The organism is Geofilum sp. OHC36d9 (assembly GCF_052400685.1).
Taxonomy (GTDB): Bacteria; Bacteroidota; Bacteroidia; order Bacteroidales; family Marinilabiliaceae; genus CAZHHH01.
The window spans coordinates 1-57671 of record NZ_JBQTGJ010000010.1 but is presented as its reverse complement, the minus strand read 5'-3'; the positions used below and the strand labels follow the sequence as shown (position 1 = coordinate 57671).

The window sequence follows — 57671 nt, the reverse complement described above, 5'->3', positions numbered from 1 at the left end:
ACAAATCGAACAAATCGTTTCCACTCAACCCTCGTTCCATAATTGTTTTAAAATAAACCGCTGCGGCATTATAATTTCCATCCCACAGATGTAATTCCCCCAAAAGATATTCCTTATCGATATACATATATTTTGTATCATAACCCGACACAGGTAACAGCAGATTCTCATCAGTATAAAGACCTTTATAAGGAATTGATTCCATTGCATTGACAAGCGTATCAATCATCGTCTCGAGTGAAAGATAATTCAAATCCTCTGAGTCTAAAATATCATCAACGGATACAATTGGCTCTGTAATGTAGGGTACCCCACCTTTTCCCTGATCGGAAAAATGCATGGAAAGCTGTAAGTAGGTCCAGCTTCGGACTGCCACCACATCTGAGTAACGCATGTAATATTCTTCACGTGACAACAGGTGTTCGTCATACATAATTCCAAAATTCTTAATTACATCATTGCAATTATTTATTAATTCGAAAAAAGGACTGGGATCAGCGTATTCACAATTCTCAGCACCATCTTCATGCATCGACAAAGCGCGCAATTCGGGAGACGCATTTTCCGTAACATCCAGCAAATCGGCTCTTAATTCATTAAGAACTATATACTGAGGCGCCAAATTACTCAGCTGTCCGTAAACACCACGAATGGCAGCATCAGCGTCATCTATTGTTTGCCAGGCGCCATCGGCCAACAAAACATCTTTAGCATCCGCTTCTAAAACATCGGTACAGGAAAATAGCCCCCAACCACCTAGCAGAAACGTAACTACTGCAATTATATAAAACTTAAACCTCTTCATGTGCTTATATTTTTATCGTGTCCTAAATTTGTGTTTAACAGTTCTTCTCTAAGGTCTATAACCCTATTTTAAGTCCCACCAAAAAAGTTCTATTCTGTGGTACCATACCCAGATCAATACCTTGCACCAAAGCACTTCCCCCAGCACTAAATTCAGGATCAAGCCCCTTATAATCGGTAAAAGTGTAAAGATTTAAACCGGTGATATAGGCCTCCATATTTTTAAACAGCGAGGTATGCAAAGGTATTTTATAACTGAGTGTAACACTCTTGAGTCTAACATAAGAACCATCTTCGATCCAACGATCAGAAAAACGGTTGTTCCCCATAGGATCACCAAAGCTTGCTTTAGGCATCTCTGTCATTTGACCCTCATACTGCCATCTGTTCAAGACCGATCTGATTTGATTATCAAAACCAGTCATTTGCTCCATGGTATATCTCATATAATTAAAAACATCACCACCATAAGAAAAACTCACCGAAGCATCCAACGATAACCTTTTGTATCTCATGGAAGACGACATTTCTCCAAACAGATCAGGTGTAGGATCTCCAATCACTTGCATATCATTTTCATCAATAACGAAATCCCCATCTCTATCCTCAAAAATCATATCACCTGCACCAAAAGGCACAATAGTACCATTATCCATCAAATTGGATAAACCCGAAGCGCTTGCTGCTTCTGATGTACTAAATACGCCCTGCGTTTTATAGCCATAAAACTGATTCAACGGTTGCCCTTCAGCGGTCAAAATATTTGCACCATAAAAAGTACTCAATCGTTTATTATGCCATAACTCATCCACATTAGTGGTAAAATTTGAGACAACTACACCCAAATCCCATTTAAAAGGCTTGTTGATAATACGGCCATTAATAAAAAAGTCCATCCCTGTTGTGGTGACACCTCCAATATTTGCATAATAGCCCTCAAAACCACTATAATAGTCACTTGTGACGTAATCAAACATATCGGTTGTTTTACTTTGATAATAATCAACCGATAAACTAAGCCGCTCTTTAAGCAGTGCCAAATCGAATCCGACATTAGTTTTGGTATTTTTCTCATACCCAAGCTCCGGGTTCCACAGATTTCCAAGAGTAGATCCCTGATATCCTAAGAAATTAATGGTATTATAATATCTTTTGGAGGTATAATTACCAATATCATCGTTACCTGTCAAACCATAACTTGCACGAATTTTAAACACATCCACCCAGTTAAGCTGATTCATAAAAGGTTCGGCTGAAACCAACCACGCACCAGATACGGAAGGGAAAATGCCAAAAACGGTATCAAACAAACTAATGCCATCGGCCTCAGCTCCAAAACGGGAATTCCCGTCGAGAGAGAGACTGGCGGTTAAAAAGTATCTCTTTTTAAAATCATAATTTGCATTAAGATACAAATTCAAATTAGACCATTCACCAATAAAACCACCCTTCTGCCGGAGTAAATAATTACCTGAACCCAAGGTGTGGATCTGGTCATTGGCCGAATTATAATCGGCTCCCCAATCTTCTTCAAGATTATTCACACTTAAGCGAGCCCCAACAACAGCCTTCAAACCATGGTTATAATTAAACCTGTTTGAATAAGTAGCTCTTAAATCATTATTTACCACCATGTGTCTTAACACACGCGTCTTCATTCTATTTTCAATAACACCTGTAGTAACGGTATCGGGAGCTACGCCTTCGCTCGGAATGAATACATTCTCACGGGTTTTATCAAACACAATACCAACAAGATTTTGAATATCAAGATTATCATTAACCTTTACATCAAAATTAAAAGAGCCCGACAAACGATAATTCATGCTGTTCTGCTCCATCCCTGATAATAAAGACACAGGGTTGCTCACACCAAACAAATCATAATCACTGTAATCAGGACTAACAATGCCTGTTTCACTTTGTTGATAGGGCTGTAAAAAAGGCGCTTTAATTCGGGCCTGATGCACCGGATCAGCAACACTTTCAAGCCCTGTACCGGTTATAGATTTTTCGATATAATAAAAACCAATATTGGAATTGAGTGTCAACCTTTTTGAAATGTTAATATCGGAATTGAAACGCAGGTTAAACCGGGAAAAGTCTGAATCATCAACCGTTCCACCCTGTTTCATGTACCCTACATTAAGGGCATACAAAGCAACGTCATCACCCCCTTTAATGACAAGCCCGTAATTACTGGAATAATTGTCTTTAAAAACTTTCTTTTGCCAATCGGTATTATTTCTATAAGTATAATAGTCTGCGGCAGTAGCATCATTCTTCAAAAACGGCATTTTAGCAACCGAATCAAGAGATAACCCTGATGAAATCAACATTTCGTTGGTATATAATCGGTATTGTTCGGCATCCATCAGAGGAAGAAGCGAGGGCATCTGTTCAATTCCCCCACTCATAGCAAAATCGATGCTGGTGGCCTGTTTATTGGCATGATTTGTACGTATGAGAATAACGCCATTCGCAGCTTTAGCACCATATATAGAAGCCGCATCCCGCAATACCGAGACGCTCTCAATATCATTTAAATCAATACCTCCTAGCGCATTTGACCGCGAACCTGGGATCATTGAAGTCCCATAGGTATTTATGTCATACATCATACCGTCAACCACCACTAAGGGTTGGTTAGAAGAATAAAGCGACGAATAACCTCTTATAAAAAGGTCAGAACCCAACCCCTTAATTCCGTTACGTTCAATTGCATTAACACCGGCCACCCGGCCATCAAAGGAAACTTCAGCAGACGAAGCCATTTGCTTTTTGAGGTCATCAAGATGGTTAACCCCAGCAACCGATTGCGTCGTATAAAGTTGTTTGATGTCAAAATAGCCCGTATTGAGTTCCTCCTGAAAAGAAAAAGAAGTCGATTCCTTTAAATATATAATTAAAGAGTCCTTTCCGGCGACAATGACATCTTTAGAATGGTATCCCACTAAATTAACCGAGACAACATCAGTTTCGCCAGTTATCTGGAGGGAAAACGCACCGTCCATATCTGTAAAAGACGAAGAGACCTCTCCGCAGGTAACTGAAGCAAAAGCAACCGGCTGTTTACTGATCATATCCAGTACGATCCCCGATACAGTTTTAACGTTTGTTGAATCGTTTTGCGCCTTGACATAACCCCTCCCGGGGATAAACAGGGCAACAAGGATAAAAAGCAATTTATAATTCATAGCAAGCATATTTTCTAGTTATTCGAGAACAGGTACTAAACGAAGATAATCAACCACGACCGCCATTTTGGCTTCTAGCGGAATTATCCGAAAAAAAGCATATTCCATATATCGATAATCGTAGTACCCAAGATCAATTTCATCATCAAGTGGATTTTCAGAATAAGGCTCGGTAGAAACAGGAATATAATATGACGTTTCATCGGATGTGTCATATACCACATCGGCGGTACCGAATCCACCTGTTGAACGAAGTTTGTTATTATTTGGTGACAACCCTGTAAAATCGCGTGTTGTTTTATCCCTTAACACGGTCACCGGCGCAATATATTGACGCAAAACTCTGGTCGTATCCGGCCACTTTGGTGAGGCATTAAAATCAGTAAAAGCCCTCATTTTCACCCTATATTTAACAGAACTTACAAGCGGCCCCATAAGTACCATCCCCTCTAAAATACCGCTACTGGATTGATTGTCAAGAATTACATCAAAACCATTCAAAGCATTTTCTTTTTCGCGAAAATAAAGACCGTCGGAACCGCCACCTGTCCGATAAAAATATGGTTTATAAAAAGAACTGGTACCAGTAAAAATAACCACCGATTGTTCGGCGTCAACCAAAACAGGCAATATTTTATGTTCTGATTTGATATGACAATCAGATACCAAATAAGTATAACCATTACTGGCTTTAAACGACTGAGTCACACTACTACGAACAAAAGGAACTTTAATATTAAAATAAGAAATCAGGGTATCAGGCACTGAAGACAAATCATAACTACCGCTGAAAACAAAATCTTTCGCAACGTTAATCCAAATTTGAGCGCTATCGCGCGATGTTGGAATCACATTTGACTCGCGATCATCAAGACGAAAATAACGTTCAAACTGATCAAAATGAGACTGAAAGACGTCATCAGAAGGAACTAAAAAAGTAAAAAGAGAATCCTCGCTTTGCAAATCAGCAACCTCTAACAAAAATTGATTCTGAATGTAAACAACAGAGTCACGGTAAATCGGTTTCCCCTGATCATCGGTTCCCAGATAACCTGAAGCCTCAGCATCAAAATAGACGAAATCCAACGAGCGTAAATATGTTATAAATTTATTGTCAGGCGCATCAGTCATCACCCAATCCCAAATTGTATTACGAAGCGCAATGGGAGAACTGACCACCTGCACAAAACCATTCTTCAACTTAACTTCTTTAGTGGTTTGAATGGACACGCCATCAATCAATGCCTTAGAAGGTTGATAATAAAACTTTTTACCATTCATCATGTACACTGAATCATCAGCGGCACCCGACCGTGATGAAAACAAACCAAAAGCAATATGATTAAGAGCAAACTGCCTTTTCTTGACCTCATTGTTTAAAACGCTTTCATCCAACAACTGCATAGCTTCATTGGTTGGAATCCAAACGGTATAAACAGTAGAAGAATCAAGCATTTGAGCGACAGAAGTACTCTTCAAAATATCATAAAACTGTGAATAATCACTCTGACTTGCAATGTAATCCGTCAAACTTAACTGATTGACCTGATCGGATACTTCGACATATTCATCCCAGGTATCCTTACAACTACCAAGCATAAGCAAAGCAGCTATGGCCACAAAAAAAGAACCCTTGCTCATATATTTTATTTTTTTTCTCATTTTAATATACTTTCAGCAATTACAATTAATTCCAGTTTATTTCTGAGGGAAATTTCCATTCAGCAAATCTTCGAGATAAACAAAAGAACCATCATTTACATTAATACGGGGCCAATTCTGATCTTCACCCTCCGGAATAAAATGAATCTGATCAAGCCACAGATAACTGCTGGCACCACCACTGATTGCTTCGAAATGCAATTTCTGCGGACCGGTTTCAGTTACAATGACTGTTCCTGCATATTGGCTCGACATACGTCCCCATCCGGAATCTCCCATCCAGTTGTTACGAATTCCCGCAGCTATACGCTCTTCAATTGTGGTTGAATCGGTTGAATACCAATCTGACGGTTTGTAAGAGTATATTTTATACCCTGAAAGATTCAATTCGCCATCGCTTGGATATAAGCGGCCTTCCTCGTCACTACCTATTGAACCTGGAGCTTTACCACAATCTATAATTTTTGTTGTCTGTTCGTCGTTAAAATAGACATAAAATTTAGGCATTCTGGACGAGCTTGGAACATTTCGTGTACAAACCCAAATTTTATAAGTTCCTTTGACTAACGTAGGTGTCGTAAATGTAACTGACTTCACCACTTCCGGACGTAAATAAATCTCAAAAATATCATTTAAAACGGTGTATCCGTAGGAGTTACCGCCACCATAAGAATAGGCAATACCCTGTGATTCAGGATCCCAAATAATATTTTCGAGTTGACCATATTCAAGCCATTGATAAAGCTTGCCATAAACACCCGGCATTTTCAAAATCTCAGTTTGCTCAGTTACTTCCCAATATACGGGGAATGGATACCTCACTTTGATAGAAAAGTCAGATTCCATAAAATGAATAACGCCGTTGGCAACTGTCTGATCTGACATTTCCCGGTTAACCTCAAAGCCTGGCTCATGAACGCCAGCAAAAGTGTCATCATTAATCAATACCGATTCTCCCTGACTTTTAACCGTTAAAACTTCTGACGGTGCAAGTGTTGAAACAACTTTGGCTGATATTAAATCAGACACGAAACGAATCTGATCAGGTAATACGTGATACGCCATATAATAATACAAACTATCCCGACCTGAGGCATCTTTTGTGGAACCATATTTAGCTTCAAGATCTTCGAAAGAAGCAATTCCATTATCCTGATACTTTTGGTCTGAAATGGCAAAAATGGTATACCAGGTTGTATCTGCATCTTCAGCCGAAGGGAGTTTATTCAATACAGTATCAAGACCTGTTACTTCCAGCGCTTTGTTAAAAAAAGAATAGTCATCCATATCCTTCAGATAATCGACCACCGATCGCTTGTCAGGTTCCACCACCTTGCTTACAACATGTATAATACCGTTGGTAACCCTAATATCTTTTTGAATGATGGGGGCTGTTTTATTAATTTTAGTTACAATTTCCCCATTTTCAAAATAAGTCCCCGTAGTAAGATACTGCCCCTGAAGCGTCGGGTACTCCATACGACCATCCACAAACGTTTCAGAGGGAATGGTATCGCGAATAACAGAAAAGCGTACAAAATCTTTCCACTCCTGATCAGAGATGTCATCAATTGAAGCCATACCCTTTTCATTCAAATAATTCGTCATCGCAGTATTGGTAGGAGCTATACAAGTATAATTCCCATAAGCTTTAAGAAAAGCAATGGTCTTTGATTTATGCAATACATCCAAAAACATTGAAAAAGAATCGGGGTTTTGCTCAAAATACTCCCCAATCAAAACTTCGTAGTTAGTTCTCTCTTCAAAATCAGGATCTTCACATCCGGTATATGCAAACATGGCAAACAGAGCTATTAGGCAGCCGGCCACTTTATAAATTGGTCTATTCATGATTTTTAAATTTGTTTCCATTCCATTCATCGTGTCATCCGAAAACTAATTGTCTCTCGCATTCCTACTTGAATAATTTATCATTCAGTTACATAAAAAGGATTCTGAATCAGCAACGGATAAGCGGCATCAATATCATCCTGAGGAATTGGCATATAATGATAATTTTCATCTTCCATTTTAGCTTGAATAGAGAGCAAACGGGTTGCAGGCGCACTCATTATCAACATATCTTTAAGAAGGCTCTTCTTGGCATAATTATCACGTTTGGCAAAACGCAAAAGGTCAAACCATCTTTTACCTTCAAAAGCAAATTCCCGTGCCCTTTCTTCCAATATATAATTTAGCAGACCATCGCGCGAAGATGGAGCACCCTGATAGGTTTGCTCAGAGGCCCTGGCACGGGATCGTATACGAGTAATAAGACTGTTGGCCTCATCAGCCCGCAGTGCATCAGCCGTCGCATCGCTACCATTTATCTGAAGCGCCAGTGCTTCGGCCTTCATCAATAATATATCAGCATATCGATAAACAATAAAATTGGATGTCGCCTGACTGGAAGCCTTTTCAATATTTTTACTCAATCCTATATACTTCCAAAGAGAATAACTTCGGGAAGAACGATAGGAGCCACGATCAGCCCTAACATCAGCACTATCCACACTGGGAAGCAACTCATCAATTGGGAAGAAGGCTTCCATAACATCAGGATTAGCTCTATAAGCCTGTGTTTCGTTAAACAAGGAATAAAAAGGGTTCAAAATATCCTGATCAAATTGCAATTCGAATATCCCCTCGATACTATTCCCTTTATGATATAAATTATAAAGCCAATTATCATCGGCAATCACCAAACTAAATTTGTTAGAACTAATGATATTTTCACAAGCCTGCTCAGCCAGCTGTGCATCACCGGCCTGATCACGCCACAAATAAAAATCGGCCATAATTGACCATATTGTGTAAATTGTAACCCGTCCTTTATCTTCAGCGTCGGTGGTGCCATACGTTGTAACAGCATATTTTTCTGCCTCTTTTAAATCAGCCTCAATCTGATCCCATAGTTCGGACTGATTCTGAACTTTAACCGCTTTCACAACCTGATCATCAGAAGTCGTAGCAGTTGTAACAAGCGGCACTTCACGATAAGTCTTATTCAACAACAGATACATCATAGCGCGAATGGTTAATGCCTCAGCTCTGTATTGATTCATTTTATCCACAGAAAGCGCCCCATCGATGGCTTCCACATTTGCAGCATTTTCAAGCACCTGATTACAATAATTAATGGTGCGATAAATAGAATTCCATTTCGCAAATCCATTATCAGATCTCAAATCCCCCTGATAAATCATCATATAATCATTCACCAAAGTATTATAATAAGTAATCATATCTGCTCTTATCTCGCCCCACAACAACATTAACTCGGGAACAGAATAGCCTCCACTGACATTATTTCCCAGCATAGAAGCATAAATACCCATAGTTGCTGATTTAAGATCCTTCTCCGACTGCCAAAAATCCTCCACAATAATGCCGTCATCCGGTTCAAGGAATAACCAATCCTCACATGAAGTAGATACTACACTCATTATGAGAGCAATAAAAACAACTTTTATATTAAAATTTCTTTTCATGTTCCAAATATTTAAAATCAATGATCGCTTCAAGTTATTCCATTTAAAAAGTTACAGCAAGATTAAAGGTAAACTCCCGAGACCGGGGCGTATTCGAATAGTCATATCCAACCGTATAAATGGTACCATCTTTTGAATTTATGCTAATATCAGGATCCTGTCCGCTATAATTTGTTAAAGTGAAAAGATTATTAACCGTTGCAGACATACGCATAGTTTGAAGTCCTAAATTATTTACAAAAGTACGGGGGAAACGATACGTCAGCGTAATATACTTCAAGCGCATAAAACTGCCATCTTCCACAAATCGGTCCGAGCCCAGATAATTATAGCCTTTACCCATTAGAGCTCTCGGAATATCGGTTTGATCTCCCGGTCTACGCCACCGCCGTTCTACAGAAGCCAACTGATTATCAAAATTAAACATTGCTTCGCCTTTCATCTTCGTCATATTGATAACATCGTTGCCAACACGGAAGTGAAAGAAATAATTAAACGACCAGTTTTTATACTTTATTAAAGACCCGAAACCACCAAAGAAGTCGGGATTTGCATTTCCCAGATACACTATATCACTGGCATTGATATTCCCATCATGATTAATATCCTCATACCTGGCATCTCCCAATTCAAAATAATAGCGGGCATTATCATAATCATACACCATTGGGACAGCATTCCCATTAGGATCCGCAATTTGATTTCCATCAACATCACGGGCAATCAACTGGCTTTCATCGGTATAAACGCCTTTATAGCGATAACCATAGAAAGATCCCACTGGGTTATCAATCTGAACAATATTTTTATACTCTCCGTTACCGATTGTTTCGTTACGTTCAAGCGCAAAATTGTCCGAAACCGAACGTAATACATTATAATTACGTGCAATATTAAAATCAAAAGTCATCATCCAATCCTTCTTTTTGATCGGAATAGTACGAATAGAAAAGTCCCATCCAAGGTTATCCATCGTTCCCAGATTTGTATATCGCAACTGAGAAAATCCTGTCGTTGAATTCACCACTGTTTTCTCAGCAAACATGTCTTTTGTCCGCTTTTGATAATAGTCGAAGTCAAAACTAAGACGCCCATCAAACATCTCTGTGGTAATCCCGTAGTTAGTTTCAATAAGCGTTTCCCATTTAAGATTTTTCAACTGAAGATCGGTAGTATAAATAGCGCTGTTACCCAGATAATTCCAATCGAAAGAGCCAATATTACTAAAAAACAGACCTTCATATTTAGGTGAATTACCATTCTGACCATAACTAAACCTAAGTCGTAAGTCATTAAGCTTGGTTGCCGACAGTAAAAAATTCTCTTTAGAAAGTCGCCAGGCTAAGGACATCCCCGGAAATAACCCAAATCGGTTGTTATCATCGAATTTTGAGTTTCCTTCATAGCGGGCGCTAAATGCCATAATATACTTGTCGCGAAGAATGTAATTAATCATAGCCGTTGATCCAAGGCTACGACCGTGCCAAGGACCTGATTCAGGGCCTACACCTGACTCATTCACTTTTGAATCATTAGATGGATCCTGCTGAACCGACGAAACCGAATTAGAAGTCCATATCTTATAATAGTCCCCAATGTTTTCGTTAGTCGTAAAATTTAAAGCGGCATATATCTGATGTATGTTGTTAAACGTTTTATTGTAGTTCAACATATTATTGGTATAGATGTAATACGAATCATCATCCTTATCGTACGCTTTATTCACCCATTGATTGGTCCACTCTTTTCCTGAGGCAGTCTGGGGTAGAAAACGATTGATTTTGTTGGTTACAACATCAAAAGACAAGTCCAGGGTATATCTAAGTCCAGGGATAATATCATAATAGAGAGAATATTTTGTGGTTATCCGATCGTTGGTTGTTTTGTTTACCCCATCAGTTGCCATCGCCACCGGATTATATGTGGTTGGAAAGGTTCCCTGAGAGTTGCTTAATGGCGAAAAAAAGTTATCTGTTTTGTTGCCATAAGCATCATATTCATAAATGCTCATGTTTGGCATTTTTTTATAAGCAATACTTCTTACATCGGTTCCTTTATTACTACGTATTACGTTATCATCGGTAAAAGTCCCATTGGTCACCCCATGAGCCACAGAAAAGTCAGCACGCATCTTCAGCTTGTCGGAAATGATATAGTCCAAATTCAAACGAGCCGATAAACGATTCATATCGGTGCCTAAAGTTGTCCCCTGCTGATCCTGATAGTTCGCTGAAAAACGATAAAAAGCCTTCTGTCCACCCCCCGTGATTGAAAAATCATGATTATTCACGTAACCATTGCGCGACACGGCACTCATCCAATCTGTGTTAGCACCATAATTATAGAAATAATAAGGTTCATCAGACGAGTTGGAAAACTCTTTAAAATTGGCCGTATTAATAGGAACACCGAAAGAATTATAATAAGCTTCCTGTATCATATTTGAATATTGGGCTCCACTTAGTAATGGGACATGCCCCGGATCGAAAGTGTAAGTACCACGATATGTATAGCTTACCACCGGCTTTCTTGAACTGGTACCACGTTTGGTAGTAATAAGCAAAACCCCGTTTGCGGCTTTGGTTCCCCACATGGCTGTGGCGGCGGCATCCTTAAGCACAGTTATTTCTTTAATATCGTCAACCGGGATATTCAACATTTGTGAATAGCCTTCTTCATTCGCGGTCCCGAAATTAAAATCGGATGAAACATTTACTTCATAAGGAATATTATCTACCACAATCAGAGGAGTTGAGTTTGCAGTCAAAGTACTGACCCCCCGAATCCGAATGGACATTCCGGCCCCTGGATCCCCTGAATTAGATGCGATATCAACACCAGCCAAACGGCCCTGTAGAGCATCATCAATACTTGAAGCCTGTAAGTCTTCAAAATTATCGGCCGAAATTTTAGAGATCGGGATAGCCAAATCACGATCAGGGACAGTCATAACCCCCGTGTTGGTTCTACGTTGCCCCACAATTTCGGCACCTGCCAGTTGAACAACACTTTCACTAAGTTTGGCATTAATAACTGATTTGCCAGCAATATCAACAACCAAATCAATGTAACCAATGCTCGAAAACTGTAATTTGTTATCGGTACTACTAATTTCCATCAAATAGTCACCATCAAGATTAGTCACAGTTCCATTTATCAAACGATTGTTCTTATCTAATTCGGCCACAGTAACACCAATAACCCCTTGGGGCTCTAACTCACTGGTTACTTTACCTCTGATGATGGCACGCTGCTGGGCTGTTGCAACAGAAGTGACAAACAATACGAATATTAGCAATGCCGATTTGAGTATTTTAAACATAAAATCCATCATTAAATTCTCTAATTAATATCCTCTACAAGATTCAGATAATATTATTCCTGAACTCTGTAATCCAAATAATTATCTATAACATGAACGATACAACGATTTCCCAAAATATTATAGGTAGATGTACTTGAAACATTCACATTAGCCGTTCGTCCTTTCCAATCCGTAACAGTAAGTGTCCCCGGACTTCCTTTAACAGCATTAATAGTGATCGTGGCGAATGTTCCGTCTTCTTTTTTCAAATAAGTGGCATAGTTGCCGCCTGCATTTTCGCCTACCGGAACATTTCCCCGAATGATATGATACTTGGCAAATCGTTCAATAATTTGATTATGCTCTCCAATAACATTCGGATCACCATTTGGAGCAAAACTGGCAATAGGCAATAAAACACCATCACTAACAGCGGCGTCCATAGCCGGGTCATTTGGCAGAAACATGGTAATAACATTCGTATTTGTAATATCCTTTATAGTTTTATCATCCACATCATAAGCGGTCCCGGAAATGGGAGTGCTAACTCCGTCATCGTTAACATAAGTCGCTTTTGCAGCTTTCTCAAGATAAGATAGCAGTTTAGAGGCTCTGTTATTAACATTTGAAAATGAACTAACTCTTAACAATTCGCCGAGATTACCTGTGGAGAACAAAATGGGAGAAGATAATTCATACGATTGACCATTAACAGCACCACTCTCAACGACATTTTCAATTGAAGGCCGTTTACTAACCGGATTTCCAGACGCATAAATAACGCCGTGGTCATATTTCAGATACTCTTCTCCATAAGTCAAAACAACACCTGTGGAATTCTCAACATTAAAGCCATCCTCAGCCATCCCATTACTAACTAGAATCAGATGCAAATTCACAAAACGCTGTAAAGCCTGCGAAGCACTACTACCTAGTTCCGGACGATTAGGATCATCGGTGAATTCCCATGAACCAGAAGCCGCATTATAATTAAAACCAGCTTCAGTGAACTGATCATTTGAAACAAGAAATAAGACCAGTTTATTCCCTGTATTTTTTAATAATCCTTCCAATTCAGGCGCCACGTCACTCATGGCCTGATACATCATGGTATAATTTGGATTCAGAAGAATATCTCCCAGTACCGTTTCAAACGCATTGGTTGCCTGCACTTTGTTGACGACATAAAAAATACCATTACTTCCCATTTGAGCTCTAACAACATCACCTCCTACACCAGGAGCTGAGCCAGCGTTAAACCGCGCTGTCTCACCATAATAATTTTGCGTCTTATCAAATTTAGTTGGCCAAACAGTAGTACGAAACAAATGCGCATTGACAAACTCACTAATGACAAACGAAGGCATTTCGTCCAGGTTATTATAACCAAACTTAAAAAACTTATCACTAAAAAACTGATTAACAGCGTCATCTGTTGGCGCAAAAAGCGTAAACCCATCTTTATAAGCGTCCATTTGCTCGGCCTGAGAAGCTCCACTCCTATACAGAAAGTTCTCGCAGTTCAATGAAAAAACTAAAGGAGAGTATCCTTTAATATAAATATCTCTAGACAAACCTGTGGCCTGCTCATAGGTCAACTCCAGCGCATCAGATGCATCCTGATAATCAGCCATATAACGTTCTAAAATATTATAGAACACTTGACACTCTTCAGCATTTTCGAGGCATTGATCCAAATTATCCAATGGTAAAATAACTTTATCTACCACATGAATAATTCCATTCGCCCCCCAAATATCTCGTTGACTTACATTCGCACCGGCCACGTTAAAATCTGAAAGCTCAACATTAGGATATAAATAATTGTAATCATCCTGAGTAATCCCTTCAGCAGCCATAAAAGCATCGGTAAAAAAAGGAATATGCTTTCTGTTATGAAGTTCATAATAATAGACCCAACCAGAACCTGGGATATCCCTAACGGAATTTACATCTACCAGATTATAATCTTTTTCGACCCAGGCATTATTCTCTTTCACCCATACTTTTTTCTCATAAACACCACGTGTATAATAGCTTTGGCGTTTAAAAGCAATATCAGGAATTATTTCATCGCCAACATTCCCCCTATAATCATCAATGGTGTCCTTAGAAGCAGGAACTACAGCCAATGAATAAGAAACAATATCCTTAGCCAAGGATTCGTTGATCTCATCAATAGAACCAAATCCATTATCCGAAAGGAACTGGGAAAAAGCTTCGTCATCAGGAGCGAACACGGTAAAGTAGCCGGAGCCTTTCAAAACTGATGCGTAACCAGATTTTTCAACACATGTCAAATAATTTTTAAAAGTTCCCATCTCATCAAGCGTCTGATAAATGGGTTCTCCAAGCCAACTGGGGCTCGAAAAATAATCATCGTCATTCTCGCAGGCAACCAGTGCCAAAATCGAGAAAAACAACAAAATTGCTCCTCTTAAAAAAGAAAAAACTCTCCTCATAACTATATATTATTAATATTTACGTGCAAAACAGTCATTACTTAAGATAAATCATTTTTGGTCTCAAAAAACATGTATAAACAAATATCTTCATGCAACAGAAACCCATCATCTTGAGTCAAATTCACAGCAATTACAAATGCTACAAAAGCCTTTTTTTAATCCATTGTAAAATTCATACATTTTTTAACTGCATGCAATACACAAAATGGCAATAATTTTACATTTTTTGACACTTCTACTATCTTCATCAAACAAAAACACATACATAAAGAACCCTAAAAACAACTAAACATATAGCAATCAGGAATTTAATATTTAGTTAAAAAAATGCAAATTATCACTACAATAAATATAGATACACAACATTTATTAAATAAAAGTCAAGAAAAAAACATCAAATATGTCATTAACATTAAAATAAAGAACAACAAACGGACAACTCCCGTCATCATACACAACCTGTATATACATACAATTCTTAAAAGCAAACAGATGCCAATTCCATCTTCAAAAAACAATAACACACTAACTTATCCTTGCATGAAAAGCCCTGATTGTGCGTTATGCTAGTCCTAAGAAAGGTTATGTGACATTGTAAACTCAATTTTTCCGGAATTTCCAAATCGTTAATTTGAATATTCCTTGATCAAATATTCAAGATTTCTGGCTGGCATTCACTAAACTAGCGACCTGAATAACTTCGCTAGATTTACAATCAATAATTAACTATAAATCAAAAACTTCACCAAACAACAAATCTAATTTTCACTAAAATACCCGTTTTTTTCTAAAATTGATTTCTCCCCGTTATTATTCTCTATAACAAGTACACCTGTCACCTCACTGCCATTGCGAATTGTCTTTTCATTAATCATCATTCGCTGTTGCGGGCCGCGATTTTTATTGATATTCCACATAAAATCACCTGAAGCATCCATATAGATACGCTTTAAAGTTAAAGTCATCTTGTTACCTACAATATTACCAACAAGATAATCCTCAGTATTAACCACTTCGCGCCCCCATGAGGAACCGTGAACAATTTGCCAGATACCATCCGACTCATGAACCGTGACATCATGAAACTCTCCCACCAAAATAGCATCTACACCATGCTTCTTCATAGTCCTGTAAAAATCGGTATCCTGCCCCCCTTCGAGCATCAAACTACTTGATGAACGAGCCTTTATTTCGCCCCATATTCCAACATGACACTGTACTATTTTAAACTTAGCATCGTTGTTTTCTGTCAAAACTCTATCAAACCATGCTAATTGCTCACCTACTACCTGGATACGCATTGAATCATTAACCAAATCAAAAGGATCAACTGTGATAACCAACAAATCACCCTGACGGACAAAATAGCTCAATCCTTTAAAATTGTCAGGTCCATTTTGTGGCATCTGCAACATTTTGTTATAAACATCACGATAAGATGGAATTAATTGACGCTTAAATGCCGGCCAGGGGTCATCACCCATTTCATGGTCGCCTACAGCGGTATAAAACTTCAGCCCATGCTGTTGCATACGTCTCACCCAACCACCATAGTACACGGCTCCCAAATGCTCTACCGATTCAGGACTATCCCACCAGTGACCATTAACCAAATCGCCACAAACCAAAACAAAATCGGGATTTTCATTATTCACTTGTTCTAAGAAATAATCAATCGCCTCTTCATAATCGGGCCACGGATTAGGAATATCAAAATTGAAAAAATCTGGAAAGCTGACAAACGTAACAGCCTTCACCTCTGTTTTTTTTTCGTTGGTGCAACCTGTAATTAAGGCTCCTAAAACCAACATTGTTAATAAATACGCTTTCATATGTTTAAATTTATCTTTCAATGGTCATATGGAACTCTCGATGAATTTTAATCATTCTCCTGTGTGTATTTTAGAATGCTAAAATTCATGTTCGTTTCATATGTTTATAATTTAATTTTTAAGTTCATATGAAACTCGCCAACATAATCATCTTCCTTTGTGTGAATCAAAGATCAGGGAAGCTGAATCTTACTCATGCTCGTTTCATATGGAACTCTATTATAATTGTATTGATGAATTAAAAATCCAGGTTTATTCGTCAATAAAATAGTCGCTCAAATTAAGTTTCTTTCATCTAACCCGACCTTGGAATCATACAAACCCCAACTATTACGCCTCTTAAAACACTTCAAAAACTGTAATAAACTAAAACTTCATTTTTAGAAGATGACTGAATCAGCATTTTCCTTCTAAACCAAATACATTGAAACAAAACAAGATTAATTGCTCATATTAAGATCATCATCCCGGGTAGTTATTTTTTAATAATTACTGTTTTTTTTAACAGTTCAAAAGGTCACAAATAAAAACTGGTCAAAACCAAATAATAAGCTCTGACCAGCCTTTTTATATTAAAAAACTATGAAAGAAACTTTTTCCTTAAATCTTCAATTTCCTTATCTCCAATTGGAACCATTGTACCAACAGAAGCGCCCATAACCATTGATTTTGCAGAAAACTCTGCGACTTCAAGCCGGTCAAATGTTTGCAAAAGCTTATCGCCGGTTACCACAACTGAATCATTCTCGACAATCACAACAGGGGTATCTTTATCAATGATATCAACAATTTCATTTCTGTCACGGAAATGAGAACCAAATGGCATATTTGGCACATCCTGAAGAAAAATCCAACTCTCCGGAATCGTACGAACATCAAATTTTACACCTGTAACCCCATAAGCCATCAAGTAAGGCGACTGAGTCAAAATGATTGAATTAACTTCCGGATTTTTCTTATAAATCTCCTGATGCAGCCATGTAGATCGACTGGGTAATTTCCCCTTCTCTCGCTGTCCATCCTTAATCAAGACAATATCTTCAGGTGAAATATCCCATCGGGATTCATTAGTAGGTGTAATCAAAAAATCATTGCCACGCCAACGATGCGATACCGTTCCGTATGAACTGATCATTAAACCTTGCTGACAGGCTCTGCGAACAATTTTTGTAATATCAGCCCGAATAGCTCTCTCTTCGCTGTCATGCATCTCAGCAGTAAACTCAGGCAATAAGCGAGGTATCTGATCTTCGAAAGCATCAATCTGATCATCCGACAAACGACGACTCTCACCAATTGTTTTAGCATTAATAATAGTACGAGCGCAAAGCTCCAATGTCTCAAAACGCTGAAAAGCATCACTCAGATCACTGCCACCGAGAACAGTACCATGATTCTCCATAATAACGGCTTTGAAACCTTTGGCAAACTCTTTGGCAATCACAGCGCCCAACTCATCGCTTCCTGGCAAAGCATAAGGTGCGTACCCAATAGGGCCGCATACATTTTTGGCCTGAGGAATTACGTTGGTATCGGGAATAGCACGAGCTATACTAAAAGAAACCAATGCTGGCGGATGGGCATGAATTACAGCTTTTAATTCGGGACGCATCTCGAATATGGCTTTGTGAAAAGGATACTCCGAAGATGGTGTATGCGGCCCCACTATCTCGCCATCCTTCTTAACACACATAATATCCCGGGCACGCAAATTTCCTTTATCAACGCCTGAAGGTGTAATCCAAATATTTCCGCTTTCGTCAATTATCGAAATATTCCCTCCCGAAGTGGTCGTCATTCCACGTCTGTAAATCCTATCGATGACCATTACAATCTGGTCCCGCGGATGCATCATCTCTACATCTAGATTCTTCATATATATAAATTAATTATCGTCCTCACTAATAAAAAAAAGCCCAATTTCCATAACCTGAGTCTTTCTACCTAGTCCAACATACCAATTAGGCTTGCACTCAAAATACTCATTTACGAGATACTCATATTCATCAAGTTGCGCAAGTCCTGAATCTGAACTTTCCAGCTTAAAATTTTAATTTTAGAAACACTAACGAATACAGCCTTACGACTATTGTTCAAAATCCTCCAACTCTTCAAACCCAACCACATTTTCATGAATATAGCGTTCTCCCGAAATGGTATCGACGCGAACACCTTTAAGCACCACATTTTCCACAGGCAATGCTTCCTGTGCTAGAATACGTGAAACAAATTTAGCTCCCGACGATGTCACATTTGTTAAAAAGACATTAGAAATAGGCGTTAGCCGTCGTTCATAGGTTGGAACCAAATCTCGCCACTGATATAAAACATCTGTCTCAATTCCCAATACGCCCTTGTCTATTTTACCTGATTTTATGTCATTTACAAATATATTTTTCACATAACCACCACGTCGTTCATTGGTTTTAATAAAAACCAAATGATTCAGCTTAGCACCGTCAACAACTTCACAATTTGTCATATATATATTTTCAACACCGCCAGACAACTCACTGCCGATGGCTAAAAGCTGATGCCCGTTTTTGACCAGGCAATTTCGTATCACAATATTTTCAGCAGGGCTATTCAATCTCCAGGCGTCCTGATTACGTCCTGACTTAACAGCAATGGCATCATCCCCCTGATCAAAAACACAATCTTCGATTAACACATTACGACTCATTTCCGGGTCGACACCATCGTTATTATGACCATGCGCAAAAACATTCACATCTCTAATAACAACGTTATTACAGATGTAAGGATGAATAACCCAAAATGGACTATTCTCGATGGAAACGCCTTGCAATAAAACATTTTCACACCGATTGAATTGTATAAACTGGGGTCGAAAGTTCGCGTCAGAACCCACCATCTGACGTTTATCTACCGGTACATTTTTGGCCGCCATATTATATAACTTTTTCAGCCCTGCCATATGTGCCTCAGGTCGGGGAAACCATGTGCGCCATATATCCATTTTAGCTTTAAGCAAGCCCTTACCAGTTATTGCGATATTCTTACATCCGTAGGCATAAATAAGAGGTGAATAATTATAACACTCCATTCCTTCCCACGTTGTATAAACCATCGGCAAATAATCCTCTGGATTTTCTGAAAAAAGCAAAACAGCTTCCTCTTCAAGATGAAGATTAACATTACTTCTAAAATGAATCGCGCCTGTGAGCCATTCCCCTTCAGGAATAATCACAACACCGCCGTTTTTAGAAGCGCGTTTCATAGCCTCCGCAATAGCCTTTGTTGTTTTGTCTATGTTGCCTTTTTCAGCCCCAAAATCTGTAATCTCAAACCTTCTGCAATCCGAGAAATCGGGAACTGATAATGCCGCCATTTCAAACGGGGCCTCCACAACAATCTCCTTAACCAAAACCTTATTTTTTGAGACATCACAAGCAGACATCAAAAAAAAGATCAACCCGACTGATAAAAATAATAATCTCATAATTCCATGTTTTAATTAGTGCTCGCAGTATAAGTTCAACTTCTGCGTTATGCTTGTCTCCAAAATAGTCATTTACCATAATAAACTCAAACTTTGCAGACTTCGCACGCGTTGAATTTGAACAATTCTTATCAAACGCTAGATTTTTTTTTGCAGATACTAATTATTGATTCAATCCCAAATTTATGGCCGAACGAACGCCAGGAAAAACTTTGTCCGCAATTACCATCGCAGCACCAAGCGCACTTGCATTATCAATTTCGGTCGTTAAAACTTCACATTGGGAAAAGAAAAAACGCATCAACTTAACAAACATCACATTACGGGAAAAGCCGCCTGATATAAAAATCTTTTTCACAACGCCTTGAGTACCCAACACAAGCCGCACAGAAGAGACCGTCAATAGTGTCAAATCATACATTAGCTGATGATAGGCCGTCTCAAAGTCCGGAAATAAAGACAAATCTATAGTCGTGTCAACATCCCCTTCTGGAATTCCATTCGCAAAAAAAGAAGGCCACTCACACCGTTGCGAAATGAGATCATGAAGCAACTCATCATTAGCAGTCACCGACTTATAACTATTCTCAGAAACATTAAACCAAGCTGTTAACCTTTCTATATTAACATCGTGAATATGGCCCATAAAAAGACGGGACGACTTAACGGACTGCTGGTTTGCACTTAAATAACACAACGAATCGTGCTCTAGTTCATCGGCAGTAAGAGGCTCATGATTAAAAGGATTCATATTTATGCACCAGGTACCTGTACTGATAAGCAAAAAAGGCTCTTTTACTTCTTTAAGATATGGCACCAAAGAGGCCGAACTGTCATGAATTCCCACGCCGCATTTCACCGATCGTCCGCCAATAACAACTTCTGTTACCGTATCATTTTTAACCGGTTCAGGTAATTTTACGCCATAATCTCCAACCCAGTCATGATATCTCATTTCGTCAAAATTCCACAAAAAAGTATGACAACCAATGGAAGTTAATTCCGAAACATATTTATTGGAAATACGTGATGCCAAATACTGCGGAAAATGAAGTAAATAACGAGTCTGATCAAATATCTTCCGGTGCTCCTGCTTCATCCATAAAATCTGAATACCCGAATTAAGCATGACTCCGAGAGATGGACTGGCAGTACAACGACAAAATTCAGTTTTACCACCATACGCCTCAAACAACTGGTTTTGATACTTTTCATCAATAGGTTTCAGATAATCATACAAAGGCGTCAGGCGCCGACCATCGGCATCAACCCAAACCAGCGTTGCACCGTATGTAGAAAAATTAACACCTTCCAGCTGATAACCATCATGTGCCAGCATTTCCAGAGAAGTGCTAATCCATTGTTCAATGCGATCAATATCATCGCAATCCACGCCGTCGTCATCGGTTGTTACCAAAAATTTCTCTTCCGATTGCCGGACCAACTTCAGCTCCTCATTAAACAAAAGAATTTTTTTATTTGTCTTCCCTATATCAAAAACGGCAATTACCTTTTCCATCAATCTATTTCTATACAAAAAGAACCCCGGAATGATTCCACAGTTAACATCCCGGGGCTAAAACTTGAATTCACCCTATCGTTTTTTCAAAACGGCTTTCTCATATTGCTGAATTTCGGCCACATAATCTTCGCCAGCAGAAACCCCATTAACAAGGCAATAATAATCCCAGACAGCCCCAAAAGCTCTGGTTTTCAAAACCTCAAGATAAGCCAGACGTTCAAAATACTGGCCCCTTTCCTCCATAGCCAACATTGTTTTTGTAGGCTCAAGCATTGCAATCAAAAAAGCCTGCTGGGTAGCCCTCGCGCCCACCACATAAGCACCTATACGATTAATGGAACCATCGAAAAAGTCAAGACCAATTTTAACCCTATCCAGAAAATTATTACGCACAATTTCAGAAGCAATCATCTTAACCTCGTCATTTAAAGTTACAACATGATCAGAATCCCAACGAATAGGACGTGTAACATGCAACAAGACTTTATCAACAAACTGTAAACAAGACGAAATCTTATCACCCACCTGTTCGCTAAGATGGAAATGTCCATTATCCAAACAAATCAATTTATGATTTGCAACTGCATAGGCCAAATAAAAATCGTGTGAACCAACTGTCATAGCCTCAGCGCCGATACCAAACAATTTGCTTTCAACAGCGTCAAGCATATATTCCTCAGGATAATCAACAGCATATACCTCATCAAGAGATTTCTTAAGAAGAGAACGATAACCATTTCTATCGATAGGTTCATCTTTTGAGCCATCAGGAATCCAGGTATTCATAACACAAGGGGTTCCTAATTGACGGCCCATCTCGGCAGAAATGACACGACAACGTTTAACATGTTCAACCCAAAACTTACGAATAGACTCATCTTTGCTGGAGAGTGTGAATCCGGAGTCGGCTTTGGGATGAGAAAAACAAGTAGGATTAAAATCCAAACCCAACCCACGTTCTTTAGCCCAATCAATCCAACCTTGAAAATGTTTTATCTCTATCTGGTCACGGTCAACAAACTCGCCTCCAAACTCACCATATATAGCATGCAAATTAAGACGCTGTTTTCCAGGCAGAAGCGACAGAACTTTATCAAGGTCGGCCCTCATTTGCTCTATGCTTTTTGCCTTTCCAGGATAATTCCCGGTCACCTGTATGCCACCCCCTCCGAGTTCTGCATCCGGTCGCTCAAAACCACCCACGTCATCGGTTTGCCAGCAATGCAAACTAATCTGCACCTTATTCATCTGTTCAATGACAGCATCTGTATCAACGCCGAGAGCAGCGTATTGAATTTTGGCCAATTCATAAGCCTTTTCAATCAAACTTTTCTTATCCATAAAAATAATATTTTAATAATTTGAAACCCCGTCACAATTTTATCAGGTTAATGAATTTCCAATTCCAACCACAATAACTGAAACAAGTATTAATGCAATACCAACTGTAATTGTCGAAACGGTTTTACGGGAAGTACCTTTCCATTCCTTGTTATAAATACCCCAAAGGTTGGCCGTTAGTATTATGGTAGAAGTATGTAAAATCCAGGAGCTGGCGCCATTACCCAGCTTACTCTCGCCCATACCATAAAAGAAGAACTGAAGAAACCACAAAGTCCCGGCTAAGGCCGAGAACAAATAATTGCGTAATAACGGGGTCTTCTTACTAACATATTCTTTATAACTTCTATTTTTTAGACTAAGGAAAAAACACCAAATCAGGTTGGTAGTAAGTCCGCCCCACAGAATAACCACAAAAGTGACATTATTGGCAAACAAACGACTGGAACCTTCAAATAATTGATCAGGAATCAGAGCGGCTTGAGCTGACAAAGTCTTCCCGGCCTCAATTCCATAATTAAAAAACGCGCTGAGGACACCCGAAAAAACAGCGATTATTAAACCCTTAACAAGCGCAAATTCCTTTACACTAGCTGATTTTTGTTCATCGGTCAATTCCTTTTCCTTCAGCAAGCCAGCTTTCCCGGTCAATGCAATACCTGTAAGACAAACAGCCACACCACCAAGGACCACTAATCCTCCGGTAGAATTGACCATATCCGTAAACGTCTCTTTCCCGGCCACATCCATAATATCGTAATAAATAGGAGGCACCAAAGCACCAAAAGCGGCTGTTACACTAAGAATAACGGAGTTTCCAAGCGACATCCCGAGATAACGAACGCCTAATCCATACATTAAACCACCTATGCCCCACATTAAACCTAAAAAGTAAACCAGTCCTAATATTTGTCCTGACGCGGCGCTAAGAATCTCAACGAAACCCGGTATCGTCAGATAGGCAGCAAGTGGTGGCACAATCAACCACGAAAACAAACCGCCCAGTAACCAATAGGTTTCCCAAGACCATTGTTTCACCTTATTATAAGGCATATAAAAACTACCGGATGCAAAGCCTCCTATTGAGTGAAACAGTACTCCTAATAATACTTGCATAAAAAATATTTTAATTCAATTGATATAAGATTTTATTTAAAGGCTTTTGTTCTCATTATAATAGATCAAAATTAGGTTCAATTAACCTATTGAGCAATACACATTGTGGCACTCTTTTTACATTTTTTGACACAAATAAAGAATTGAATATTAATTAGTACCCATTCAGGGAGTCAGAAGTCTGAGCTAAAAAGTTCTAATTCAAGGTTTGCGAAGCTTAAAAAATATAGATTACTATCGTAAATAACCTTTTTAAAGGCGAGAATAACTAAAAAAGGGGGAGAGTCTTGCTGACACTAATTTCATCAGACTTTCAAAACATGAAGTAAATAACACTTCTTTCAAACAAAAAGCATTATAGTCTTAATCCAGGCATCAAACATTACATCAATAAAAGACTCATTATCACTAATAACGGCACACAAAAAGTGGACCGGGGTTTAAAAGCCCCGGCCCACTCTATATATATATCAAAAAAACTCTCAATTCAGGACATTAATCCCAATATCACAAGCTCTATACCGATAACAGGTGTCCCTTCTTCAGAATAATATCTTCAGCCTCAAGATTCCACAAACCCTTGTTCTTTTTGCAGGCCTCATGCAATTCGGCAAAAATCGAATTTGTTTTTCCTTTTTCTTGGAATTCAGAAATTGCTGTCAAAGGAAGATTAATATGCGTATAAATAAGCTTTTTGCCCCCGGGTATTTCAGGTAGTCTTAACGTGGTATCTATAACAGCATCCAGCCCCCCGATATGTGTCACCAAACCTGCAGGATCCAGGCCTTTGCTCATAAGTTTAAGCGCCTCTTTCATGTCGTCGGTATTGCCACCACTGGTCCCAACAATATGAGTGAACTCATAATGTACCTTATAAAAATTCAGCGGTGCCGTAAAATCAGAATTTCCCGGACCGGCAAAAAAGTTAAGACAGCCATCAAAGGCCAGTATTTCATCAGCCTGTTGTACTATTGGCACAACTGGAGCAAAAACAAACACATCATCATAACCATAACCGCCAGTTAAAGCTTTCAACGCTTTGCCGGGATTCGCCATTTCTTTTGTATTGACATACCTGAGATCAATTCCTTGCGACTTGGCAAATTCAACGGTATAAAGGCTGGCTGCTCTATCTAATCGCGTTTGATCAATGTCGGTTACAACCACCAAAGATGGCTTTCGGTCTTCACGATGCAACACATAATTAATAGCTGCCAATCCCATAGGCCCCACACCAGCCAAAATAGCCATCTTCCCATCTTCTACAATTTCCATCTTATGAACATACGACCCCGGTGTTGTGTGATAATTGGCATGCATAGCACCTATAACGCATGAAAGCGGCTCCGACAACGAGGCCGGATAAAATCCCGGGCCATCGTATGGAAGCAAACAGCCCAATTCCATCACCTCGTTAGGAATAATAACGTAAGTGGCATCGCCACCAATGTATTGGTAACTATAGCCCGGCGCACTCAATACGCCTACCGGACCAGTTTCATAGTTTAATGCCGGTTGAATAGAAAACTTATCGCCGGCCGAAAACTGACCAGCCCACTTAGCTCCCACTTCCACCAACTCTCCGGCAAACTCATGCCCTATTATAACAGGGTTTAAGGCTGCATCAACGGGGATACGTTTATGCTCAGTACCCTGTGATGCCGCTTTATATGACGACATACAAATACTGTCGCTAACGACTTTGGCCAATATTTCATTTTCCTTGATTGGAGGCAATTCAAACTCCTCCATCCGAAGGTCCTTCTTCCCATACAAACGTATTGCTTTTGTCTTCATCATAATTCTTTATTATATAAAACAAAAAACGGCATTCCGATGGTCTCAGCCAATCTCTTCAACCCATACTATATTCAACATTCCCCTCCGTCAAATTGAAAAAAGCTTTGCTCGCATCCACCTTCAAACCATTCTGTAATCCTTAACGAAACATACCTCCTGTATCATTATTATCCAAAATACAGTGCCAACACCTCATCGAAGCTATTCTAATTCAACATAATCTGCCCCCCCGTAACAGGCAAAGCCTGACCGGTTTCAAATTCCTGATCAATGAGGTACATCACACCCTTCACCACATCCTTAACTGTACAGCCTCTTTTTATGGGCGTTTGGTTTAGATAAAACCGCTTAACCTCATCAATTGTTTTAGCACCAGGCACCTTTCCGGCTCGCAGGTACTGAACAAAAAGACCATTTTCCGGGTCACTCCATAAAGGTCCATCGTAAAAATTACCCGGACAAACACTATTCACTTTAATTCTGTCAGGCGCCAATTCGAGAGCAAACGACTGCGTCAAACCGATACCCCCAAACTTTCCTCCGGCATAAGCAAAATTCTTTTTACTACCATTCAAACCACTTTTACTATTTATTTGAATCACATCGGCCATATAGTCCTGTTTATACATGGTTTGTAATCTCATCACTTTCGACACGACTTTAACGCAATAAAAATAGGCATTGTAATTAATCTTCGTGACCAGATCAAATGTCTCAGGCGTCATCTCATCCAAGCCACCGGCCCGCAAAATGCCCGCATTACTAATAAATACATCAACAGCCCCAAATTGTTTTATAGTTTCACGCACAAGGCGCTCAATATCCCCGGTCTTACTAACATCGGTTTTAACAAAAAAAGCCTGGCTGCCTCCTGGAAAAAGATTTAATGCCCGGGCTGTTGCCGATCCCTTTTCATCATTCAAATCAGCAATGACGATATTAGCGCCCTGCTGTTTTAATTCACGAGCAATACCTTCTCCAAACCCCTGGGCGGCACCAGTCACAATGATGGTGCGATTTTCAACCCGTCCGCCGGATGCAACAGAAGAAATACGACGCCGGTAGTTTTCTACTTCCCAATTATCAATAAACTTTATTTGCTGATCTGTCATAAAATGAGGGCCCCCAAATGATTCCGACAACCAGGAGATTTTCAGCAAATCTTCAAACACATCCAAAATAATATCCGTTTGTGCGCTATTTTCGCCAATAGCAAGCAACCCGACTCCTTTTATCATAACCACTTTGGGCAGGTATCCATATTCAGCGACAAAGACTCTGAATTCGTTCTCAAACTGACGAATAACAGCAGTAGGCTCAAACGTCTCATCCAGATAAATATATTTCGACTTGCAATAAACTATGCTATCAGGAGTAAAAGGCTTGCTAACCTTATTAAAAGCATCTCTACCCGACGAGAAATGAGCTATTAAAGCACTATTACGGATTCTCACAGTCTTAAGTCCATCGACACTGGCTATCATTCGGATTGCTGGAATGATATCAGTAACCAAATCAGAGACATCTTCCGACCCTAAGGGTAAAGGTTCTTTAATATTAGCATTAATATCAGACAAAACCTGGTCGTAAATGAAACGTACTTCATCCACCGAATCCGACGCAACAAATATGCCATGATTCTGAAGTAAAATAACCTTAGGATCATAGCCCTTTATTTTTCTATAATCCTTTATTTGCTGTTCCACTTCTTTAAATAACACATATCCCGGATCGATGTAAGGAATATATAACGCATCCTCGCCAAAAATAGAAACAAACACTTTCTCCACATCATTGGCACTCATCACCCCATTTACTAACGTTGGATGCAAATGCACAACATATTGATAATTGATGGCATTATGCATAGAAGTCTCCACCGAAGGGCGACGTTCAGGGGTCAGATTGGCTGCCGTCAAATCAGACTTCACCTGTTGTTCGCGTTCTACTATATCTGAACTATAAACTTTAGAACCCACCTCATTCAATTTGCGGCGGTCGAGCTTCGCAAACCCCTCCTCAGTAATAGAAGCCAAAGCGAATCCACTGGCTTTAACCCATAAATAATCGTCGGTCTTAAACGAAGTATTCCCTCCTCCGGCAACTACAAACTCCTTTTGACTGCCGTAAAAACGTGATATATCAACTAACTCAGATAAACTCATAATTTCACTTTTAAATATTTAGCGCTAAACCCAAACCATGTTTCAATATAACAGGTCCTTTTCGTAAGACCTTAACAGCTATACATAATGAAATAATACAGACAATTGACACAAGTGTCATAGAATATAATTTTAAGCTTCTTCGATCAGCGCCCGCCCTAATTTTTCGTACATACCTCGATTCGAAATATCAGCTGCGCCAGAAATATCAACATAACCTTTTTCGCCATTGGCTGTCAGATATTGATGGGCAGCAATAACAGCAGCACCTCTTAAATTAATTTCCATAAGTAAATCTGACAAAGGCGTTTTTTTGCGCGCAAACAACTCAAGCGGCTCCATAGCAGGTGTGTTGTGCTCAGAACCAAATGTCACCACAAATCCCTCATTGTAAAAATACCCGGCATACTCCTCCAGTACAGCCAAACTATTACGCGTTGTAATAAACTCGACAGAAAAAATACCCCGTTCCTTTAATTTCAGTGCGACAGACTCCTTGTGTATCTCAAAATCAGTAAACTGCCCTTTCGAATCATCGGCTAAGAATGGATAAGTAGGTATTCCGCCAGCATGCAAGATAATCTGACGAACCACTTCCATATCTAAAAAAGCTTTAGGACTCTCCGGCACAAAAGCGCCGCCTCCGGCTTTAAGCAAATTACCCCGAATTTCGTTTTCAACTGCGGCAAAATCCAACAAATCTGACTTTAAGTCCTTCCCTCCAAACAACTTTTTATAAAACGCCACCTTCGACTGATCCTCTGAAAAAGACTCCTCAACTTTTAGCCTTAGAGCCTTTGCCAAATGACGCTCACGGACGATACCCTGCGTCATTACTGTTTCAACTGCTATATGAGAAATAGAAAAACCGGCATCACAAGCTAACAAAAGAGTGTTCAACTTTTCACACATCCGCTTAACATGATCGTTCGACTCTTTCTTTACATCTATCAACTGTTGTAAATAAATTCCCTTAAGTTGTGACGGGAAAGCCAAGCCCTTACCACTCAAATATATTCGACCCGGGTTATTGGGATCATTAACCCGAATATTTTTAGATTGATCTTCCCTGTTTAAACTTATAAATTCAATATTTGTGAGGGGAAACAAACGACGCTTTTCACACTCATCAATCCACATTTCATGACCATCAACCGTATAAAAATCATTCACGCCCACCACTTTAACGCCCTCATCAACCGCCATATCCAAAGCCTGAGGAATACTATCAAAAGCACTGAACGAATAGGGAGTATGCACATGCGCATTTACCCTCACGGAAGTCCAGTCATTGATCTTATCCGCCCTTTTTAGAAGAGTCGGTTTATCGGGAAACTTTGAATAATAACTCATAAAACAGACTTTTGATTAAAAGACAATAAACATTTACTTAGTGCTTGCAAAAAAATTCCAACTTCTGCGTGAGACTTGTCATCAAAACGGTTATTGACTTCAATAAACTCACATTTGTCAGACTTCGCAAGCCTTGAATATGAACACTTATTCTCAAGCACCGGGGTTTCCCGACTGATACTAATCACCGAAAAACCAAGATTATACCAGGCATCAGTCACATCAGAAATTTGCAATAACTATAACAATCAACAGACGTCAGACATAACTATAAAACAATTGCGCCGAAGCAGAACCAATAACCATTCAGCATAAAAAAAACTAAAAATGGCTCGTACCCGCATCATCAAATTTCATTTAAATACCCAGTTTGGAACGACGAATTTGTTCGGCATCGGTAAAATTACTTTTACATATATGCCCCTTTAAAGGCACAATTTTTTCATGAATAGCATCGAGGAACCAATCGGGTTGGGGAAAGAAAATTTCTTCCAGTTCAAACGCCGGAGTGATCCAGTTACGCGAGCCAACTACAACCGGAGGCGCATCCAGATAGTCAAATGCCAGTTCACCAATATTGCGTGCCAAATCATTTAGAAATGAACCACGCCCGGTGGCATCACCAGAAATAATAATGCGGCCCGTTTTTTTGACCGATTCTATAACAAGCTCATAATTAAAAGGCACCAACGAACGGGCATCGATCACTTCAGCCGACATACCATACTTATCTTCCAACAATTTAGCGGCATCCAAAGCTCTATACAACGTAGCGCCGATGGTTAAAATGGTGATATCTTCACCTTTTTTCTTGATATCCGGTTCACCCAGAGGTATTTCATAGTAACCTTCAGGCACGCCTCCCTCGTGAAATTGTTCACCGATGTCATAAATACGTTGACTTTCAAAAAACACCACAGGATCTGTACCCTGCAGGGCACTATTCATAATTCCTTTGGCATCGTATGGAGTTACAGGGAATACCACTTTCAATCCGGGAATATGTGCCACCAGGGAAGTCCAGTCCTGACTATGCTGAGCCCCATATTTAGAACCAACTGAAACGCGCATTACAACAGGCATCTTAAGCACATTTCCACTCATCGCCTGCCACTTAGGTAATTGGTTAAAAACCTCGTCGCCAGTACGTCCCAAAAAATCGCAATACATAATTTCGGGTACAACCCGGCCGCCACACATAGCGTAACCAATAGCAGTACCAACAATAGCTGCTTCAGCAATGGGCGAATTAAACAATCGATGATAAGGCAAAGCCTCTGTCAATCCGCGGTAAACGGCAAAAGCCCCCCCCCAGTCTCTGTTTTCTTCACCATAAGCGATTAATGACGGATCTTTATAAAACCGATCGATAAGGGCTTCAAAAATAGCATCCCGCAATTGATATTGCTTCATTTTAGAGAAAGGCTTACCGTCTTTATCAAATGCAAATCGCTCCTTGGTTCGCAATTGTTTCACGCGCGGATTCTCTGCCATGGGGTGATTAACTTCAGGTTTCCCGGGAAGCATAGCATCCACCGACTGATTTGAAAACATCATCTCACCAATGCGTTCAGGCGTTTTGTGAATATCCATAACCGGCGAAACAATTGGGTCAATCGACAGTTTAAACATATCAAACAAAACGGCTTTCACATCCTCAGAAATGACACCCAACTCCTTCGCTGTAACCACACCCGCATCAACCAACTGCTTTCCATAAGCAATAATACTATCCTGAGCCTGCCAGGCTTCCACCTCTTCCTTACTACGATAAGATGAGGCATCGGATGGCGAATGGCCCGAATAACGATAAGTAAGTACCTCAAGCAAAACAGGTCCTTTTTTATCATCTATAACTTTACGTTTCCGTTTATAGGCATCAATCACTGCCAACGGATTAAAGCCATCTACCCGTTCGGCATGCATTTGGTATTCATTGACGCCGGCCCCGACGCGAGCTGCCATACCGTACCCCATCGTCTCGCCGCTTGTCTGGCCTCCCATACCATACTGATTATTCATCACATTAAAAATCACCGGAAGGCCCCCTTTCATATCATCTGGCCACAATTTGGCAAACTGGTCCATCGCGGCAAAAGTAATACCTTCCCATACTGGACCACAAGCCATTGAAGCATCGCCTATATTAGCAACAACAAGCCCCGGTCGACGGTTAACTTTTTTAAACAAAGCGGCGCCAACAGCAATGTCGCCACTTCCACCAACAATGGCATTATTAGGATAAACACCAAAGGGCGTAAAAAAAGCATGCATGCTACCACCCAACCCTTTATTAAAACCCGTTTCGCGGGCAAAAATTTCAGATAACGTGCCATAAATAAGGAAACGACGCCCCAACTCTTTCACAGAACCATTAAAATTCTTTTTCACGACATCCAACGTGGCACCATCAAAGAAATCTTTCATGATGTTACTCAATTCAGACTCCGATAGCTTAGCAATGGCACTTAATCCTTTAGCCAGAATTTCACCATGACTACGATGCGATCCAAAAATAAAATCATCAACTGTCAATGTAAAAGCCATGCCCACAGCTGCCGCCTCCTGACCAATTGATAAGTGAGCCGGACCGGGGTGATTATAAGCAACACCATTATACTCTCCGGTTGTCTTAATCAAATTAAGCATGGTTTCAAATTCTCGAATCACTACCATATCGTGGTAAATCCGCACCAATTCCTCCTGAGTGAAATTTCCGAGTTCATCCTTCACTACTTTGTTATACTTGTTAACCGGAATTGGACTAAACTTAATGTCTCCTGATTTTCTGGATTCAGTGGGATCCAGGAATTGAACTTTTGGCATATCTTTTTTCTTTATTTATTCAATTACAAATTGATATCGATCCTTAATAATATGAAGAGATTTAAACCGCACATATTGAGTTAACCGACCTTTATAAATATTTAATTCCAGACTTAAACGCTGATCAAAAATGCAACGTCATCGCCTGTCATTTTCAAAACGCAAATACCGTCTCTTTAAAAATTTCAGATACAGTAGGGTGCGGAAAAACAACTTCCTGCAACTCTTTGAGTGTCATTTCTGACTCAATAGCCATAGCAGCACCGTAAATCATTTCGCTGGAAGGATTCCCTAACATGTGAACACCCAACACCTGTTCATATTCGGCGCCCACCAAAACTTTACAAAGCCCTGTTCCACCCTCATTTTCGGCTACAAAACGCCCGGCATAAGCCATTGGAAGTGTGGCCACTTTATACGATACATTTTGCGCTTTAGCAGCCTCTTCAGTTAAGCCGACTCCCGAAAATTCTGGATTCGTATACACAACACCAGGAATCGCATTATAACGCATCAGGTCTTTTCGTCCACATAGGTTATTAACCACCACTTCACCTTCTCGACTAGCGGTATGCGCAAGCAAAGAGAAGCCGGTTACATCTCCGGCAGCAAACACGTTAGGAATATTGGTCCGCATTTGTTCGTCTACTTTAATTCCGCCACGATGTAACTCCACCCCAATACTTTCGAGACCAACACCTTGCGTGTTAGGACGACGACCAACACTCACCAATATTTTATCGCCCTTTACCGATGCCGCCCGCCCTTCATTTTCAAAAAAGACCTCATGTCCTTTAACCGATGTCACTTTTGATGACATAAAAAATACAATACCCTTCTTCTCCAACATGCCACGAAGCATGGCAGACATTTGGGCATCCATCCCTGTAAGAATTTCGGGAAGCATTTCAATAATGGTAACCTTCGTCCCAAGGCTGCTAAAGAAACTGGCAAATTCGATACCGATAACACCACCTCCAATAACGACCAATGATTTTGGTAACTCTTTCAATTGCAATATTTCACGATTGGTTACAACCACGTCAACCGCTTCATTCAGCCCGGGAATAGGAGGCACAACCGCTTCTGATCCAGTACAAATCAAAACATCGCGGGTGAGATATTTTTTCCCATCTGCCGCCAGCTCAACGCCTTCGGCAGAACGCCCTTTAATAACCGCCGAGGCTTGAACAACATCAACGTTACAAGCCTTCAAACTGGCACCGACGCCTCCCACCAATTTTTTAACAACTTTATTCTTACGCGCCATCATGCGGGAAAAATCGATGGTCAAATTATCCGCATTAACACCATATTTAGCTCCAGCTTTGGCATTATCGTATATCTTAGCGCTATAAAGCAAAGTCTTAGTGGGAATACACCCTTCATTGAGGCAGACTCCACCCAAATCCTTTCTTTCAAAAAGAACCACTTTCAGACCCTTGGCACCTGCCCTTTCGGCCGCGACATAACCTGCAGGACCGCCACCTATAATTGCTAAATCGTACATAAATATTTATTTTTAAAACGAGAAACAAAACACTCACTCATTACCCTCCAAAACTGTATCAATCAATAAAATAATCGCGTCCTTTAATTAGTGTTTGTCTATAAAGTCAACTTCTGCGTTACGCTTGTCATAAAAACAGTCATTTACGAAAAGTAAACGCCTTGAATTTGGACTATATATTTCAAACCCTTAGTTTATGGACAGACTCTAATCAGACACTACAACTCAAATTCAAGTGTTTCAATCTCAATCGCAATTTGTTTTAAAAAGCGAGTTGCCTCGCCACCGTCAAGCGCCTGATGGTCATAAGTAAGACTTAATCCCAGGTAAGGGACAAAACCATACACCCCGTCACCCAGATCTTTTGGTCGCGGAACAATTGTGTTAACTCCCAAAATAGCCACCTGCGGTAAATTTATAACCGGAGTAAACATCTCCACACCATAATTACCAAGGTTAGAAACCGTGAACGACGCGGCTTCAGATGCCAGCAATTCAGGATTGACACTTCCCTTACGACAGGCAGCAGCAATTTCCTTAAACTGGCTGGACAGACCCTGAATGGATAAATCATCGGCATTTTTAATCACAGGAACCATTAGGCCACGATCCGTATCCACAGCCAAACCAAAATGCACCTTATTAAAAATCTTAATGCTATCACCCAAAAAATGAGCATTTACCTGTGGAAACTGCTTCAAAGCTTTAATGGTGGCGAAACAGATCATATCATTCAGTGTAATATTGGCTTGAGAGCCTGCATCGATAGCTGCTTTTACTTTTTGTCGTAATTTCAGCAAACGACGGGCATCAGCCCCCAAATGATGAGTCAACTGTGCCGAGTTCTGCAAAGAAGAACGCATCGCTTTGGCAATTAATTTACGCATATTTGAAATTGGCTTCACGTCAAAATCAGTTCCGTAAACCGGATTGACAGCCAACACATCCTGCGCTCTAACGGTACCTGCCAATCCTGTTCCGTCAGCAATATTCACAGCCTTCTCAGCCGAAGCAACCTGTCTGGCCAATGGTGTCATCTTATTCTGATTAGCCAACACCCCTGCCACATCACGTTCAATAACCCGACCTTGTGGACCAGTACCCGATAAATCAGTCACATTAACTCCTTTTTTACCAGCTAAATTGCGAGCTCGCGGAGAAACGCCGATTGCGTCACCCTTTATTTCCTCAAAAGGCGGAGAATCGACAGATAGCTCTGTATTAGTTCTCTCTTCCACAACATCGACTGGCTTCAGCTCTACCAATTCATCACCGTTTTCCGGACGAAACTCATCAACAGATTCGCCCTCTGCTCCAACAACACAAACGTTGGTCAAAACCGGAACTTCATCTCCTTCAGAAAAGAAAACTTCTAATAAAACACCGTCAACAGTTGATTCTTCTTCAAAAGATGCTTTATCGGTTTCGTAAGCAAAAAGGAGATCACCCTTTGACACAGAATCCCCTTTCTTCTTGTAAAACTCAGTAATGATACAACTCTCAACAGACTGCCCTTGTTTGGGCATAATTATAACTTTAGCCATACCTGTTTAAATTTTACTTCAAATATAGCGATAGGAACTTGTAATTACAAGTTAATTTATAAAATAATTTCACATTTATTATGAATTTCGAATAAACCTTGTCATTAAGATTTTCGAAGCTTCCATATACATGTTTCAAACATTTTTGCTAATTTTGCGAAACAACAACAAAAAACAAGTATTAACAAGACAGTTAAACATGCAGAATCCAGAAAACCTACCACCCCACAAACAGATTTATGAAATATTAAGAGATCACATCAATAAAGGCATCTATCGTGAAGGAGATTTATTACCCTCCGAGAATGACCTTAGTATTACCCATAACGTGACCCGGCCAACAATTAGAAAGGCCCTCGGTCGGCTCCAAAATGAAGGATACATCAGTAAACAGCAAGGCAAAGGAAGCATTGTAAAAGGGGCTCCCAAAGGTGTTGGCATTTTGTCACTACGAGGAACAACTTCGGCCGTTGGCCAGGATAATTTAACCACTGTAATAACAATGGCTCCGGAAGTCCGAAAATGGGAAGAAGCTTTTACTTTTCCCCTGACACAGACTGAGAAAGAAGTGGGCTGTATATACTTTGAACGTCTGAGAATGATGAATCAAAAACCGGTATTTTTTGACATCACCATGCTCCCTAACATTAACCTACCCAGATTTACCCAAAGAACCCTCGAAAACAAATCGTTGTTCGATGTCCTGCGTAAAAGCTATCAGATAGAAGTTAAAGGTGGTGAACAAAAAATACTAGCTATAACAGCCGACGAAAAATTACAACAACATTTTAACGTAGATGGCAACCATCCGGTGGTACAACTTAACCGGAAAATAGAGACCAATCGTTACGGCTTTTATATCTATAGTCAGGTATTTTGCAATACCACGGAGTATGCCTTATATGGGACATTTTAAAAATAATGTATAATAAACACATCCCAAAGTGTTTACAAAACAAACAACACCAAACAATCAATACGCAGAAGGTTGTTCCGAGCCTTCACAAATAAATTATTTACACATGAAAACCAATTACTTTTGCTTTGCGCTGGCACTAATGGGAAGCGCAATATTCAGCACAACCAATGCTCAACAAGCAGATAGTACCGCAAGCCTTTCGACCGACACTGTGGCAACTGAATCGACTCCTTCCTTTGAAGATCAGGAATTAATACGCCTTTTTAACAGTCATATTAAAAAAGGCAACTATCAATGGGCTTTGATTCTTTGGGATGAAATAAAGACCAAGGATACGCCCGAATTACAGTATGCATATCTGGAAGCATTAGAAGCAACAGGTAAAAAAGACAGCATGTACATTAAGCATCAGGAATTCCTGAAAAAATATCCTGATTATGCCCCGGCGTTGTTCTGGCAAGCAAAATATCATTTCAATAAAGCCGAGAAACTGTATCAATCTGAAATGTCGAAATACAACAAAAACAAAAATGCGACGACCTATGCCTACCTACGCAGAGAACTAAAACGAATCTCCGTAGATTACAAAAGGGCAAAAGACATTTTGGAAAAACTGACCGAAAAAGATCCGACCAATAAAAATCAGTTGGTTTACCTTCGAAACTGCTATGTTCGATTGGAAATGCAGGAAGAAGCTGTAAAAATCAATAAAATAATTGATAGCCTGTAAAAAAACACGCGTCGCAAAAATAGTTTTGCGACGCGTTTACAATTCAATAATCAGTCTATAAACAACTCAAACTCACTAAGCACTAGAAAATATATCTGGCACCAATTTGCAACTGCCACACCTGGCTATAATTCAAATAATTTGAATATGATTTAGTTGGATAAACATCATTCCCATCATCATCTTTAATTTGAACCATTGAAAATACCGGCACATTACCGGCGTCTTTACCTTCATACTTCAAAATTGCGCCATAGTTGCTCGATGCCATATTTTTATTGACACCCCATTCAGAGTTCAGGAGATTCCCAAAATTCAGAATATCAAGACTAAGTTGTAAGGTATGGGTACGATCTCCTGTTTTCAAAGAAAAATCCTGCAAGAAACGCAAATCCAGTTTATTTACCCATGGTGCACGTGCAGCATTGGCTTCGGCATACTCACCCTTATGTTTACTCAGGTAATTGTCCTGTTCCATAAATTTAAAGAAAGCATCTTCATCGGCAGCTGAAACAAATTGAATATCACCTCTTTCCTTGGGGATATAAATCAAATCAGCCTTCACTCCGTCCCCATTCATATCGTTACTGTAGGTAAACGAATTACCATAGGGCGTATAGCCAGAATAAAAAAGGCTGATTGTTGAAGCCATGTGATTATTGGCATAAGGCAAACGATACGACAATGAGCCAATCACCTTATCGGGAATAACATATTGCGAACGTTGCGTGCCGACAGTATTGGGTCCATTTATCGACTCCACACCGCTCCAGGCTGAGTTGGCATAACTACCGGGCATTCCCGAAACTTCCTTCATCTCGGTATGTGTATAAGCAACCATACCATTCAACCCGGGCAAAGGCTCTGCATTGACCGTCAAATTTATAGTATAGCCGTACCCCTTACTGGTATTAGACAAAACACAGGCATCTCTCACACCATCTAAAACCTTATAATCGTCTGGGTAAATGTACCGATTATCAGCACCTGAAAATGTTTCCCAGGTGCTGGTTGGATTTTTTACCAGATAATTTTGCTGCATTACCGCATTAATATTTTTGGTAAAAACCCCCTCCGCCGTAACCGACAAAGGGAAAGTCACAGGCACCTGATAGTCGACAGCAGCAGATGTCTTCCACACCTGTGGCATCTTGAAATCAGGATCGACGCCGGCCACAGAGCTTGGCACACTTCCATCTTCGGGAGTCACCTCGGTTTGAAAACCCAACGTAGATATCATCTCATCAACATCGGTAAGCATGTCGCCGTTCAACAAATCCAAACGGGAATCACGGCTTTTGACTGTCCCATCAGAGTTAAAAACCGTTTGAAGTTTCATCAATAGCTGGTTCATCCCTGCGTTAGACGGCATATTTGTAAAAAAGACCAAAGGTAAACGACCAGTAAAAATACCTGTTCCACCTCTAACCACAAACGATTTATCACTAAACACATCCCATGTAATACCCGCACGTGGCGAAAAATTAACACGTGCATCGGGCCATGTTCCTGTATCAATATGCTTGCCGTCAAAATCCAACTCATAAATGGCTTGATTGCGCATCAAATCGTCTTTAAAGCTTAAATAATCGGCACGCACACCAAGAGTTAATTTTACATTTTGAGATGGACTCCACTCATCCTGCACATAAGCTCCTAATTGCGAAAAAGTTACTTCATTGACCGGATCTGAGACGCCGTTTGCGCCATAAGTAAGCGCAAAATCAACCGGTGTTGCACCACTCAAAAAATCACTCAAACTGGCATACCTGTAATAACCTGTTCCACTACGCATATAAGAATTCTGGGCATTCTGAAACTCATAACTCACACCGGCCGTTATTTTATGCGATTCAATATAATAAGTAAAATTATCGGTGACCGTTACGACCCTATTTTTCACTCCGTTATTATAAGTAAAAAGCTCATAACCGGCAGAAATATATGGATCTAAAGCATCAGAACCGGTGGCGATATCACCACTCATTATATCGATAAACGGAAACTCCGACGAATTAGAACCACGAATATCCTGAATATCGGTATAGGTAAACAGCAACTGGTTGGAGGTTTTATCACTGATACGACTGTGTAACTCGGCCGTTGCCGAATTCACAATATTATCCATCGAATACATTGAATTGGCATACGACATCGAATGTTCAGAAACACGATTTTTACCGTAATCGCGATATCCTCCATCGGTAGAATTCCCGTTGGGCCCATTCCACGCCATATTTTTGGTATAATTGTAACGAATACTCAATTTATTGGCATTGTTAATATTCCAGTCAATGCGCCCCAAAAATTTAATATTCGTTTCATCGGCAGGAAAATCAGAAAACGAACCGGTATTATAATCATACTTATTTTTCAAATAATCAGAAACAGCTTGTAAATCGTCTTCGGTGACACGCGAAATAGTCTGCTTATCAGTAATTCCATCCGTAGAAGCCCTCCAGGTAATAACTTGCTGAGGAATCTTTTCATACTCAACGTTACTAAAGAAAAACAGTTTATTCTTAATAATAGGGCCACCCAGGGAGGCACCATAAATAGATCTTGACTCGTCAGCGCGTTCGCCAAAATCAAAACTACCTATTTTATTTCCGCGCAAATCCTGATTTTTGTAATAGGTATAAGCCGATCCCTTAAAGGTATTAGTCCCTGATTTGGTAATGGCATTAACGCCACCTCCTATAAAATTGGTTTGCCGTACGTCAAAAGGTGCAATAACAACCTGAATTTCCTCAATGGCATCCAGCGAGATGGGATTGCCACCACCAGGAAGACTGGAACTTAAACCGAAATTATTATTAAAATTAGCACCGTCAACGGTAAAATTAGAAGAACGACCATCACCACCGGCAAATCCCATCCCATTGGCATAAGGCGAAATACGGGCAATATCAGAGATACTGCGATTGATGGTTGGCATGGAAGTAATTTCTTCATTTCCAATATTAGTCGTCGCGCCCGTTTTCTGAGTACTGAACTTTGAATTCTTACGACCAACGACTACAACTTCAGACAAACCAACAGATCCATCCTGCAACGTAACATTAAGTTCAAATACCTGACCCAACAATAACGTTATGTCAGTATAAGTTTCTGCACTGTACCCTACAAAGGAAACCGTAATTTCATAAGGCCCCCCGGGACGTGCACCCTGAATATTGTAATAACCATCGCTATTGGTTACAACCGCATAATGCGATCCCGATGGCACATGCACGGCGACAACGGTAGCACCGGGCAACGTCTCATTATCATTCCCTACAACCTTTCCACTGATACCGGAAGTTGTAACCTGGGAAAAGGTGACAAGACTAAACAACAAAAAAACAAGAACAATAAGGTTTTTCATAACTAAACGAATTTAAATAATAAGGATAAAAAGTAAGTCTTTCAGTGTACCAAATCTATCATGTCTGACAACAAACATCTGCAATTATTATTAAATGAATATGTATAACACATTTAATTACATTAATCTTACCCGCATAAGAATAAAAAACCAAATAAAAAAAAGCTATGAGGATTAGAAAAAACGGTTTTTTTCGCAACGCTCACATTTTAAATGATCATTTACGCCAAAAAATTCCTTCATTTCGGACTACACATGCCTTAAATCTAAATATTTCAGATCAAGCACTTAAGTATTCTTGCTAATACGATATATCACAATGCAAAAATGCACAAAACCGACCAAACGGTCGACATTAAAACATAAAGAAATTGTTAATTCTATGTAAAATTTACCACACAGCAATTAAAATAAGGGGGGCAAACAAAAAAAAGAAGCAATTATTCAACGGACACCCCCTTCCAATAGAGACCAAAAGCCATTTCAAATTCTTTATTAAACGAAACTATGGGATTGGGAGAAGCTAAAAAATAATTCGCAAGCGTTCGCGTAAAAGAAAAATCAAAAAACGCAATTAAATCGGTCGGATACGATTTCATTAAACCCAAACTGACTTTAAGCATAATGTTGTTACGTGGGCCAGCCATGGTTTCCTCAACACGACCAATAACTTTCTTAATATAAGGACTGGTTTCAAAAATTGTGATATAATAAAAGCGCTCAGGATGAGAAATGAACCACTTCACAATAGCCGCAAACGTCTTTTGCGAATATTCCTTAGCCGACTCTTGTGAATAATCCCGGACACACTCGCGTTCAATCTGAAACATCAAACGCTTATAAAGAGCCAGGATCAGTTCTTCTTTGCTTTTAAAATAATGATAAAAAGTTCCTTTTGCAATTCCTGTACGTTGAACCAATTTGTTAATAGAGGCAGAAAAGCCCTCTTCAACAAACAAACTCATCGCTTCATCAAAAATCCGATCAAGTGTTGATTGGTCTGACATAAAACGCACTTTTTCGATTAACAAATGAAAGTTAATGTTTTACAAGTGCTTGACAAAACAATCCCGAATAATTTTATTTTAAAAATATCGCAATACCAAAACGATACAACACAAAAACCGGGACATCCAAATAATTTGAATGCCCCGGTTAATCGAGAGTTGAGAATAGTCCAGATATTGTTTAGGCTACAGCCGATCCAATCAGATAAGTAGCAGCCAGTGCAATAATGGCGTATAATTCAGGGAAAACAGCAAGGATAAGCGTCTTTCCGGCCACATCGTAACCAGAACCAACAGCTGCAATACCATTGGCACAAACCTGTCCCTGACGGATGGCCGACAACATAGCAACCAGACCCAATGCCAAACCGGCACCGAAGACTGCTGCAGCTTTCAGCCAGGTAATATCGTTGGTAAGCAATCCAAACCCACTTAACAAGAAATAACCAGCAAAACCATATAACCCCTGACTACCGGGAAGTGCTGTCAGCATCAAATAATTACCGAATGCGTCAGAATTTTTTTTCATAGCGCCAACAGAAGCATTACCGGCCATAGAACAGCCAAAAGCACTACCGATACCGGCTAAACCAACCATGATACCGATTCCCAGATAAGCAAATACAATAGGTTCCATTTCGAATTGTTTTAATTGTTGTTTATTATACTTTTAATTATTTACGATTTCCGACTCACGGGCAAAAGGCTTATAACGCTTGCCACCGCCTGTGAATCCAGCATTTTTGTAGAACTCCACAAAGGTTAAACGAATAGGGTGAACAAAAGCACCCAAACTCGACATAAAAATGGTAATACCGTGCCCTACCAATAAAATAAGAATCATGACGATGGGCCCAAGAATCACATTATCCGGCTTCATATTCATCGCCATCATGTTAAACACAGAACCCAAAATAGCACTCGACACACCAAGGGCAAACAGCCTGATATAAGATAAAAGGTCGCCCAATAAGCCCGTGAGCATACCATATACATCCCACAAACCGGTTAAGAAATTCATCACCACATTGCGTTTGGGATTATTAAACAGCAAAATAAGACTCCCTGCAATGATCAAAATTCCTGTATTTATTGATGATGCCAGGCCTTCAGTCACTGCACCAAGCGATTTCAGTCCAAAGACGCCCCCCATACCTAAAATGAGAATGAGCCATCCCACGGTACTATAGGCATACTTAAAGCCACGCGAAATACTTATATTCACGACCTTCACGACCATACCAAACATAATTTGAATGACTCCCATAATAAGGGAGAGATAGAACAACTGATTGGTATCAATCATAAAAGCCTTTGCTTTTTCAAGCCACGGAATATCTGCCTCCAACAAATTAATACCAAAGAATGTTCCGGTTAGTGCGCCAAAAACCACGGTCGACAAACCAAGATACATCGCCAGGGTAAAAATACTTTTCATTTTAGGCATTTTGCGTCTCATTAAGGCAGCAGCCAGAATTAAAACCAGACCATAGCCGGCGTCGCCCAATGAAAAACCAAAAAACAGCATATAAAACGGCGCGAAAAACGGCGTCAGGTCCAACTCCTTATGATTCGGCATATCATAAAAATCGCCAATAAATTCGAAGACCTTATTAAAACGGTTATTTTTCAAAAGGACCGGTACTGTTTCATCCTCTTCGGGCCTGCGTGCTACCGACAGAATATGTTTGTCATCCAGATATTGGTTCAACTCAGCAGCTTTTGGCTGTGGCACCCAACCTTCAACCAGCGACACACGGCCTTCAACTTCATTCGTTGTTTGATGCAACACATTGGCAGCGTCTAACGACGATTTAAGCTGTAGCAAATAAGCCTCAACGGCCGGCAATCCATACCAGGCCAAAGCATCCATTTCATGACCAATACGAACAATTTCGGCTTCTACCTCATGGGCCTCGGCCTGCAATTGAGACAAAGCCTTATTGGGCACCGCCACCTCATCCACGCCGGGTAAATCAATGGATTTGCTCACACCGTCAGACGCATTGATTACATATACAAAATAGCGATAACCGGCAGCGTCACCTATAACACTAATGGGATATTCCTGTAACCACGAATCGACAAATTTACGTACCGGACAAATTAAAAAACGAAAAGATAATCCATTCCCAGCCAGTTTATCAAGCAACTGCATCGAAAAGTCACCCCATGGGGCCACCTGACGCATATCTTTCTCAATCTGCGACAACAATTGTTGATTCTTATCCAATTCACCTTCCAGTTGTTTCAGATGATCCAGAAGGGCAACACCCGACTGTACTTCAACAACCGCAGGCGCCGTCTCAAGATGACTTTTGCGTTTCCCGAGCATACGGATAACCCGATCAACATCGGTAATAGTCCGAAATAACTCCTGCATCTCAGGTGTTGGCTCCTTCTCTTTCTGGGCCACATGCACCACACCCAAATCTTTGATATCACTCAAAAAATTGGAGTAATCGGCATGATAAACCAAAAAAGAATATCTTAACATTGGTACAATCATGATTCCACCTCCTGTTCCTGACGAGTTTTAACAATTTTCTGAGCCGACTTCGACAAGTTATCTTCGTCCTCCAGAAAACGTTTAATTTTACGCATGGCATCTTCGAAACCCGGAATCTGAACTTTTTCGTAAAGATTCACCTTTTGTGTCGTTTTTTTCCGGGCATAATCAAGCAACACCATCTTACGTGTGTACACCTCACGATTAATAGCAACTTCGGCCAATTTTTTCAAAATAGCAATACCATCTGCAAACCATAATGGTTTACTAAAAAGATGAAAAGGCGCCATTTCGAATTGTACCTCATCAAGAACCGGAGTGAGCACGCCGGCAATTTTCTTCACCGATAGCTTCACATCCACCACACGTAATAAGGACTGGTCAAACTCACCCCATAAACGCACCATATTCTCATAACGGCCCATCTCTTCTATAAATTCTTTATCGAGAGATGCCGCATGATCTTTGGCCCGTTTCACTTCGCTACGCAACGCCGACTCTTTATTCTTCAATGTTGGCAAGGCTCGACGCCGCACCTTCAGCTGCTTATCGAGACTTTGAAGTGAGGTTTTATTATATTGAAATTTAACGGCCATTATAAAATCATTTATTTAGATGATTAAAGGGATATTTTGAAACAATAAAGAGAACAAAAGATAAAACCTCTTACCTTTCATTCGCCCGGTTCAATTATTTCCCTTTCCAATATTTCTCTACAAATTCCTGCTTGATGCCGGCTTCGGCCTTCGAGAAATATTTACCCAACAAATCCCATGAAATATTCAGCATGGTATCGGTATCCACATTCACGTCGATAGCCAACAATTGATTAGAATATTCCTTTGCAAAATCGAGGGTACGTTCATCGTAACCCGACAAATCAAACCCATTTTCGAGTTTGGTACGGGCATTGGCCGCATCAGCGTACAAACGAATGGCCGCATTCATCACCTGTGGGTGATCTTTACGTGTTTGCTTACCAATAACCAACTGCTTCAAACGCGACAATGAACGGAACGGGTCAATAATTACCTTCCCAATTTCTGTGTCACGACGCAGGAATAACTGCCCTTCGGTGATATAACCGGTGTTATCAGGAATAGCATGGGTAATATCGCCTCCCGACAGGGTTGTTACGGCAATAATAGTGATGGACCCGCCGGAAGGAAATTGTACCGCCTTTTCGTAGATACGTGCCAGGTCGGAATACAATGAACCGGGCATACTGTCTTTGGACGGAATCTGGTCCATACGGTTGGACACAATACTCAGCGCATCGGCAAACAGCGTCATGTCAGTAAGCAAAACCAACACATTCTCATTTTTATCTACGGCAAAATATTCGGCCGCAGTCAGTGCCATATCGGGCACCAACAAACGTTCAACAGGCGGATTTTCGGTCGTATTAACAAAACTGACGATTCGATCCAGCGCCCCGGCATTTTCAAACACCTGTCTGAAATACAAATAATCGTCGTTGGTCAACCCCATTCCGCCCAAAATAATTTTATCGGCTTTAGCACGTAAAGCCACATTGGCCATCACCTGGTTATAAGGCTGGTCGGGATCGGCAAAAAACGGAATCTTCTGACCCGACACCAAACTATTGTTAAGGTCGATACCTGCAATACCTGTGGCAATTAGTTGCGACGGTTGCTTGCGTCGCACCGGATTTACCGACGGACTACCAATGTCGCGGATTTCGCCTTCAACCTGTGGGCCGCCATCAATGGGATCACCATAGGCGTTGAAAAAACGCCCGCCCAAATCATCGCTGACTTTAAGCTGAGGCGGACGCCCCATAAAAACCACCTCTGCATTGGTTGGAACCCCTTCAGTACCTGAAAAAATCTGAAGTGTCACTTCATCGCGCATAATTTTTACCACCTGAGCCAATCGACCGGCCACTGTGGCCATCTCGTCATAACCGACTTCGGTGGCTTTTAACGTTACCGTTGCCTTGGTTATATTGGTCAGCTTGGTATATATTTTTTGAAATGCCTGACTTTCCATTGTTTACATTTTCTTGATTAATAACTATTAAAGAGTTGAATTTCGGTTAATTTTTGCGTTGATCCAGCAACTGATTCAGACTGGCCTCGTGCTGTTTAAACGTATCCGATTCGAACTCCGAATAGTTCATCTGTTTGAACAAATTAATCACTTCCTTAAAAAATACCGAAACATCTTCAAAATTACTATAATTAAAAGAGGCATCGGTCACTTCCAGCACCTTCATAAGCATATACTGCTGACGTTTCAGCGGCGTAGAAGCATCAATGGCATCAAAAGCATCCTGCTGAAGAATCACAAAGTCAATCAATTCCGATTTCCAGTATCTATCGTGAAATGCCATTGGAACGCCATCGTCACCCAGAATATTAATTTGTTCCATTGCTTCTTTACCACGCAGCAAAATATCCTTGGCTTTCAAAACATTGGTCAACCATTGATCGCCCACTTTCTCCGTTAAATTTTTCTGTACTTCGGGATATTCAAGATATTTAGAATAACTGTCGATGGGGTCGATGGCGGGATAACGTTTGCTATCGGCTCTGTCCTGCGACAACCCATAAAAACAACGGGCAGCCTTACGGGTACTTTCGGTCACCGGCTCTTTCAGGTTTCCTCCGGCAGGCGATACCGTACCAATAAAAGTAATTGACCCGGTAGCCCCATTGGGCAGATAAACAAACCCTGCCCGTGAATAAAAATTAGAGATCACAGCCGACAGGTCCATTGGAAACGCATCGGGTCCCGGTAGTTCCTCCAATCGGTTTGACATCTCACGCAGCGCCTGCGCCCACCGCGAAGTGGAATCGGCCATCAGCAACACCTTTAATCCCATTGAACGATAATACTCGCCCAACGTCATAGCCGTATAAACTGAAGCCTCACGGGCTGCCACCGGCATATTGGAAGTATTGGCAATAATCGTTGTTCTTTCAATCAATTTACGACCAGTGCGAGGGTCGTCCAGTTCAGGAAATTCTGTAAAAATCTCGACCACCTCGTTGGCACGTTCACCACAAGCTGCAATAATCACCACGTCGGCTTCAGCCTGTTTGGAGATAGCATGCTGCAACACTGTTTTACCGGTACCAAAGGGACCGGGGATAAATCCTGTTCCCCCTTCAGTTATAGGGTTCAGCGTATCAATACACCGCACGCCGGTTTCGAGTAACTTAAACGGACGTGGTTTTTCCTTAAAAGCCTTAATGGCCATCTTAACCGGCCACTTCTGCACCATGGTTATGGGAATTTCAAGCCCCTCGCCATCAGTCACTACAGCAATAGTTTCATCCACTGTGTATTGACCAGCCGCCACAACCGATTTAACGGTATAACGCTTTTCCATCTTAAAAGGCACCATGATTTTGTGAGGGATGCTGTTCTCATTCACCTCACCCAGCCAACTACCAGCCGTCACCGAATCACCGGCTTTAGCCAACGGCTTAAAGTCCCATTTCTGGATACGGTTTAGCGGGTCGGTATATTCGCCACGGGTCAGAAAAACGCCTTCCATCTTATCCAGGTCGTTCTGCAAACCATCATAATTACGAGACAAAATACCAGGACCTAAAGTCACCTCAAGCAGGTGTCCTTCAAATTCAACCGGAGTGCCAACACGAAGGCCACGGGTACTTTCAAACACCTGTACAAAAGCGTTAATACCATTGACCTTGATTACCTCGGCCATCAAGCGTTCCTTTCCGAACAGAATAAAACAAATTTCATTCTGCGCGACCGGACCGTCCACTTCAACAGTCACCAGGTTGGACACTATCCCGGCAACTTTGCCTGTGGTCTTTTTATTTCTTTCCATAAGCTATCGTAAATTCTTCAGGAAACTGAAAGCCGGATTCATACTCTTTCAGTAATTGATTAAACATCTTTTCACCTGTCTCTGTATTTAAAGTCATCCATCGTTCAACGATAAACAACTTTTGCAGGAACGCCAACACCTTCTCGATGGTGAAATAATTAAAAAAAGTTGCATCATCAAGGAAATTCCATTGATGCTGATCCATTTTCAACTCACGCTCCAACAGGTTTTCATTTTCAAAAATTTGTATCAGCTGCTCAATATCCGACACCTCAGCCGAGAGCCCAAAATCACGCGCCCGACTTTTCTTAAGAGCGGCTACAACATCTCCCGAACCAACTAAGGCGGCATCGAAAGATAAATTGTGCTTACGACCGTTCAGCGCCGTCATGATATTAGCCACCGTCATTTTATAATTGGCCACCTCACGTACAAATGCATTATTTTGCTTCAACAGATATTCAAAATAACCATTGACAAGCATTTGTTCGGCCTCAAAAATAGTCTCCACCGACTCTTCACCATGAAACTGCTCCGCAAATGTCACAATATAATCGGGATAACCAGTCAAATCGGCTGATTCATACGATTTTTTATCACGTAACAAATCTAACTCCTCCTGAGAAAAAATGCCGCGTTTATCCCATTCTTTCTCTTTCTGAAAAAGGAGATGAAGCAAATTCTGATGATCGAAAGGCAAAAAAAACAACTTCACCAATTCGTAATCAGACTGGTGAATCTGTTCGTGCAGCATTTCCCGAAATTGTATCGACGAAAAAATAGTTTTCTTTTCGTCGGGCACAATATCCGGCAAACCCGCCACAAGTGCATAGTAATTTCGTTGTATCATTTATTCTCTCCAAAAAGAAGTTCGCTGGTTTTTGGACGCAGATAGGCTTTAAAGAAATTCGTAAAATCCTGATCGGTAAAACTAATCATATAGCTACCATCGGCCGGTCCTATTTTAAATCCCGATTTCACGCCATCACTAAACGAAAGCTCAAGGCCTTTATTCATTTCAGCAGCCAACTGATTTTTAAAAAATGCTTCCATCTCCTTGCGATCATTCTCTGACAGCGTCACTTTCAAATCCATGGTTTGAGTTGAAGCCCAGCCCTTCACAACTTTTTCGACAATTGACTGAAGAAAAGCAACATCGGAAAAAAGTTGCTTAGCGGCAGGCTGAATCGCCTTCATCGTTATAGCCTCCGCCAAGTTCTGCTTTAATGCAGCAACAGATTGGCTCACGGTCATCTTCAATTCAGAGTCAACGTGCTGTTTCAGCGTATCGGCCTTCCCTTCGGCCTCGGCCACAATAGCTGAAGCTTTTGTCTGCGCCGCCTCTTCAATGGCTCGAGCCTTTTCATTTGCGGCCTTAAGAATAGCTTCAGCCTCCTTTTGCGCCTTTTCAACGCCTTCACTATAAATCTTTTCAGTTAATTCCTGAAGTTTTGTTTGCATAACGCTTATATTTTGAAACAGTTGCAATTATTTAGTCAAAAGAATGATAAAAAATTTCGCTTAAAATTAATGATTAAAAGGACTAAAGCAAAGGTCTCCCCTATAGCCATACCCATCCTCAAAATTATCAATCCTGCGTCTTTCTCAATATTTAATTCGTCTGAACCCACAAATAAAGCCATTGAAACGAACCATTACAAATCGCAAGGTCATCGAAAATTCAAAAAAATAAAAAATGTTAATAAAAATTAACACACACTAGTCCTTAAAAATAAAAAAAGCGATTTACACAGCCTACCATGTAAATCGCTTACCTCTTAACCTTTTTTATTATGACAAACTACCTGTTATCGGCCATATCGCCTGACAGAGCCGAATACTTTGCAATTTCAGAGTGCAACTCAGCCATCTGAGTGGCTGTTTCCTTTAGCCGGGATTCGGCTTGAATCTTGTATTGTTTACCCTTTTTAGTGGCATAAACTGCTTTATCAACACCACTCAGCATTTTTTTCATCTGGGTGTCAAAAGCCCTTAAGTCAGCTCGATACTGATTATCTATTTCGCGTTCGTAAAGCTGCAACTGAGTTATTTCTTCAGGCGTTGCTTCTTTTGATTTTTTGGCCAACGCCTTTTTCTGCTGCTTATATTTTTTGGACTTGGCATCCATCTCAGCAGTAACTTTCACAATTTCATCGTTAAGCTGTTCGGCCAAAACACTTGAAGTAGCAATCAACGAATCGGCCTCTTGCAACTTACTCAAATGTGCCTGATGATTTTTCTCAATCACCGCCATACGCTTATTCAGACTTACAAGCTTTGCATTGCTTGCCTGCTGAGCCAACAGATCTCCAGAGAAAATCCCTGTCAAAAACAATACAACAAAGATAAAAGCAAACCTTAAAGATTTTATAAACCCGAAACTTGTGTAAACCTTTCCCATAAATCAAAATTTTAGTGGTATGGAAATATAATTACCCGGTATTATTTAATTTCTAAAGTCAGACCGAACGACAGTTTAGAATGAAGCCAATTGTTAGCACTTCTCAAACCTGATCGTTTCATTCTGTAAAAACTTGTTAATTGCGAATTTAATCATCTTAATTAAACAGAGATGAAGATATACAAAATTTATGACGAACGGAAAAAATATGTTGATAAACATCTTAATTATTAGGATGAAAGTGTAAGTTAACGTTTACGTTACAAAATAAATAATCCAAAGCAATAGCTTATTAACAAAATAACACAAACGTTCAATAGAAATTCATTCCTAACAACTTTAAAACGGCAACTAAGGTCACATAAACTAAACATAAACAAGTATTAACCTAATTGAAGTCTGTTTATAAAGCTCAATTTCGGCGTTGTGCCTGCTCTCAAAATAGTCATTTACATCAGTAAACTCATCTTTCTCAGGCCTCGTAAGCCTTAAATTTTAGACTTTCCAGCCTCCCTTACTCTAATGTCCAAAACAGCGTGAGACCCTGTCCGAAAATGTCGTCGGTAGCAGATAATAAGGCTTCGTTTATCTTAACCAACAGACATCGCAGAATGGGCTGTAAAAATGCGATATGATTTTATTTATTTATCATTAACCAAAACATCTCGCTAAAAACTTTGTTTTATTATAACTTTGCCTCCGTTATGGATGTAAAAAAGGCACAAATATTGAACACCCTTTTTGAACTAAACAGTTACTAAGAATAATCATTAAATTTTAAATCTTAATTACTAATTTTTTGCACATGAAAAAAATGAAATTTTTTGCTATGATGGCTGTAGCCATCTTGATGGGAGTAAGCTTTACGGCTTGTGAAGAAGATGAAGCTAGCATTAGCATAGCGGTTGATGGAAGCATTCCGGCAGAAGTAACCGTTGGTACAACATTAACATTCAATTTTAATGTTGTAAGCGATAACAAAATCGAAACCATTAAACTTATTAAGAACAATGAAACGATTGTTTCTGTATCTGAAGACGATCTTGGCAAGCTTACTTACTCAGGCACTTTTTCTTACAATACTGCAGAGGTAGGAACCACATACCTCAGCATAGAAGTTACTGATAAAAAAGGCAACGTAGAGACCAAGAGTTACACGGTAGAAGTAATTGCCGCAGCAGGTGAAATAGACACTTATACCGCAAAACTTCTTGGTAGTTATGAGGCTACGCCCGGCAGCTTTTTTGCTACCACCACCGGCCTCGTATACAAACAAGATGAAGCCAAAACAAATTCAAGCATTATTGATTTTGTTTATTATTATGGAACAACAAAAAATGCCACCATTGCTGCACCTAATGACGAAGGTGCGATAGCTACTTATACCAATGCTACTTATGGGCTGTCAACATGGGCAACAAAAAACAGCACAAAATTTGCGATGTCAACAGTCTCAGCTTCTGAATTTGATGCCATGGAAGATGATGCAGTCATTTCAGAAGAAGAAAACGTAACCAGTTCAGCCGTAGCCGGACTTGAAGTAAACGATGTAGCTGCCTTTACTACAGCTGCAGGGAAAAAAGGACTCTTCAAAGTGGTATCTGTTTCTGGAACAGGTGGTTCAAGCACCATTGAAATTGATGTAAAAGTTCAAAAATAATAACTCCTCGAATTAGAAAAAACGCCGGTCACAAGCCGGCGTTTTTTTTTGCCTAAAAACAAAATCGTTTTTTTAGGCATTGTCGTTGACAACCATTGCAGAAAGCACTATGTTTGTAGTGACTTAACCGGTTTAGTATGACAAAAGCATCTTTAAAAACAATAGCACAGGCAGCAGGCGTATCAAAAACAACAGCCTCCTTTGTCCTCAACGGCAAAGGCGACACGCATAAGATCAACAAAAATACCCAGGAAAAAATACTCCGAATCGCCAACGAATTGGATTACCGTCCCAGCTTTTTATCGCAGGTGTTTAACACCGGCAAAACAATGACCATCGGGCTCATTGCGCCCGACCTAACCGACCCGTTTACTTCTGAACTAACTGAAAATATTGCCGACCAGTGTAATACCAACAATTACAACGTAATAACGGCCTTTACTCACCACAATAAAGAAAAAGAAACCGGCATTATATTCGATTTAACCGATCGCCATACCGATGCGTTGGTGATAGTGGATCCGGCCAATTCAGAAGACATCTTAGCCAAGGCATTGACCAGGGCGCCTATCCTGTTGGTAAATCCACAATACGACTATCAGCTACCTTCGCTTCGGCCCGACTATGAATATGGCGTCAATTTATTATTGCAGCATCACATTCGCCGACACCACAAGGCAATTGGCTTCATAAACGAACCCGATGCACACAACAGTATTAAAACGACTTATCAGCTAAATTACCTGGAACGGTTTGATATAACAGCCGATTATTTTACAGAGATAAATGATGCTGATTCACTGACAGATGCCGTTGAAAAACTCCTTGAAAAAAAAATAAACGCCATCATGCTATCATCGGTCCATCTTGCCCGCCAACTAATCACCCTAATTAATTCAACGCAATTAAATATACCTGAATCGATTGATATATCATGTGCTGGATGGCATCCCTGTCTGGAGCTCACCAAACCGGCTATAACCGGCTATAGACAAAATGCGACGGCGTATGCGACGGTCGTAAACCAATGGCTAATAAACAGCAATATTAACCCGATAACAACCATAAAACCCATCCTGCACGAAGGACCGTAGAAGAAACCTTCAATGCAGATAAGGATAAAGTGACCTTCACTGAGAAAAGATGACAAACCTTGTCTTTGACAATTTCTTCTCAAAGACGCAAAAAAGGAGATATTCGTACAGTCACTAAATAATTTTCAGCTTGAAATAAAGGGCAAAAGCGAAACATTCAAAAGGACTTATAAAAAGAGCCAGAACGAATAAATTATTACCCTGTGAAAAAAGATAAAATTAGGTATTGGCTTAAACCCGCATTTTGGGAAGCCTGGATTTGGATCGCTGCACTTATAGCATTGGCCTTCACAAATCCAACAGGAGAGAGTCATTTCTCTCTCTGCCCCATTAAAAATCTGGGATGGGATTTCTGTCCGGGATGTGGGCTGGGGCATTCCATCATGTGGCTTTTCAGAGCAAATTTCAGTGCGTCTTTCAAAGCTCATCCGTTAGGAATACCTGCGGTTATAATACTCATTTATAGAATTATCAATATATTTACCACACAACGAAAACTCAAACAATCTAAAATCAACAATCATGCAAGAAATCTTAAAGCTCATGCCGGAAATTGAATTGGACGAAGCCCAATTCATCAGCAATTTACTAAAAGGCAGAAATGAGGATGAGATCAAAAACTTCATCAGTATTTACCGGACCCGTCGTAAAGACCCACAAACCATTTTACTGACAGCCCTTATTGGCTTCCTGGGCGTATCGGGCGTTCATCGTTTTCTGGTCAACCAAATAGGAATGGGTATATTATACTTTTTCACGGCAGGGTTATGTTTCATAGGAACTATTGTTGACCTGATCAATCATAAAAGTCTGGCTTTTGAATGCAACCAAAAAACTGCGACTGAAATTAATGCGCTATTCATTAATTAGAGTCAGACTATAAAGTCCCGGCTTTATGAACCTGTTTTAATTAAGACGGCACAAAAAAAATTGAGATAAGAAGTTCAACTCCTTATCTCAACCTTTTTATTTTATAAACAAACACATAAATTTTCTTGCTGACACCAAATAATTTCTGTGAAACATCATAGGCTATTCAATAATCTTCACCAAATTATTATATAGAGCCACCACAGGTACAGACCAGATTTCGGTCGCCAAAAGCATCATCAATACGCGCTACGGCCGGCCAGAATTTATTGTCGCGCACCCATTGTAAAGGAAACGCAGCTTTTTCTCTGCCATAGGGGTGCGTCCAAACATCCGCAACCACAACATAATCGGGATGTGGCGCATTTTTCAACACATTATCGTCGCGGTCGGCTACGCCATTTTCAACCTCCTTAATCTCGGACAGAATAGTACGCATTGCTTCAATAAAACGATCCATTTCGGCTTTGGACTCACTCTCGGTCGGCTCAATCATCAAGGTTCCATGTACCGGAAAAGATAACGTTGGCGCATGAAAGCCATAATCCATGAGTCGTTTGGCAATATCCGTTTCGGTGATCCCCGATAATTGCTTTAAATGCCGACATTCAAGAATTAACTCGTGCGCAACACGGCCATTTTCGCCGTTGTAAAGAATACCATAACCTTCGCGTAACTCATGTGCCATATAATTGGCATTTAAAATGGCAATTTTTGAAGCCATTGTTAACCCCTCCCAACCCATCATCTTAATATAACCATAGGTGATAGGCAACACGCCGGCGCTACCCCAGGCAGCCGCCGAAACGGCAAGAACAGGTTGTCGTCGGTTATCGGAGACTGGATGTCCGGGCAAAAAATCAACCAGATGCGGAGCCACGCATACCGGACCAACACCAGGGCCACCACCACCATGTGGAATGGCAAATGTTTTATGGAGATTAAGATGACAAACATCGGCGCCAATATGTCCGGGGCTGGTTAATCCCACCTGCGCATTCATATTGGCCCCATCCATATATACCTGTCCGCCATTACGATGAATAATTTCACACATATCGCGGATAGAAGCCTCAAACACGCCATGTGTGGAAGGATAAGTCACCATCAAACAGGCCAGATTGTCACTATACATTTCTGCTTTATCACTCAGATCAGCCACATCGATATTACCATTATCATCGCACTGAACCACCACGACCTTAAAGCCTGCCATGATACCGCTGGCCGGGTTGGTACCATGTGCCGAAGAAGGAATAAGCACCACATTACGATGTCGCTCTCCACGACTCTCATGCCAGGCACGAATAATCATCAAACCGGTATATTCACCGGCAGCCCCAGAATTTGGCTGTAGTGTAACGCCCGGCAAGTCGGTTATTGCAGCCAAATCCTCTCTCAATGCCGCCATCATTAAATGATACCCTTCGGCCTGGTCAACAGGAACAAATGGGTGCAGCCGTGCAAAACCGGGAAATGTTATCGGGAACATCTCAACAGCCGCATTCAGCTTCATTGTGCATGATCCCAAACTAATCATACTGTGTGCCAAAGAGACATCCTTCCGCTCCAGTCGCTTGATATAACGCATCATCTCCGTTTCGGAGTGGTACTTATGAAAAACATCCTGCGACAAATAATCAACAGAGCGAAGAAGGGAAGAAGGGATGGCCGGCACCGGAGTTATCTCAACAGCAGGTGCCGATTTTTTCATACAATCGGCCACCAAATCAACAATATCTTCCACATCGCGTAACGATTTTGTTTCATCGAGACTCACTCCAAACTCAAAACAATCGGAGTACAATAAGTTGATCTCACGTTTCAAAGCTTCGCGACGCAGCTGTTCGGTGGGTAGATTATCCGGCAAACGGAATCGTATGGTATCAAAAAAAGTTTCGCTAACAGGCGACAGCCCCAAAGATTTAAGACCATTAAAAAGAGCAACTGTTAAAGAGTGAATCTGATTGGCAATATTTCGCAATCCGTCAGGGCCATGATAAACGGCATAAAAACCCGCCATGGTAGCCAGCAAAGCCTGCGCAGTACAAATATTTGATGTTGCTTTTTCGCGTTTTATATGTTGCTCACGCGTCTGTAATGCCATACGCAAGGCGCGATGCCCGTTCACATCTTTAGTCACGCCAATGATACGACCGGGCATTGAACGTTTAAACGCCTCACGGGTTGCAAAAAAGGCCGCATGCGGTCCGCCATAAGCCATGGGAACACCAAACCTTTGCGACGAACCAAATGCCATATCTACGTTCCACTCACCCGGAGGAACCAACAGTGTAAGAGCCATTAAATCGGTGGCCACCCCCACTTTGGCGCCGGCCTCATGACACTGTTCAACCAGCTGGCGATAATCAGACACATGGCCGGAGGCATCGGGATATTGAAGAATCAAACCAAAAAAAGGAACATCTGGCACAACGCCTTCTTTATAATCAAAATCAATCACTTCAATTCCGCGACCTGAAGCACGTGTTTCAATAACAGCACGCGTTTGCGGCCACACATTTTTATCCACCAAAAAAGTTGTAACGCCCGATTTTTGCTGTTCACGACTACGGGTATTAAACATCATCAGCATAGCCTCAGCAGCGGCAGTGGCCTCATCGAGTAGCGAAGCATTAGCAACAGGCAGTCCCGTCAAATCAGAAACCACCGTCTGATAATTTAACAGCGCTTCCAATCGCCCCTGCGAAATCTCAGCCTGATATGGCGTATAAGAAGTATACCACACCGGGTTTTCCAATACGTTGCGAATAATAACAGCCGGGGTTATGGTATCGTAATACCCCATGCCGATATAAGTTTTAAACAATTTATTTTTTGATGCCAGTTGTTGTATTTCGTCCAGAAACTGCGCTTCCGTCCACCCCTCCTGAAGACCTCCGCGCGCGACCTCGGGCAACCGGATAGATCCGGGCACCGTCTGATCAATCAAATCATCAAGGGCGTTAAGCCCCATCTTTTGAAGCATGTCATCGACGTCCTGCTGACGCGGACCGATATGACGACTAACAAATGGACTAAGACTCATAAAGGAAAAATTTAAAATATCATAAAAAAGGATTAGACTCTCTTTCTTGTCCAATGGTGGTTACCGGTCCATGACCAGGATAAACAACAACATTATCGGGCATCTGCATCAAACGATCCAGAATAACTTTAATCAAAACACTGTGATCACCACCGGGCAAATCACTACGCCCCACACTGCCATTAAATAAAACATCACCGGCAATAAGCAACTTCTCCTGAGGTTGATAAAACCCGATTCCCCCGGGTGAATGGCCCGGCAGATGAATCACCTCCAGCGAAGAATTGCCAATGGTTACCATATCGCCATCAACCAGTGTTGACGAAAGCATTGGCGGATTTTCGGCAATGGCCACCCCAAACTGACGGGCACTTTCAACGGTTTGATCAATTAAAAATTCATCGGCCGCGTGTGCTATGGGACTTAGCCCATACTTTTCGGACACAAAACGAGCTCCAAAAACATGGTCGAGATGTAAATGAGTTTGCAATAATTTCACCGGCTTCAGCCCCAATTGATCAATGGTATCAACCAGCAGCTGGTTTTCGGCATCGGAGAGCATCCCTGCATCTACAATAGCACATTCATTTGTTTCGTCAAATAATAAATAGGTATTCTCCTGAAAAGGATTAAACACCAAAGTCTTAATCTGTAGCATAGTTAGCTGTATGAAGAGTTGATTTCCGATGGTTCCCTTTCCACTACAGGTGTTATGCTGTAAGAAATCAACTACGTGTTTACTAAAATTGTGTTTGAAATATAAAGTTAACTACTTCGTTACGCTTGTCATAAAAACAGTCATTTACGAAAAGTAAACTCCTTGATTTTTATGACTTCGCAAGCC

37 protein-coding genes (1 of these 37 running past the window's edge) are annotated in these 57671 nt (G+C 40.5%); 6 read left to right on the top strand and 31 right to left on the bottom strand.

Annotated elements, in window-relative coordinates; genetic code table 11:
* The 19 genes from ACT3CD_RS11275 to ACT3CD_RS11185 form a co-directional block, all read right to left on the bottom strand.
* Positions 1–805 carry the start of a RagB/SusD family nutrient uptake outer membrane protein gene (locus ACT3CD_RS11275; protein ID WP_444645731.1) on the bottom strand. 977 nt of this gene lie to the left of the window's left edge, so the window shows 805 of its 1782 coding nt (coding positions 1–805); it begins with the start codon at positions 803–805; its stop codon lies beyond the left edge, outside the window.
* Positions 806–860: 55 nt separating this feature from the next.
* Positions 861–4001: a SusC/RagA family TonB-linked outer membrane protein gene (locus ACT3CD_RS11270; RefSeq protein ID WP_444645730.1), complete on the bottom strand. Its 3141-nt coding sequence runs from the start codon at positions 3999–4001 to the stop codon at positions 861–863.
* An 18-nt stretch (positions 4002–4019) separates the two neighbouring features.
* Complete coding sequence (locus tag ACT3CD_RS11265; protein ID WP_444645729.1) at positions 4020–5642, bottom strand: fasciclin domain-containing protein; 1623 nt, start codon at positions 5640–5642, stop codon at positions 4020–4022.
* A 57-nt stretch (positions 5643–5699) separates the two neighbouring features.
* Positions 5700–7514 (bottom strand): fasciclin domain-containing protein, encoded by a 1815-nt coding sequence (locus ACT3CD_RS11260; RefSeq protein ID WP_444645728.1) that lies wholly within the window; start codon positions 7512–7514, stop codon positions 5700–5702.
* 80 nt (positions 7515–7594) lie between these two features.
* Positions 7595–9154 carry a RagB/SusD family nutrient uptake outer membrane protein gene (locus ACT3CD_RS11255; protein WP_444645727.1) on the bottom strand — a complete coding sequence of 520 codons (1560 nt, stop codon included), beginning with the start codon at positions 9152–9154 and terminating at the stop codon, positions 7595–7597.
* A 43-nt stretch (positions 9155–9197) separates the two neighbouring features.
* The gene (locus tag ACT3CD_RS11250) at positions 9198–12476 is read right to left on the bottom strand and encodes a SusC/RagA family TonB-linked outer membrane protein (RefSeq protein WP_444645726.1); all 3279 of its coding nucleotides are present in this window, start codon (positions 12474–12476) and stop codon (positions 9198–9200) included.
* Between the two features lie 53 nt (positions 12477–12529).
* Positions 12530–14920, bottom strand: coding sequence for a fasciclin domain-containing protein (locus tag ACT3CD_RS11245; protein WP_444645725.1), 2391 nt, complete (start codon positions 14918–14920; stop codon positions 12530–12532).
* Between the two features lie 761 nt (positions 14921–15681).
* A complete protein-coding gene (locus ACT3CD_RS11240) occupies positions 15682–16755 on the bottom strand; it encodes a metallophosphoesterase family protein (RefSeq protein ID WP_444645724.1) in 1074 nt (357 codons plus the stop codon).
* A gap of 580 nt (positions 16756–17335) precedes the next feature.
* Entirely contained in the window at positions 17336–18631 is a 1296-nt protein-coding gene (locus ACT3CD_RS11235; RefSeq protein ID WP_444645723.1) for a class II aldolase/adducin family protein, read from the bottom strand.
* 210 nt (positions 18632–18841) lie between these two features.
* Positions 18842–20218 carry a glycoside hydrolase family 28 protein gene (locus ACT3CD_RS11230; protein ID WP_444645722.1) on the bottom strand — a complete coding sequence of 459 codons (1377 nt, stop codon included), beginning with the start codon at positions 20216–20218 and terminating at the stop codon, positions 18842–18844.
* A gap of 163 nt (positions 20219–20381) precedes the next feature.
* Positions 20382–21737, bottom strand: a complete 1356-nt coding sequence (locus tag ACT3CD_RS11225) for an FGGY-family carbohydrate kinase (protein WP_444645721.1) — start codon at positions 21735–21737, stop codon at positions 20382–20384.
* 75 nt (positions 21738–21812) lie between these two features.
* Complete coding sequence (locus ACT3CD_RS11220; protein WP_444645720.1) at positions 21813–23081, bottom strand: L-rhamnose isomerase; 1269 nt, start codon at positions 23079–23081, stop codon at positions 21813–21815.
* 42 nt (positions 23082–23123) lie between these two features.
* Positions 23124–24197 (bottom strand): L-rhamnose/proton symporter RhaT, encoded by a 1074-nt coding sequence (rhaT, locus tag ACT3CD_RS11215; RefSeq protein ID WP_444645719.1) that lies wholly within the window; start codon positions 24195–24197, stop codon positions 23124–23126.
* A 516-nt stretch (positions 24198–24713) separates the two neighbouring features.
* Entirely contained in the window at positions 24714–25997 is a 1284-nt protein-coding gene (locus ACT3CD_RS11210) for a zinc-binding dehydrogenase (protein WP_444645718.1), read from the bottom strand.
* Positions 25998–26203: 206 nt separating this feature from the next.
* Complete coding sequence (locus tag ACT3CD_RS11205; protein WP_444645717.1) at positions 26204–28162, bottom strand: SDR family NAD(P)-dependent oxidoreductase; 1959 nt, start codon at positions 28160–28162, stop codon at positions 26204–26206.
* A gap of 132 nt (positions 28163–28294) precedes the next feature.
* Positions 28295–29515, bottom strand: a complete 1221-nt coding sequence (locus ACT3CD_RS11200; protein WP_444645716.1) for a PHP domain-containing protein — start codon at positions 29513–29515, stop codon at positions 28295–28297.
* Between the two features lie 357 nt (positions 29516–29872).
* Complete coding sequence (locus tag ACT3CD_RS11195) at positions 29873–32341, bottom strand: alpha-ketoacid dehydrogenase subunit alpha/beta (RefSeq protein ID WP_444645715.1); 2469 nt, start codon at positions 32339–32341, stop codon at positions 29873–29875.
* Positions 32342–32495: 154 nt separating this feature from the next.
* Positions 32496–33851: a dihydrolipoyl dehydrogenase gene (lpdA, locus tag ACT3CD_RS11190; RefSeq protein WP_444645714.1), complete on the bottom strand. Its 1356-nt coding sequence runs from the start codon at positions 33849–33851 to the stop codon at positions 32496–32498.
* Positions 33852–34069: 218 nt separating this feature from the next.
* Positions 34070–35395 carry a dihydrolipoamide acetyltransferase family protein gene (locus ACT3CD_RS11185; protein ID WP_444645713.1) on the bottom strand — a complete coding sequence of 442 codons (1326 nt, stop codon included), beginning with the start codon at positions 35393–35395 and terminating at the stop codon, positions 34070–34072.
* Between the two features lie 199 nt (positions 35396–35594).
* Between ACT3CD_RS11185 and ACT3CD_RS11180 the strand changes: the two genes are divergently transcribed.
* On the top strand, positions 35595–36311 hold the full coding sequence (locus ACT3CD_RS11180) for a GntR family transcriptional regulator (RefSeq protein WP_444645712.1): 717 nt from the start codon (positions 35595–35597) through the stop codon (positions 36309–36311).
* 106 nt (positions 36312–36417) lie between these two features.
* On the top strand, positions 36418–37044 hold the full coding sequence (locus ACT3CD_RS11175; protein ID WP_444645711.1) for a tetratricopeptide repeat protein: 627 nt from the start codon (positions 36418–36420) through the stop codon (positions 37042–37044).
* Between the two features lie 82 nt (positions 37045–37126).
* On the opposite strand, the gene ACT3CD_RS11170 is transcribed toward ACT3CD_RS11175, so the two are convergent.
* From ACT3CD_RS11170 to ACT3CD_RS11125, 10 genes are all read right to left on the bottom strand, one after another.
* Positions 37127–40411 carry a TonB-dependent receptor gene (locus ACT3CD_RS11170; RefSeq protein WP_444645710.1) on the bottom strand — a complete coding sequence of 1095 codons (3285 nt, stop codon included), beginning with the start codon at positions 40409–40411 and terminating at the stop codon, positions 37127–37129.
* 440 nt (positions 40412–40851) lie between these two features.
* The gene (locus tag ACT3CD_RS11165; RefSeq protein ID WP_444645709.1) at positions 40852–41418 is read right to left on the bottom strand and encodes a TetR/AcrR family transcriptional regulator; all 567 of its coding nucleotides are present in this window, start codon (positions 41416–41418) and stop codon (positions 40852–40854) included.
* Between the two features lie 181 nt (positions 41419–41599).
* Complete coding sequence (locus ACT3CD_RS11160) at positions 41600–42055, bottom strand: V-type ATP synthase subunit K (RefSeq protein WP_444645708.1); 456 nt, start codon at positions 42053–42055, stop codon at positions 41600–41602.
* A gap of 33 nt (positions 42056–42088) precedes the next feature.
* A complete protein-coding gene (locus ACT3CD_RS11155) occupies positions 42089–43915 on the bottom strand; it encodes a V-type ATP synthase subunit I (RefSeq protein WP_444645707.1) in 1827 nt (608 codons plus the stop codon).
* A gap of 8 nt (positions 43916–43923) precedes the next feature.
* Positions 43924–44523 (bottom strand): V-type ATP synthase subunit D, encoded by a 600-nt coding sequence (locus ACT3CD_RS11150; RefSeq protein WP_444645706.1) that lies wholly within the window; start codon positions 44521–44523, stop codon positions 43924–43926.
* A gap of 94 nt (positions 44524–44617) precedes the next feature.
* On the bottom strand, positions 44618–45940 hold the full coding sequence (locus ACT3CD_RS11145; RefSeq protein ID WP_444645705.1) for a V-type ATP synthase subunit B: 1323 nt from the start codon (positions 45938–45940) through the stop codon (positions 44618–44620).
* Between the two features lie 46 nt (positions 45941–45986).
* Positions 45987–47753, bottom strand: a complete 1767-nt coding sequence (locus ACT3CD_RS11140) for a V-type ATP synthase subunit A (RefSeq protein WP_444645704.1) — start codon at positions 47751–47753, stop codon at positions 45987–45989.
* Complete coding sequence (locus tag ACT3CD_RS11135; protein ID WP_444645703.1) at positions 47740–48603, bottom strand: DUF2764 family protein; 864 nt, start codon at positions 48601–48603, stop codon at positions 47740–47742. The genes ACT3CD_RS11140 and ACT3CD_RS11135 overlap by 14 nt, the downstream gene beginning before the upstream one ends.
* Positions 48600–49214 (bottom strand): V-type ATP synthase subunit E, encoded by a 615-nt coding sequence (locus tag ACT3CD_RS11130; RefSeq protein WP_444645702.1) that lies wholly within the window; start codon positions 49212–49214, stop codon positions 48600–48602. Before ACT3CD_RS11130 ends, ACT3CD_RS11135 begins: the two co-directional genes overlap by 4 nt.
* 340 nt (positions 49215–49554) lie before the next feature.
* The gene (locus ACT3CD_RS11125; RefSeq protein WP_444645701.1) at positions 49555–50154 is read right to left on the bottom strand and encodes a hypothetical protein; all 600 of its coding nucleotides are present in this window, start codon (positions 50152–50154) and stop codon (positions 49555–49557) included.
* A gap of 805 nt (positions 50155–50959) precedes the next feature.
* On the opposite strand from ACT3CD_RS11125, the gene ACT3CD_RS11120 reads away from it, so the two are divergent.
* From ACT3CD_RS11120 to ACT3CD_RS11105, 4 genes are all read left to right on the top strand, one after another.
* Complete coding sequence (locus ACT3CD_RS11120; RefSeq protein ID WP_444645700.1) at positions 50960–51814, top strand: hypothetical protein; 855 nt, start codon at positions 50960–50962, stop codon at positions 51812–51814.
* Between the two features lie 137 nt (positions 51815–51951).
* Complete coding sequence (locus ACT3CD_RS11115) at positions 51952–52908, top strand: LacI family DNA-binding transcriptional regulator (RefSeq protein ID WP_444645699.1); 957 nt, start codon at positions 51952–51954, stop codon at positions 52906–52908.
* A 203-nt stretch (positions 52909–53111) separates the two neighbouring features.
* Complete coding sequence (locus ACT3CD_RS11110; protein ID WP_444645698.1) at positions 53112–53465, top strand: DUF2752 domain-containing protein; 354 nt, start codon at positions 53112–53114, stop codon at positions 53463–53465.
* On the top strand, positions 53431–53778 hold the full coding sequence (locus ACT3CD_RS11105; RefSeq protein ID WP_444645697.1) for a TM2 domain-containing protein: 348 nt from the start codon (positions 53431–53433) through the stop codon (positions 53776–53778). Before ACT3CD_RS11110 ends, ACT3CD_RS11105 begins: the two co-directional genes overlap by 35 nt.
* 187 nt (positions 53779–53965) lie before the next feature.
* Here the strand turns inward: ACT3CD_RS11105 and gcvP are convergent, their stop codons facing one another.
* On the bottom strand, positions 53966–56827 hold the full coding sequence (gene gcvP, locus ACT3CD_RS11100; protein WP_444645696.1) for an aminomethyl-transferring glycine dehydrogenase: 2862 nt from the start codon (positions 56825–56827) through the stop codon (positions 53966–53968).
* Between the two features lie 19 nt (positions 56828–56846).
* Positions 56847–57485 carry an MBL fold metallo-hydrolase gene (locus ACT3CD_RS11095; RefSeq protein ID WP_444645695.1) on the bottom strand — a complete coding sequence of 213 codons (639 nt, stop codon included), beginning with the start codon at positions 57483–57485 and terminating at the stop codon, positions 56847–56849.
* Positions 57486–57671: the final 186 nt, after the last annotated feature.

Coding starts and splice junctions, on each gene's coding strand:
- ACT3CD_RS11165 (WP_444645709.1), bottom strand. CDS start 41,418: ATGTCAGACCAATCAACACTTGATCGGATTTTTGATGAAGCGATGAGT.
- ACT3CD_RS11135 (WP_444645703.1), bottom strand. CDS start 48,603: ATGATACAACGAAATTACTATGCACTTGTGGCGGGTTTGCCGGATATT.
- ACT3CD_RS11105 (WP_444645697.1), top strand. CDS start 53,431: ATGCAAGAAATCTTAAAGCTCATGCCGGAAATTGAATTGGACGAAGCC.
- ACT3CD_RS11180 (WP_444645712.1), top strand. CDS start 35,595: ATGCAGAATCCAGAAAACCTACCACCCCACAAACAGATTTATGAAATA.
- ACT3CD_RS11155 (WP_444645707.1), bottom strand. CDS start 43,915: ATGTTAAGATATTCTTTTTTGGTTTATCATGCCGATTACTCCAATTTT.
- gcvP (WP_444645696.1), bottom strand. CDS start 56,827: ATGAGTCTTAGTCCATTTGTTAGTCGTCATATCGGTCCGCGTCAGCAG.
- ACT3CD_RS11255 (WP_444645727.1), bottom strand. CDS start 9,154: ATGAAAAGAAATTTTAATATAAAAGTTGTTTTTATTGCTCTCATAATG.
- ACT3CD_RS11095 (WP_444645695.1), bottom strand. CDS start 57,485: ATGCTACAGATTAAGACTTTGGTGTTTAATCCTTTTCAGGAGAATACC.
- rhaT (WP_444645719.1), bottom strand. CDS start 24,197: ATGCAAGTATTATTAGGAGTACTGTTTCACTCAATAGGAGGCTTTGCA.
- ACT3CD_RS11185 (WP_444645713.1), bottom strand. CDS start 35,395: ATGGCTAAAGTTATAATTATGCCCAAACAAGGGCAGTCTGTTGAGAGT.
- ACT3CD_RS11245 (WP_444645725.1), bottom strand. CDS start 14,920: ATGAGGAGAGTTTTTTCTTTTTTAAGAGGAGCAATTTTGTTGTTTTTC.
- ACT3CD_RS11125 (WP_444645701.1), bottom strand. CDS start 50,154: ATGGGAAAGGTTTACACAAGTTTCGGGTTTATAAAATCTTTAAGGTTT.
- ACT3CD_RS11265 (WP_444645729.1), bottom strand. CDS start 5,642: ATGAGCAAGGGTTCTTTTTTTGTGGCCATAGCTGCTTTGCTTATGCTT.
- ACT3CD_RS11160 (WP_444645708.1), bottom strand. CDS start 42,055: ATGGAACCTATTGTATTTGCTTATCTGGGAATCGGTATCATGGTTGGT.
- ACT3CD_RS11175 (WP_444645711.1), top strand. CDS start 36,418: ATGAAAACCAATTACTTTTGCTTTGCGCTGGCACTAATGGGAAGCGCA.
- ACT3CD_RS11140 (WP_444645704.1), bottom strand. CDS start 47,753: ATGGAAAGAAATAAAAAGACCACAGGCAAAGTTGCCGGGATAGTGTCC.
- ACT3CD_RS11210 (WP_444645718.1), bottom strand. CDS start 25,997: ATGATGAAGACAAAAGCAATACGTTTGTATGGGAAGAAGGACCTTCGG.
- ACT3CD_RS11150 (WP_444645706.1), bottom strand. CDS start 44,523: ATGGCCGTTAAATTTCAATATAATAAAACCTCACTTCAAAGTCTCGAT.
- ACT3CD_RS11225 (WP_444645721.1), bottom strand. CDS start 21,737: ATGGAAAAGGTAATTGCCGTTTTTGATATAGGGAAGACAAATAAAAAA.
- ACT3CD_RS11230 (WP_444645722.1), bottom strand. CDS start 20,218: ATGAGATTATTATTTTTATCAGTCGGGTTGATCTTTTTTTTGATGTCT.
- ACT3CD_RS11235 (WP_444645723.1), bottom strand. CDS start 18,631: ATGAAGAATCTAGATGTAGAGATGATGCATCCGCGGGACCAGATTGTA.
- ACT3CD_RS11120 (WP_444645700.1), top strand. CDS start 50,960: ATGAAAAAAATGAAATTTTTTGCTATGATGGCTGTAGCCATCTTGATG.
- ACT3CD_RS11115 (WP_444645699.1), top strand. CDS start 51,952: ATGACAAAAGCATCTTTAAAAACAATAGCACAGGCAGCAGGCGTATCA.
- ACT3CD_RS11145 (WP_444645705.1), bottom strand. CDS start 45,940: ATGGAAAGTCAGGCATTTCAAAAAATATATACCAAGCTGACCAATATA.
- lpdA (WP_444645714.1), bottom strand. CDS start 33,851: ATGTACGATTTAGCAATTATAGGTGGCGGTCCTGCAGGTTATGTCGCG.
- ACT3CD_RS11260 (WP_444645728.1), bottom strand. CDS start 7,514: ATGAATAGACCAATTTATAAAGTGGCCGGCTGCCTAATAGCTCTGTTT.
- ACT3CD_RS11220 (WP_444645720.1), bottom strand. CDS start 23,081: ATGGATAAGAAAAGTTTGATTGAAAAGGCTTATGAATTGGCCAAAATT.
- ACT3CD_RS11200 (WP_444645716.1), bottom strand. CDS start 29,515: ATGAGTTATTATTCAAAGTTTCCCGATAAACCGACTCTTCTAAAAAGG.
- ACT3CD_RS11195 (WP_444645715.1), bottom strand. CDS start 32,341: ATGCCAAAAGTTCAATTCCTGGATCCCACTGAATCCAGAAAATCAGGA.
- ACT3CD_RS11130 (WP_444645702.1), bottom strand. CDS start 49,214: ATGCAAACAAAACTTCAGGAATTAACTGAAAAGATTTATAGTGAAGGC.
- ACT3CD_RS11170 (WP_444645710.1), bottom strand. CDS start 40,411: ATGAAAAACCTTATTGTTCTTGTTTTTTTGTTGTTTAGTCTTGTCACC.
- ACT3CD_RS11205 (WP_444645717.1), bottom strand. CDS start 28,162: ATGAGTTTATCTGAGTTAGTTGATATATCACGTTTTTACGGCAGTCAA.
- ACT3CD_RS11270 (WP_444645730.1), bottom strand. CDS start 4,001: ATGAATTATAAATTGCTTTTTATCCTTGTTGCCCTGTTTATCCCCGGG.
- ACT3CD_RS11250 (WP_444645726.1), bottom strand. CDS start 12,476: ATGTTTAAAATACTCAAATCGGCATTGCTAATATTCGTATTGTTTGTC.
- ACT3CD_RS11240 (WP_444645724.1), bottom strand. CDS start 16,755: ATGAAAGCGTATTTATTAACAATGTTGGTTTTAGGAGCCTTAATTACA.